The sequence below is a fragment of the Subtercola lobariae genome (assembly GCF_014640255.1).
In the GTDB taxonomy this organism is placed as follows: domain Bacteria; phylum Actinomycetota; class Actinomycetes; order Actinomycetales; family Microbacteriaceae; genus Subtercola; species Subtercola lobariae.
The window spans coordinates 738,866-783,957 of the sequence record NZ_BMGP01000002.1; the positions used below are offsets into that span (position 1 = coordinate 738,866).

The window sequence follows — 45,092 nt, forward strand, 5'->3', positions numbered from 1 at the left end:
CAGTGCGGCTCCAAAGACACGACCGAACGTGAACAGGAGACGCGCCATGACGACCACGCCGCTCGCCTACCCTCGTCAAGAGCTGCAGCTCACCGGTGAGGATTCTCGGCTCCGCAATTGGGCCAAGAACTCGAGGCTTGGTCCACCCGGCTCAGTCGTCGCCCCGGCCACTGAGGCGGAGCTGTGCGACTTCCTTTCCACCAGCCACGGCCCGGTCAGGATGATCGGCAGCCGAATGTCGCCCGGCAGAATGATCGAGGTCGCGAACGGCAGCGGCACACTGCTCGATCTGAGCAAGCTCAGCGGCCTGATCTCTAGCACCGACGACACCGTGACCTTCGCCGGTTCGACCTCCTTGGCCGCCGTGTACGCCTTCTTGTTGGCACGAGGGCAGATGCTGCCCGCTTCGCCCGGGGTGATCGCCGAGCAGACGTTGGCCGGCGCCCTCTGCACCGGCACCCATGGTCAGGGCCTCGAGCAGAGCACGATTGCCGGCGCAGCACTGTCGATTCGGATGGTACTGGCCGATGGCACGGTGGCGGAGTTCGACCGCGAGCATCCACACTTCCCCGCCATCCAGCTCAGCCTCGGCTCGCTGGGAGTCATTACGGCCGTGACGCTGCGTGCGCGGGAGTCGGTGATCTACACCTGCCTCAAGAACGCCGTCGACGCCGACAACCTGGAAGCAGACCTAGAGACGTGGAACCGGGAGAACAGCCTGGTGAAGGTGTGGTGGTTTCCCCAAGAGAACCAGGTGCAGGTCTGGACTGCCAACGAGGCCACCGACGACGAGATTCAGCGTTACCGAGCAGGCGGTGGAGAGCTGCTCGCGCACACGAACACCAACAAGGCGATGAACGACACCGTGGAATCGACGCTCCGCCAGTTGCGCGACGATACCAAAGGGGTCGCCGACGACGGTAAACCGCTACGTACCGTGACCCGGTTTCGCGACTTCACCGATGTCACGGGTGATGTCTACCAGGTGTTCTGCCGGGGAATCGCCACGCCGCAGATTAACGTCGAAATCGGCATCCCGCTGGCCCGGGCCGGAGAAGTGATCAGCACGATCAAGCAGTGGCACGCCGAGACTCGCCCCCGGATGCACTACCCGGTCATTTTGCGCTGCACCGGCCCGTCAGACGGATGGCTGAGCCCTTCACACGATCAAGACACCTGCTACTTCGGCTTCGTGGTCTACTACGCGGCCGACGGTTCGCTGTCTGAGGAGGGCGCGGACTTCCTCAGGGCAGTGGAAAAGACCTTGGCCGAGCAGGGTGGCCGGCCCCACTGGGGCAAGTACTTCGACGAGTCTCTGTACCACTGGCCGGCGCTCTATCCTCAGTGGGAAGCCTTCCGCCGGGTGCGTGAGGCGCTCGACCCGCAGCACCGCTTCGCCAATACGTTCACTGCGGCACTGCTCGACTGACCCGGCCCGGCCGCCATGACAGGAGTACCGCCGATGAACGCTTGGGTGACGTTGCTGACGCAACCTAACTATCTGGTCGGGGTTCGCACGCTGCGGGCCTCGCTGGCAGCATCGGGCAGCGAGGCGCCTCTCGTTGTCATGGTCACCGAGGGAATCGACGAGCAGACCCGCGATCTCCTCCGAGACGACGGATGCCTCGTTCGCGACGTGGCGCCGCTGCGCCCGGCCGGCGGATCGGCCGACAGCTACGCCAACTCCCGGTTCGCCGAGGTGTGGACCAAGCTCGCCGTCTGGGGGCTCACCGAGTTCGAGCGCGTCGTTTTTCTCGACGCCGACATGTTGGTGACCCAGAACATGGACGAGCTGTTCTCGCTCGATCTGGCCGACGGGGCCATCGCGGCCTGCCACGCCTGCCGGTGCAACCCCAACCGAATCGCGAGCTATCCGCCGAGCTGGGCGCCTGAGAACTGCTTCTACACCCACTGCCGAGGCGAGGATCACGTCACCGAACCGGGAGCGACCGACAACTACCTGAATGGCGGATTTCTTGTGTTGTCTCCCGACGAGGCTGTCTTCGAGGCCATGGTGGGGTGGTTGGCAGACGTAGACGATCTGTCAGACTATCCGTTCGCCGAACAGGACTTCCTCAACGAGTTCTACTCAGGCCGCTGGCGCCCGCTGCCCTATGTGTACAACGCGCTGAAGACCCTGCCGCACCAGCACCCGTCGGTCTGGAACCTGGCGTCGGTGAAGAACATCCACTACATCATCGACAAGCCGTGGGAGAAGCCACTCGACTCGACTGATCGTTACTTCGAGGTCAACCGGCTCTGGTGGAACATGGCCAACACCCTGGAGACCAAATAGCAGACAGTGCCGGTGAAGCCTTCCGTGACGCCGAGCACGTTCCATCCGAGCTCTCGTGTATCGGTGAGCAATTTTACCCGGTGGCCTTTGCGCTCACGACATTGCGGAATCCCCGTGAAGCGGTCAGTTTTGTGTATGCGCCGTCATCATTATCGAAACCAGGATGTTTTCTAGAACCGGCCCGAGCCTGGCCACGGCGCGGGCAGGAGGCGCGGAGTCAAAGAAGTCCGCGTACGCCTCGTTCATGCCTACGAAATCAGCCGGTTGGGCAAGTAGGACCGTAACCAGCGTCACGTCAGCAAGAGTGCTTCCACCTGCGTGGAGGACCGCCTCGCAATTACGCAGCGCTTGCTGAGTCTGATCCTGGATTGATGAACCTGCGGGTTGGCCGGTCGCTACATCGATCCCGACCATCCCCGACACGTAGATCACCGAACCAGCTCGAACACCCTGGCTGTACAGCGGCGAATTTGGCGCATTCTCGGTGCTGATGATTTCCCTGTCCACGGGGCAAAGCCTATGCCTGGAGTTCGCACTTTTTGAAGGGCACGTGCTGGTCAATTGCGCCCAATTGGTTCTGTTGGCCGCGGTCCGTATCATCCTCGAAATCACGGTCACGCTCCCGGCGCACAAGCGAGCTCATCCGCGAAGCTGGTGCTGAGTCGTGCTACGTCGATTACGCGCCATCATTCGGTAACGGCCCGTTCGGGCACTACATCTGCACATCTGTCAACGATGCGGTCTTACATGGACGCCCCCACGATTATGAGCTGATCGACGGTGACCTTTTGACCCTCGATCTTGCGGTCATTCGCGACGGCATCGCGGCAGATTCCGCTCTCAGCTTTCTTGTCGGTTCTTCTCTGCGGCCGGAGAGCTCGGCGATGATCACTGCAACAGAAGACGCACTCAAGGCTGGCATCGCGGCAGCGCGCCCCGACGCGCGCATCGGTGACATCTCGCACGCGATCGGAACGTCGCTCAGCGCGGCCGGCTACGAAATCAATCTCCAGTTCGGGGGCCACGGCATCGGCTCGACAATGCACCAAGATCCGCACATCGCGAACACTGGCCGACCCGGTCGCGGCTACAAACTGCGGCCCGGGCTTCTTCTCGCTCTAGAACCATGGGTCATGGGCGATACGTTCGACCTCATAACCGACACCGACGGATGGACACTGAAAAGCGCCACAGGAGCCCGCGCGGCGCACAGTGAGCACACCGTCGCCATCACCCCTCATGGCGCCGAGATACTCACCCTCCCGTAATGACATTTCGGTGTGAGAGCGGCCGCGGCGAATCGGCGACCGCTGAGGTAGCGAAGATCGGCAAGTTAAGAAGTGGCGCGAGTTCGGTGGCGATTGGCGCCTCGATCATGCGGATGTTCCTTCGGTCGGCCAGGTCGTGAGCGCACGGTCGAGCGCGTCGACTGCGGCGAGCCACGACTCCTCGTATGGATCGGGTCGGTGACTGAACGCGCCCGATCGGGTCAGCGCGAGCAGACCGTTGACCGTCGCGCCAACAAGCCGGGAAGCGTGGATGACCGCGTCAGCAGGCACTGGATAACCCCGAATTACGGCAATAGTAAGTGACCCGACCTTGGCCTTCTCGGCTGATTGCGCGGTCTGCGCTGATGTGTTGCGCTGAAGCGCTTGCCATGCCCCGGGATGCTCGTCGGCGTAAGCACGATGCGCCTCGACAAAGCCGCGCAGCGCTTCTTTCGCCGATCGGCCCGCGATCTCGTCACCGAGCCGCGCCCCTAGTTCACCCAACGCGACTCGCTGGAGCCCGTCGAGAAGTGCATCGCGATCTGTGATGTGCTCATAGAGACTGGCGGGCTGCACGCCGAGCCGACGGGCGACGGCGGCCACAGTGACGGCGTCGAAACCGGCACTGTCGGCCAAAGTAGCGGCAGCGGCCAAAACGGCCGCCTCCGAAAGATTCGCTCGGGGCACGGATCAAGCATATATCGGCAGGCTATCTCCTACATATCGTAGGATTAACCCTTGCGGTCGTAGAAAACCATCATTATGGTATATACCGTTGAGCATCTTGCTAACGCAGCGGACCCACAATGGAGAGGGATCATATGCCAGGCGATAATCGGGGCAGAGTCAGCCTTGAACAATTCATCGATCGCACGCCGCTCAGCCGGCGTCAGCGAATCATCATCTTCTTGACCTTCCTCGTTCTTGTCGCTGACGGCATGGATCTTGCGATTACCGGCTTGGTCTTCCCCCGCCTGATTGTGGAGTGGGGCACAACCATCGGGCAGGTCACGTTCACTGTCACCGCGGGCGTGCTCGCGCTGGCGGTCGGCGCGATCGTCTCCGGGCCGCTCGCAGACCGGTGGGGGCGCAAGCCGGTTCTTCTGGTCGGCTTTCTGATTTTCACCGTCGGTACGGCAGCCTTGGGTGTGAGTGGCAACATCGAAGTGTTCATCGTCTTGCGCATCATTTCAAGCATCGGGCTCGGCGCCGTGACACCGGTGGCCCTGACCCTCGTCGCGGACTGGGTTCCCGCGGCTCGGCGGGCACAGATGGTGGCCCTGGCTTTGTCAGGAACTGCTCTCGGCACGATCGTCGGGTCGTACCTCTCGTCGCTGTTGATTCCGTCATTCGGTTGGCAGACGATGGTCATCGTCGCCGGCCTGCTCCCCCTGCTCGTCGTACCTTTCTTCGTGCGCTCTGTGCCCGAACCTGCTATCACCCTTCTGAAAAGGGGCCGCCCCGAGGCCGAAATTCGTCGGTCACTGAGTGTGGTCGCCGCTGACTCCAGCCCGATCGACCTGAGTGCTCCTCGCGTCACCGAAGCCGCCCAGAAGACTCCGTTCGCGATTGTGCTTTCGCGCAAGCTCGTACTGTCTACTGTTCTGATCTGGGTACTCGCCTTCATTACTCAGGGCCTGATCATCCTCGTGTTGCAGTATGTGCCGATTTTATTGCAGCAGCACGCTCCAGGTCCCGGGCTGAATACCGCACAGAGCGGGTTGGTCATGGCGATGTGGGGATGGGGAAGCCTCGCCGGCCAGGTGGCCGTGTCGTTCCTTCTGAAGAGACTCGATCGATTCGTAACGGGCGTCGTCGCGGCAGTGTGGACCATCGCCGGCCTGCTGATCGTGGTGATCGGCAATCTCGGATTCGTCGGTCTGATGATCGTGCTCTTGGGCACAGCAATCGGAGCCGCAGCGCTTCCCACCGTCACCAACGCGATCGGCGCGATCGCCTACCCAGACGTAGCGCGTGCTACCGGGGTAGGCGCGTCGAGCTTCTTCGGCCGCATCGGTTCGGTCGTCAGCGGGCTGAGCGGCGGCCTGCTCATAGCTGCGGGCTTCACCCTGCCGATCATGTTCGCCACCCTGACGGTTCCGGTAGCCGTCGTGGGCGTGGCATTCATTGGTCTGCGCGCGGAAACACGGCGGCGAGCACGTTCTCGGGCTTCTGCCGAAGGCGATAGGTCTCAGCTCGACCCCGACCTTCCGCTGGCCGCCGAGCAGAACTGAAAGTGCGACAGATATGACATTCGATTCAGCGAACGACGAGATCTTCGACCGAATACAGTCCACCGCCGGCGATGCCACTCGCAAACTGCTGCTGCGCGGCGGCACGATCATCACCATGGATGCTCGGCTAGGCGATTTCGCTCGCGGTGACGTTCTCATCGAGGGCAACGCCATCGTCGACGTGGGGCACGACCTTTCGTCGGCGGCCACCGACGGCCAGGCGATCGTCGTCGATCTCGACGGCGCCATCGTCATACCCGGCCTGCACGACACGCATCGCCATTCGTGGCAGGGGCAGTTTCGGCGCCTGCTGCCCGACGCCGATGTCGTCGAGTACAACCGCGTCATGCACCGACTTCTGGCCCCGCTCTACCGCCCAGAAGACATGTACGCCGGCAATCTCATCAGCGCACTCGGCGCCATCGACAGTGGCATTACCGGCATACTCGATTTCTCGCACAACGCACGTACACCCGAACATTCCGACGCCTCGATCGACGCGTGGGAAGATGCCGGAATTCGAGCCATCTACGCTCCCTGCGCGCCGCTCTTCGGCGAATGGCAACACCAATGGCCCAGCGATCTACGGCGCTTACGCGAAGAGCGTTTCGCGTCTGCCGATCAACTCGTGAGCCTGCGCTTGGGTGTCTTATCTCAGGCGGTCGGCAAGACCTTGCCGCAGTCAGACGAGGGCGCGCAACTCAGCGAGAACGCGTTGCGCTTCGCCCGCGAGCTAGGCCTTGCCGTGAGTGTTGACGGCGTCGGCGGCCCGGTTGCCGCAGAGCAGCTCGAGCGTCTCGGCGCAGCCGGGATGCTCGGCAGCGACACCACGTACATCCACTGTCGAGACCTCACCGACGCCGCATGGCAAGAGATTGTCGCCTCGCGCGGAAATGTCTCACTGGCACCGGCATCGGCGGCGCAGTTCGGTCAACCCGGTTCGATCAGCCCCATTCAGAAGGTGTTAGATGTCGGTCTGCGCCCGAGCCTGAGCCTCGACGTGGAATGCAGTCTTCCCACCGACATGTTCGCGCAAATGCGTTACCTGCTCAACATTCAACGCACCGGCGCCGCCAACGGCCCAGTCGAGAGCCGGCCAGATGCGCCAACGGCAATCACTGCTCGAGACGTGCTCGAGTTCGCCACGGTGCAAGGCGCCAAAGCGAACGGCCTTCTCGACAGGTGCGGCAGCCTCACGCCCGGCAAAGATGCTGACATCGTCATCATCCGCGCCGACACCATCAACACGCTCCCCCTCAACAATGCGATCGGCAGCGTCGTTCTCGGCGACACCAGCAACATCGACAACGTTCTCATCGCCGGGCAGATGCGCAAATGGCGCGGCCATATCGTCTACCACGACATCGAAAAAGTTCGCCGGCTCGTCACAGAATCCCGCGATCACCTCATCGAAATCAGCGGATACGACCTCAACATCGTCCGCTGACCCATTGGGCCGCCGTGAGGATCACCTCGACGACCACGCACCTAACTCGCCGACCGCGTGCGCGCTACCGAGTTCACCGCCCAGCTTGTTCGGCCTCCACGCGAACTGGGCAGCCCACGTACGGCCCGGCCTTCGCCCGGCGTGAACATCACCTAGGGCGTGTCTGACAATTGCTTGGTCCAGGTGATGACGGCGTCGAGGCTGATGGCGGCGCGGTAGGTGATTGCGTGTTTGTCGTAGCGGGTCGCGAGTCCTCTCCATTGCTTCAGATCGCAGAACCGGCGCTCGATGACGTTCCTGCCGCGGTAGCTTTCTTTGTCCAAGCCGACGGGTCTTCCGCCTTGTGATCCTCGCCGTTTGCGGTGGCCTTTCTGGTCATCGGGTTCAGGGATCACAGCGGTAATGCCGCGGCCCCGCAGATGGGCGCGGATCCTCTGGATGAGTACGCTTTGTCAGCGCGACCAGCGTCCGGCCTCGTCCGTGGCCGTCCGGATGTCCTGCCGACCCGGAGCTGCTGCATCAAGGGCACAAACATCGGCGAATCGCCAGCCTGACCAGGAGTGAGCAGACTCACCAACGGTCGCCCGTTGCCATCGACGAGCTGGTGAATCTTCGTAGACAACCCGCCGCGCGAGCGGCCGACAGCGTGATCAGGCGGCTCGAGACCCAGATTCGTGTAATTCGATGAATCCCCCTGTGAGCCGTGTGACGTTCGTTGCGTGCTGATGCGCACGAGCGATCGTGGAATCCACTGACAGTGACCAATCGATCAACCCAGCGGCGTCAGCGACCTCGGTCAGCTTCGCGAGAACCAGGTCCCACGTCCCCTCAGACGCCATCCGGTAATGCCACGTCCACACCGTCTGCCACGGCCCGAACACCACAGGCAAATCACGCCATGCGATACCGCACCGATACCGATACACGATCCCCTCGACCATCAGCCGGGCATCAGCAAACGGCCGCCCCTTACGCCCCGTTGGACGTGGCAACATCTCCTCGATCAACGACCACTGAGCATCCGAGAGCACCTGAAAACGCGACATCTCAACAGCATCCCAGCCAAACACCCAACCATTTGTCAGACACGCCCTAGTCGCCTCGAACCGTCGCCGAATAGTGCGTCGCGGAATTCTAGGCGGAGCCATTGTCTTATTGACATGGATGCGGCGCAGGCGTTCGGGTTGCTTTTGGATGGCTATCTTGAACCGGTCATATGATCCGCAGGTATCGATGACAGACGCTTCGCGATGGATTCATACGGCTTGGCCGACTTTGTGTCGTACAACGCCGAGGCCGCGTCGGAGTAAAACGCCGTCCACGGCCGAACTCCGGCCGCAACCGCCGCCCACAGCCCTCTCGCTTACGGCACGAATCGCGCACACTGGCTGATGCGAGCACGGTGCGTCAGATCTTGAGTGCGATGTCTCGTCCGTCGATACTGACGACGATGCGGGGGTTTTCGGCACCGGTGGCGGTGAGGTAGTTACGGAGGGTCGAGAGCAGCATGTCGTCGTGTTTTTCGAGTTGCGAGATCGCGCCCTGGCTGACGTGAAGTTCGCGGGCGATGTCGGCCTGGGTACGTTTGCCCGCTTCTCCTACCATCGCCAGGCTCATCGCGTGGACACGGTCAGATCGTCTGCTTGCGCCTCAAATTCGGCCACGGCATCGGCCACTCCCGGGACCTGTAGCATCCGGTCACCCTGTCGTTGCCGGACATGAATACCTTTTCGTTCATGAGCCCCCCACCTCGTTGCCGCGCTCGGTTGAGTCCGCTTCCAACCGGTCAAATTTTGGCTCGAGACTCGGACGCGATACCCAGCAGACCGACGCGAAATGGAATTTCGCCCAGACGCACACGGGGAATTGGCGGGGTTTCGTTTGGCTTCGGCGAACCGGAAAAACGAAATCCTTGATCAGGCCTAATTTTGAGTGGCGGTACCGGTGGGATTTGAACTCAAATGAGGCTTTGATGCCCATGGCGCAAGGAAGCAAAAACCCCGGAAATACAAGGAAGTTGGGTCTCATGGAGGCTCACCAGATCACATGAATTTCAAGCAAGTGTGTCCAAAATGTGTCCAAGCCCCGAGAGTCGGGACCCTGGCACCTGCAGCTTTCATCTGAGCGGAGGCAGAGCGGTCCAAACCAACGTCGGCTCGCAAGAAGCAATTCGGTCAACCACTTCGCGTCTTGACGCAACGCCCGTTATCAGCGCAAATTAACCTCAGACTTTCATACCATTTCAGACTGATTTCGAGCGTCAGAGACGCATAGTGAATGTCAGGGGGATCGTCTGAAATTGAGCCGCCAGACCCGGCCCCCCGTCACCGGGTCGTTACGGTTGCACGATCGGGAACCAGAACGGGAAATCGTCCAGGAGCGAGAAAAGTCCAGTTACGGTAGCGCGGTCTCCGACAATCACAATGTCCTGAGCATCCACGCCTGTTTCGGAAGCGTCGAATACTGCGCCGGCGAGGGCGATCCGGGTCGACGACACGGTCGCACTCGGTTGGTCGAGGATTTTTCCGGCCGTGTAGACGAGGCACCCGTTCCGCAGCTCAAGGGCATAGGTGGCTGCGTCATCGTCAGCCGCGTCGGTGATCGACCATTGGATCGATGATGTGGTGTCGGCGGCGCGGGGACCATCGAGTTTGATGCCCATGAAGTCGAAGACCATCTCCGGTGGCATCGCGGCAAGTACATCGCGAGTGGCCAACTCAATGGCGCCGAGGTCACGGACTCCGCCGCGAAGTTCTTGTGCCCCCATCAAGTATTCGTTGCGCCAAGTCGGATTCTCGCTCTGGTATCCGAGCTGCTCGAACGTGTCTGCTTGCAATAGGGCCGCGTCACGGTTCGCCGGGTCGGCGAAGACCAGGTGGGAGAGGATCTCCGCGGCCCACCGGTACTCGCCTTCGGCGAAAGCGGCACGGGCCTTTTCGAGCACGGCGTCAGCCCCTCCGAGGAGCCCTACATAACGCACGCCAGCTTCCGTTGGTGGCAGGGCGTGCAAGTTGGCGGGATTCGAGTCGTACCAGCCGAGGTAACGCTGATACACGGCTTTAGCGTTGTGACTGACTGAACCGTAGTAACCACGGTTGTGCCACTCGCCAGCGATACCGACGGGAAGCTCAAGTTGCTCCGCGATCTCGAGCATGGTCTCGCCTTTGTTCGCTAGGTGCAGCACTTGGTCGTGTAGGTACTTATAGAGGTCGCGTTGGCTTTCGAGGAACGTGACGATATCGTCAGTGCCCCATCGCGGCCAGTGATGCTGGGCGAAGATCACATCGGTGTCGGCGCCGAACAGCTGCACTGTCTGGTTGAGCGTCTTCCACCAGGTCGCGGCATCCCTTACCTGCGCGCCCCTCAGCGTGTACAGGTTGTGAAGAGTGTGCGTGGCATCCTCGGCTGCGCACAGCGCCCGTCGCTGGGGGAAGTGGATGAGGAACTCCGCGGGAGCTTCTGTTCCCGGCGCCATCTGGAAGACCATGTCGACACCGTCGACAGTTCGCGTCTCACCGGTCGCACTCACCAGATCAGTGGGCGCTAGTAGCGTCGACAGGCCGAGGTTCGACAGAGAATTGGCCAGGCCCGCGTTGATGTGTCCGCGGGGACCTGGGGGAATCATCGGGCCGTACATGTACGTCGCGCGACGAGACATTGCATTGCCGGCGTACACGTTCTCCGCGACGGCCTCGTGCAGAAACCCCTCTGGGGCGATCACGACCACCCGGCCCGAATCGAGGTCGTCCTGGCTGAGGATCGCCTTCGCCCCACCGTAGTGATCGGCGTGACTGTGCGTGTAGATCAGCGCCTTCACAGGGCGGTTACCACGATGAGCGCGATACAACGCGAGTGCGGCTTCTGCGGTCTCGAAGTACACCAGCGGGTCGATCACGATGATGCCCTCGTCGCCCTCGACAATCGTCACGTTCGACAAGTCAAGGCCGCGCACCTGATAAATGCCATCAGTCACCTCGAACAGTCCGTGCGGATGATTTACCTGCGCATGCCGCCAGAGACTCGGATGAACAGTGTCGGGTGCGTCGTCCGTCTCAAGCACGAAGTCATGAGCCGTGACATCGATCACCGGTAAGCCATCGGAACGACGGATTACCGGAATATCGAGCGTCGCGACGAACCCTCGTTGGGCATCGTCGAAATCACGCCGATCGGTGAACGGCAACCCGTCGCGGGCCTTTGCGTTAGCGGTGCGGGTGTGTTCGGTAGCGGGCTTCGTGGACTCTCGGGTTTCAGACATATCGACTCGACTCGATCAGTGGCTGGCGAATATAAATCACCATATCGGCCCTACCGCGACCGCGGTATCCCCAGACCTCCAGTCGAAATGCAAAGACCATTTGCTCTATCGGGACTCCAGTCCAGCCACGGCAAAAGAATGCCACTTGACGAAATATCCGCTATCAGAACAAATACGCCTCAAGACTATGTCCTTATTCCGGACTGTTCGCCATGAATTAGTCAGGCGCTACGGGCCTCCCTCTCTTGTCTCGGCAACAAGCCGCATCGAACGCTCACTAAACTCCGGCAGATACTTTCTGGGTGCTGGCATAATCGTTACCAACTCGGGTCATCAGACCCACCAGTAGACCTAGAGCGATTCGGAGGCCCCTGCTTCAGGCCATCTGCGTTCACGTATGATCCCCAGAGCTGGTCGATGCGTCTCGCGGTTGCAGTCGGGGCTTGGGAAGACTCGCGCGTTTTGCTCGACTTTGGGCTATCTTCTCCGCTCGCGTCGTTATGCGGTTTCGAGGTATCGTTCGCGTTGGCCTTTTGTGGGTCAGATTTGTGTTGCGGTGAGAGCGCTAGCGTATTCGGGGTCACGATGAGGCCATGGAGCTGTCAGCGGATTCGGTGAGCGTCGCGAACCATGCCGGGTTGATGGCTGGCACGCGGGAGCCGTTGAAGCGGAATTGGACCGGAATGGCGGGGTGAAACCATATTGACGCCCGGCCGCTGCACAGGTCCGCTGGTACCGCCCACGACATCGCGAACGACTCGCTCCGGCGGATATTCTGCAAGATAACGCTCTGCAAGTGCCTGAGGGTACGGACTAGTTCAATCTCCACGCCATTGTTTGTCAAGGAATCCATGGCGCTGGCCTCTAGGATCTCTGTCGACTCGATGCGTTTTCATCGTGCTGAGGACACCCTCTGGAACGTGCCAGAGGGCGGATGAGACCGACTTCATATCGGCGCGGACGACGTCACAACCGGGGTCAGGAGCAGCAGAAGTAGTCCAGCCCCGTTCTGGGCACCTGCGACATGAACCGCGAAGAGAATGCCGTGGCATTCTCACTGGTCAGCACCAACCCTCAGTAATCGGTCACCGTTTGGCGTACCGTCGCTGACGAAGAAAGGACGCACCCCCGGTGAGAGACGATGTCAAGAAGCGCCCGGACGCGAACTCTGTACCCGATGGGTCGGGGTGGGATGGCAGTCCATCGACCGATCGCGAGGACACTGCGTCGGGAGGTGGCGCTCTGATCGCGAGTGACCCGCGACCCGAACACACACCGGAACCGGACGAGATCTACCCGGGCGAGAGCATGGAACCGGACGGCCCAGTCGAGAGCCGCTCAGGCATACACCGAAATGTTCGAGGTTCGCGTAAGTTGCGGCGGCCACACCCCCGAGCACTATCGGGTGGCGACCACCTGGCGGGATGCATCCGACCCCGGATACTTCGCAACCTATCTCAACAGACACCAGGGCTGCAAAACACAATGCGCAGTTGCAGCCACCCGACTCGCGACCCCCGCCGACGACGGACCATCAGGAACATTCCGAATAGAGACCGACGGCGTCGACTGGTAGAAGCGCTGCAGAAAACGCCTACGCCCACCTGTTCCGCGACTAGCGCAGGACCGAGCCACCCGCCACGTCGATGATCACCCCACTGATCCATGCCGACTGATCGCTCGCGAGAAATACGCAGGCGGCGGCGACGTCTTCGGGTGTGCCGAGTCGACGGATGGGGTGCACATTGATCAGTTGGGTTTGGATGTCTGGGGAGATCATTTTCTGGTTGCGGTCGGTCATGATGGTTTCCGGTGCGACGCCGTTAATCCGGATACCGCTTGGTCCGGCTTCGGCCGCGAGCCATTTTGTGAGCAGCTCAATGCCTGCTTTCGCTGCCGCGTAGGCGACGGGCGACTGAGGGGTTGGCCGACGTGCGGCCGCGGATGACATCGTGATGATTGAGCCATGCCCGCGTAATTTCATTCTGGGTAGCACGGTAGCGATGGTCGCAAATGTCGCGGTGAGGTTGGCATCGATAGCGCCTCGCCATTGCTCGATGGTCATGTCTTCGAGCGGGCCGGGGCGCATCAGATTGCCGCCGGCGTTTGCGACGAGGATGTCGATGGGCCCGAGCGTCGACTCGATTTCGCCCACCATTCGCGCGAGGTCATCCGGTGATGTGACGTCGCCCAAGACGACCGTCCCGTGTGCTCCGATGGCTTCTATTTGGTCTCGGACGGCATTTGCGGCGTCCGCATCTCTGCCGTGCACGGCGACCGCTGCGCCGGTCTCGGCTAGGGCCAGTGCGATTGCACCACCGATGCCGCGCGAGCTTCCCGTGACCCACGCGACCTGACCATCCAGTTGACTCATTGTTCGCCGGCCTTCGCGCTTTGTGGTGTGCAGACGAATAGGAAGATCGCATACAAAAGTACTGCCACTGCGGTTGACCACTCCATGGCTCGAGCCGCCGAGGGCGCGAGAGTATTGGCGAACGCGGATCCCGCAAACCAGGCAAGCAGGACCGCCAGGAACGCGACGGACATGAGCGCGACGAAGCCCGGGTTGCGAATTAGGATCGCTCGGATGACCGCGGTCGCGGCGCTTACGATGATTAGCGTGCCGACGATGGCGTGGAGAATGAGCAGAACGGGACCGCTGATGATGACCTCGCCGAAGGCACCGAAGAGCCCGCGACCTTGGGCGTCCTTTGGAACCTGTCCGTAGAGCGTTGTTCCCAGAACGAACGCGATGAGTAGTCCGACCAACGCGGCGAATGCGTTCGTGCGCAGTCCGGTGATTCGTTTGGTGAGTTTCACTTCGCGTCCCTTCCCGCAACGTCGTGTCGGCTGCGCGGTAGAAGAAATCCGATCGACAAGAGCCATGCCAAGCCGAGGAATCGGCCGATTGGCAGCAGGAACGCCAACGGTGGAGCCACAAGCGCGAAGAACGAGAGTTCGCTGAGTCCGGCCAGCACAAGGCCAACCCACGCCAACCATCTGGGCGCTAGCCCCAAGACCAATGTCGGTACGGCGATCCCAGCCACCAGCAGCCCAAGACCGCCAACAAACCCAACGCCTCCAAGCGCATAGACGATGTAGTCGAGGGTGTGAAGTAATGCGGGCGACTGACCCTCAACGGGCTGACCAAGCGCCCAGGTCAGAAGCCCGGATATCGAAAGCAGGACCGATGCTGCGATCCCGCCGAAGAAGGCGATCGTCGGCCCGGGAACGCGAACGCCGAGCCGCAGGAGCCGCGCATAGGTGGTCGCAGCGTAAATCCCCAGCGGAACCGAGGCCGCGAACACCAGAAAACCGGTTGCGGTAACGGCGTCGCGGTGACCCACGAGATATGCGCCAACGGCGTCTGTGGAACCCAGCGGCGAGGGGAAAAAGGTTCCCGCGGCGAACAACGACGGTACGACCACGGAGGCGATGGTCAGCGCGAGGCTGACGATTCCGAGTACACCCGGATTCGGCCCATCTGGTCGGTGTCGGTGAGGAATTCCTATTTCCGTCATATCAGAAAGGATTCACTATATGAATCGTTAAGTCAATGCTCTATTGTTGACCTATGCCCACTGCGAGACGCCCCGCGAGAATCGGGTTCCTCCTCACCCAGCTGGGGTCATTTGCCGCGGAAAACTTCGCCTCAAAGACCCGAGATCTCGGCATTACCCCACCGGAAGCCGGTGTGATGCGAATTCTCGGACGACACGCTGGCATGAACCAGCGCGAACTCGCGGAGAAACTGGGCGTCGCCCAAAGCCGGGTCGTTGCGCTCGTGGACTCTCTTGAATCCGCCGGCCTGATCATCCGTAAGCGAAGCGCGATCGACCGTCGCAGCCAAGTCTTGCAGCTCACCGATTCCGGGCACGATCTGCTCACGAAATTGAGGGGCGCCGCGGAGACGCAAGAGGCGGACCTCGCTGAGGGATTAAGCGCTGATGACCGCGACCACCTATACGAACTGCTCCTCAAGTTGAGCGACGCGAGAGGGCTCGATCGAGACGTCCACCCTGGCTACCGTGCGGACGAGTAGAACATATCGCCGAACATCCATATTGTTGACGACAGCGCGCTACAGGCTATCCGACAATGGCTGGTAGATAACAAACTGATCGTGACCATGATCATCCTGATCGTCGTCGGTGTGGTCGCGTTCGGGCAAGGTATTGAAGCGTTCTGGCCCGATCGTCATGACTGCTCCCCGGGCGGTGGTTCAGATTTACAACCCGCAAGACATGACTGTGCTCAGCCAAGCACTTGGGTCAGCCCGAGGGGTGGCACAGGCGGTCGCGACGATGTGTCCTATCCGTTCGAATTCGCTACCGCAGATTACGAATTCCGGCCCGCTTTGTCAGGCACGGGTTGGGTCTGCCCAGAGTTCGGTTGGCACTCGCGGGAGACACCTCCGACCTTCGGTCAAGTGCGAAATGCAGTTGACGTATGGTCCGTTATCAGCTCAAGTACATCTCAAATTTTCATACACTATTTTGTGCACAAGTCATTTCAGAGTTGACGCCATGGCGCAGCGTCGAGAGCGGTGTGAGCGGCTTGTGAGTCGCTCACGAGCCGGGCCAGTCCGAGCAGCTTTGACGAGAATAAGCTGGGATCGGTCGTCAATGCGTCCGCGTCAGAGTCGGCCGCAAACCGTTCTCGAATCCAAAAAAGCAGGGTTTCAGCGATCTCCTCTTCGAGTTTCCCGGCTTCTACAGAGAGCACAGATGGCATGCGTCGTCGCATACGTTCGAGCGCAGTTCGGGGTTCTGGCGTGGGCTGCGACGCCGCAACGACCAACCGTGCTGTTGCTGCTTTCACCCAGGGGTCTGCGGCGTCGACGTCGAGTGGAATGGCGATACCCTGCACGGCTTGAATGGCCCATACCGTAACCGCGAGCGAAACGCTCGAAGGATCTTCGTGGGTGTTCACGTAGCGGAAGATGTCAGCGCCTGGGCTGCTGATCTCGGCGAGCTGCACGTCGCCGACGAAGTTAGTTGGTTCCGGGTGAACGCCGGGCTCAATCACGGCGTCTGCGGTGAGCCGCACTCGGTACAGGTAGAACTGGTCGTTCGAGTCGGCTTGGTCTGTTATTCGCCTGAACATGTTTTCGACTGCCGCCTCGTATGTGCCGAGGTGCAACGCCTTAGTCTTTTGGCGCTCGGCCCACCGCTCTAATCCGCGTCCATCAGTTCCCACTTCGTTGAACCGCTGCCTCGTTGTGTCGCTGAAGCCGGCGGTGGGGTCGAAAGCGCGATCGGGCCAATTCGCGTGGGTTGACGTGTGATACCAGAACATCTCGCGAACTTGTGAGTCGTCGAAGGACGGGTCATCTGGTGAGACCCAGAAGTCAGAGCGATTTTCAGCCCGGCAGTCGGTGCCGCACCGCGGGCAGACTTCGTCTCCTTGATCAAAACGATCCAGCCACTCAGCGGACACCTGCCATTCACGTCCACACGCATTACAGCGCATCCAACGCGGCCGGCCGAAGTCGACCTCTCTTTCAATCACGAGCCCAGTTTCACACGTCGCACAGAGCTGCGCGGCTGCGACGGCCGAGCACGTAGGCACGCGCATCTTCTGTTCGGGCTTGCATCTTTAGACAGATCGGTCTAAGTTGATCCTTAGACAGACCGGTACAAATTGGTCTGCGGACGATGGAGCAGATCATGACCGACACACAGAACCGCGAACTCACCGGCAAGACCGCACTCGTGACCGGGGCGACCTCAGGAATCGGGCGGGCGATCGCACTGCAGCTCGCGGCCGAGGGCGCGAACGTGCTCGTGCACGGCCGCAACGCGGCACGAGCCGAGGAGGTCATCGAGGATATCGAACTCTCCGGCGGATCAGCGCGGTTCATCGCAGCCGACCTCAGCGACCCTGCCGCGGCCGAGCAGCTTGCCGCGGATGCCGGCGAGGTCGACATTCTCATCAACAACGCCGGCTTCTCCTGGTTCGGGGCCTCAGCCGATCTTGACCCCGAGACACTGGACAATCTGTTCGCGAGCAATGTGCAGGCAGCCTTTCTGCTGACCGCAGCTCTCGCACCGGCGATGGCCGCGCGCGGCGAGGGCAACATCGTCAACCTGTCGAGCATGGCCGGCATCATCGGGCTCGCCGGAGGCGCCGCGTACGGTGCGACGAAGGCGGCGATGTCGTCGTTCACTCAGGCGTGGGCTGCCGAGTACAGCCCGAACGGGGTGCGCGTGAACGCTGTGGCGCCGGGGCCGGTCTACACGGGCGGTGCAGATGCCGCGAACACCGAGGCGCTCGGAAAAACAACACTGCTCGGCCGGGCCGCTCAAGCGAACGAGATCGCCGAAGTCGTCGGATTTCTCGTCTCACCGCGAGCCAGCTACATCACCGGAGCGATCATCGCCGTCGACGGCGGCCGCACCGCAGTCTGACCCGAACACCTCCGCTCATCCTTGACGACACACTCGCAGAACATTTAGGGACAACACTCATGGCAACGACACTTTTCGGAATCAGCTACGACGCCGCAGACGCGGCACGCACCGCGAGCTTCTGGGCCGAGCTCCTCGGGCGCACGGTCAACCCAGGGGCTACCCCAGAATCGGCCTCGATAGCACCGAGCGATGACCCGGCCGCCGGTCCTACCCTCATGTTCCATCAGGTTCTCGAGACGAAAACGGTGAAGAATAGGGTTCACCTCGACCTCATCACGACGGAATTCGACGACGAGCTCGCGCGCATCCTCAGCCTCGGTGCCACCGTGATCGCTCAGTTCGATTCGTGGACGACACTCGCCGACCTGGAGGGCAACGAGTTCGATCTGGTACGTGGATAGCCGGCCCCGAACATCCCGAGCTTTGAACAGATCTGTCTGATACGGTGAATCATGGCTAAGACGTCGACTCCCCCGAAGCCCTCAGCGCGCGAACGCCTGCTGGCGGCCTCGGATGAGCTGTTCTACACCGAGGGCATCCACACCGTCGGCATCGACCGCGTGATCGAGAAAGCCGGCGTGGCGAAGGGCTCGCTGTACTACATCTTCGGCGGCAAAGACCAGCTCATCGAGGCCTACCTTTTCAACCGCCACCAGGCCTGGATGGAAACGGTGCAGCGCGGGCTCGACGCCGTCGACGACCCGCAGGCGAAAATTCTGGCAGTGTTCGACCAACTCGGCATCCTGTTCGCGCAGCCCGACTTCCGCGGCTGCGCGTTCATGAACGCCACCGCCGAAGCGCTACCTGGAAGCCTGGAAGACCTCGCAGCGACGAAGTTCCGCCGCTGGATCCACGAGCTGTTCGGCGAACTCGCCCGGGATGCCGGTGCGATGGATCCGAAGGCCCTCGCCGACCAGCTTGTCGTGCTCTACGACGGCGCGAATACCACGGCGCAAATGGACAAGACAGCTGCCCCAGCGAACACTGCAAAAACGATGGCACAACTCGTACTCGCCGCCACTTCGTTCAAAGCCCACTCGCTCAGTTAGAGATGCTGGTGCGCCAGACCGGGGTCACCTGCCCGGCGACGACCTTCACAAGCTGCAAAATGGCGAGACCGGGCTGACATCAGGCAGACATCAGCTCAGTCGGCAAGGCACGCGAAAGCCCGATACCAGGGATTATGTCAAGAGCCGGGTGCGGACCTTACTTCTTGGTGATGCCAGCCGCGAGGAGTTCCTTCCGCAGGGCATTCTTCCAGTTGGTTCCGGGATATTCCACATAACCAACTCCTGCCATGTCAGAGGGAAGCTCTACGGCATTATTTACCACCAGAACGTTTTTTTCGACCGATGGAGGCAATGAAGTATCCAAGCTCTAACACAACGTTCTGACGAGCGCGCCGATTTGGCTTGTTTCCGGCGTCATAGGATGCAACGGTCTGTCCAACATCATCAGGAGTAAGTAGAACAATCACGTACGTAGTTCTCGAGCCGTAAGACTCAAATTTTTCGATGATGGTCTGACCAGCACTAGCCTCTTCCGCCAGAGAGAGAGGCATGATGCCTGTCTCCCTGTGAACATAGATGCGGATGGACATCAATGCCGCTTCGTCGTGACCGTGCACAATGAAAATTACGGGAGGTGACGCTGCATCAGAGTCCGACGTCTTCGGACTCTGAACTAGTACTTGCGTCTCGACCCCTGTGGGCAAAGGACTTGAGTCAATATTTTCAGGATGGGTAGACGCAGGTTCAAAAGATGCGGTGGGGTCTTGGTCCCATGGGGCCGGCCCGCTCGCATTATTGAACGACGCCGACTCGGTGCCTACCCCGAACATCGAGACCGTTCCTGATGCCCTTCATCCGGGCGGATTCCAGGTCATCGGTGGTTCCCGGATTCCGCTGATCATGTTCGGCGGCCATGTTCCGCAGCACGTCGATCCGGAATGGCACTCCCACGCCACGATCCCGAAAACCATCATCGATCTGCTCGGCCTGCCGCCGCTGGGCGTACCGAGGGTCGATACCGCACCGTCCCTGGCCCAGCATGTCGACCCTGCCCTGAGCCGACCGGTACCGCCTGCGCCGGGCAGCACGATCACACAGCCACCACCGCCGTCACCGACCCCTCCCCCGTCAGCTCCGCAACCGTGGGCCGGCCCGCTCGGCGTGCTGCTCCCGGTCCTCGTCACCCTGGATGGCAGTGCCTTGCCCGCACCAACCGACGGTACCGTCCGACCGGCGCCCCCGAAACCACCGAAGGGATCTGTCTCGTGAATAGTGTTTCTGGGCTGACACGCTGAACCGAGCTTTGATGAAGACACTGGATGTTGTGAGTTCGAAGCGGAAACGGAGCCGACGACGGAGTAGCTTGCTGCGATCGAGCTGATCGGGATCGTCCAGGGCAGGGCCTGTCGCGGACGGGCCCGAATGGGCTACTGAAGCAGTTCACGCGGTCAGCGTTCGAGACTGCTTTGAACGATGAGCTCACCAAGCACCTCGTAAATCGTCTCGGCACTCACGCGCATTCCGTGATCCTAGGGGAAGTCTCTTTGGCAGCTGTGGCTGATCTCCTCGGGCGACCACCGTTTCGTCAGCTCCGTTCTAGGAACGAGAGGTTGTACGAGCTGAGCCGGTCGGGGTCAGCGAGAACGTCGATTGCGGCGATGCGCCCGCCGGCTACGGTGAATCCGGTTATTGATTTCAGTTGCCCATCTTCGACTAGTAGTACGCCTGCACTGCCATTTACGAGAGCGGGTCGGAAGGTCGGTGAGTTGGGGCCGAACATTCGTGCATTGCGTGCAACTGTTTCTGCGCCCGATAGCACGAACGGTGTCGGTCCCAGACCCTCGGCACGGAAAACAACGTCTGGATGCAGTATCGCGATGAGTGATTCGAAGCTGCCGTTCCGTGCGGCGGCGAAGAAAGCGTCGACCACTTCGCGTTGGCGAGCGATATCTGGGTCCGGCGTCGGCGCTCGCCCGCGTACACGTCGCCGCGCGCGACTGGCGAGTTGACGGGTCGCCTCGGGGGTGCGCTCGATCATCCCACCGATTTCATCGAACGAGACCGCGAACATGTCGTGGAGGACGAAGGCTAGGCGTTCTGAGGGGGTAAGCGTTTCGAGAACGACCAGGAGCGCGATTCCAACCGAGTCCGCCATCTGCGCCTCCTGCTCGGGATTGTCGCCGCCGTCTCGGTCGAGGATCGGATCCGGCATCATGAACTCGAGCGCTACCTCTCTGCGCTGGGCGCGAGAGCGAAGCGCGTTGAGGCACACCCGGGCGAGGATCGTCGTGAGCCAGGCGGCTAGGTTATCGACGTCTGCGGTGTTCGCGCGGCTCACTCGCAGCCAGGTGTCCTGGATCGCGTCGTCAGCCTCGCTCGTGGATCCGAGCATTCTGTACGCGACGGCTCGCAGGCGCGGGCGCTGTTGTTCAAATCTTTCGGTTAGCCAGTCCTGATCGCTCATTCGGTCACGTTCCTGTCGTCGGCGGTGTCATATAAGTAGACCCGCCAAGTCGGGCCGATGTGACAGGCATATGCACTCCCAGTAGAAAAGAATTTGGAGCTCTCATGGTCTACCCAATTCTCGTTACCGGTGGAACGGGAACTCTCGGCAGTGAACTCGTACCTCGACTCCTTGCTGCGGGCCGTACCGTTCGTATCCTGAGCCGCTCCGCTCGCCCGAATACTGAGGGCGTCGATTACGTCGTCGGGGACCTCGAAACGGGCGACGGGATCGACGCGGCGGTGGCCGGGGCAGAGATCGTGGTGCACGCAGCGGGCAGCGCCAAGGGCGATGCCGCCAAAGCGGAGACCCTCGTATCCGCGTTGCGCCGAGCTGGCATCGCACGGCACCTGCTGTACATGTCGGTTGTCGGAGCGGACACCACGCCGGTCGTCAGCTCAATTGACCGATCTACGCTTGGTTACTTTGAGGCGAAACGGAAGGCTGAGCTTTTGGTCTCCGGCTCCGGGATCCCGTTCACAACACTGCGCGCGACGCAGTTTCACAGTTTCTTTGTCGCGATCGTGGAACTGGGACTCAGGCTACCGTTCGTGCCATCGTTCGCGGGCTTTCGTTATCAGCCGGTGGACGTGCGAGACGTAGCCCAGCGGCTTGCCGAACTGACACTACGCGAACCGGAGGGCTTAGTGGAAGAAATTGGTGGACCCCGGGTCTATCCGATGGAAGATCTGCTGAAGGATTATCTCCGAGCGATTGGCCGCAAACGCCTCGTCGTTCCAATGCCGATTCCAGGGGGCGCAGCCAGAGCGCAACGTGCCGGTGCAAACCTCGCGCTCGACCACGCGACCGGAGAGCGCACATGGGAAGAGTTCCTGGCCGAAATCACTGCGCCCTCGTCACCTTACAAATCGCAGTCTCGAACCTGATTGCGGACTGCCGAAAGCCGATCAACGAGCGCATGCTTCGGCTCACGCTCCGCGACCCAGTCCTCCAGACCAGAAAATCTAAATCGCTTTCTCGTCGCGTCTAACCGGTTGGCAGTCGCGATTGGCGTGCTGTAGCGAACCATCAATTCCGGCCGGTGATGGTGAGTTTGTGGTGAACAGGTCCTTCAAATGCTGTTCGACCCATCATCGGATGGCGAAGGTGATGATGCAGCCGATCCCGGCGGCGATGCTGTAGATCGCGAAGGGGGTGAGGCTGCGGGTGCGGAAGTACCGGTCGAGGAATCTGACCGCGAGTAGTGCGCTGATGAACGACGCGATGCTCCCGGCGAGGACTTGGCCGTGGATGCCGTTACCGAGTGGGCCGATCAGGTCGGGGAGTTTCAGCACTCCGGCGGCGAGGATGACTGGGGTGGCGAGCAGAAACGAGAACCTGGCAGCTTCCAAATGGGTGAGCCCGGCGGACATGCCGCCGACCATCGAGACACCGGAGCGGCTGATTCCTGGCAGTAACGCGAAGATCTGAGAAGCCCCGACACCGATTGCCCGGCCAGCGCTGAGCCGGCTGATCGCGGCATCAACTTCGAGATCAGTGTCGTTGTCCAGATCTGGGCCGGTGCTGGGCGACTGCCGGACGGGGCCTGGAACGGCCACCGTGTTTTCGAGTTTCTTCGCGGCCTGATGCTCGCGTGAGTTTCTGCGGAAGCGCTCTCCGAGCAGAAGTACCCCACCGTTCAGGGTGAGAAAGATCGCTGCGATCGTGGGGATGCCGAGCACCGTGCGGAAGAGGTGATCCAGTAGCAACCCGGCAATCGCGACGGGTATCGTCGCGATGATGAGGAGCCAGGCGAGTCGTTCCGGTCCGGTGCTCACCCGCCTGTACCGGATTGATGTGACCAGCCCGGTGATGATGCGGGCCCAGTCTTTGCGGAAGAAGATGATCAGCGCGAACGCGGTCGCGACGTGCAGACCGACAACGAACGCGAGGTAAGGCGAATCGGGCGCGGACACATTCATGTCGGTGGCCCATGACCCGCCTAGAAGCGCCGGGATCAGGATCGAGTGGCCCAGACTCGAGATCGGGAACAGTTCCGATATGCCTTGAACGACGCCCATGACAATCGCTTCGAGGTAGGTCAGCTGACTCATGCTTTCACCGTAGGGCACACCATCCCCGTGTCCGATCGCGGATGGCCGGGTTGACGATTGCCTGTGAGAATCATCAGGCTCTCTCCTGCGTCAGCCCCGGAGTTGCTCGTGTCCGGTTTGTTGGATTCCAGATCGCGGCACTTCACACCGAACCGCATCAACGATCATGATGGTTTCGGTATGTGGCGTATCGTCGGTGATGAGGGTTGGAGTGCGATGAAGGTTCGGTGGGCGAAAGATCCGCAGCCCCATGACTATCCTGCTGCCGCGTCGTATCTTGCTTTGCTCGGCAGCGGTGTTGATGCGGAACGTCTGGTGGGTGTGTTGGCGCGGGCACCGATCGTGTTTCATCCGGCGAAGGATCTGCTGCGTGCGTCGCGACTGGGCTTGCTGCCGGCGACCGATCCGTATGTGGCGAAAGATCTGAAAAGAATTCGTAAGGGCAAGGAACTGAGCCCGGTGTTGCTGTTACGCGGTAACCTGCTCGGTGTTTCGCTGCAGATCCTCGACGGGTATCACCGGGTGTGTGCGTCGTATCATCTCAGCGACGACACACCGGTTTCAGCGCAGATCGTGTCACTTGACGACGACCCGGCCCCGGAGCCTCACTCATGAGCCTGGAGCTTCACGGTTTAGTGGTCCGTGTCGGTTCCGAGTGTTCCTTGCGCGGCTTTTCGGCCTGACCGTCCGCCACCGGGGCCGCGGAGAATGTGCGCGATACCGACAGCGATGACCGAACCGATCAGTGGGCCGGTTACGTAGATCCAGAGCGTGCTGACGTTGAGGCTGACAAGGTCAGGGCCGAAGGTGCGTGCCGGGTTCATTGATGCGCCACTGACTGGTTCGGCCCAGAGGCCTGCGAGGAGGATGTACGACCCGACCGCGAACGCGGACAGTGATCCGACGTTCTGTGCGCCGGACGCGGCACCGAGGATGGTGCTGACCAGTCCGCAGGTGAGGAGTATCTCGATCGCGAATGCTTGCAGGTCGGTGAAACCGGGCCCGGGCTCGGTCCTTCCGCTGCCACCGGCGGAGCCGAAGATCGTGAGTAAGAGAAGCGAAGCGGCCGCAGCACCAATCAGTTGAGCGAAGATGTAGGCCGGTACGCGTCGCCAGCTGAAGTCGCGGCGTAGCGCGAACGCGATGCTCACGACGGGGTTCAGGTGTGCTCCTGACACGGCTCCCATGAACAAGATCACGGCGATCACGGTCAGGGCGGGTGCGGTCACTAACGCGACCCGGCCCACGGAACCATGGGTGAGGGTGTTGACGATGTCTGCCCCGGCGGCGGCGATGACGAGAAGGAAGGTGCCGAAGAATTCGGCGAAGAGGCGCCTGTTTTCAAGCGACGTGTCGTTGAAGTTGCGAATGAGTCGCTGATCGCTGATGGAAAGGCCGAGGTGCACCTGCCGTAACGGTTCGGCTGCCGAATCCCCATCCTGATCTGTTGGGTTTGTCATCACCGGCCTGTTGACCGTTCAGCCGGGCGACGGAGCATGTTGGCTCCCGACTGCGTGATCAGCAGGGAATCGGTTTCTCGGGAGAGGGAGAGAACGATACCGATCGCGAGGAGGGAGCTGATCAGGGCTGTCCCGCCGGCAGAGATCAGAGGCAACGGCACGCCGAGCACAGGGACGAGGCCGAGTACGACCGCGATATTCACCAGAGCCTGGCCGATGATCCAGACCATGATCGATGCGGTCACGACTCGGGCGAACGGGTCGGGTGTGGCCCGGATGATGCGGAGGAACGCGACACCGAGAACAACGATCAGCAGGAGTACGACGCACGCGCCGATCAGGCCGAGTTCCTCACCGATGACGGCGAAGATGAAGTCCGTGTCGACTGCGGGAAGCCAGGACCATTTTGCTTTCGAGTTGCCAAGACCGACCCCGAAGATACCGCCGTCACCGAGCGCGAAGTAGCCGTTCTGGATCTGCCACCCCGACCCGCTGTAGTCCGCGGTTGCCGGGTGCAGAAAGGAGAGGATCCGGGTGACCCGGTTGGGCCGTGACAGCGCGGTCAGTATCGCGATCGTTGCCGAAACGGCAGTCAACAAGACGAGGTGGCGAAGCGGTATTCCGGCGAAGAACAGGCCGCCGAGAACCATCATGATCAAAATGACGGTGGTACCGAGGTCGCCGCCAAGCGCGACGAGGATGATCGAACTGCCGAGCACCAACACGGTCGGTATGAGCGTGTGTGAGAACTGGGTGATCCGATGTTGCTTCTTCGCCAGGAACATGCCGAGCCAAAGCACGACGCCGACTTTGATCAGCTCAGACGGTTGTAGTGCGGGGATCGGCCCGAGTTGGAGCCAGTTGCGGTTACCGTTCACCGTCACACCCAGCGGGGTGGCGATCACGAGGAGTTGCAGCACACAACCGCCAGCGAGAACCAGCCAGGCCGAGCGTTTCCAGAACGTCGATGGCAGCCTGGACGCTACGAGGAGCAGAGGAATACCGATCAGCGCGTACGTGCCTTGGCGAAAAAAAACGCTGAAAGAACTGCTGTCATCAATCTCCGATCCCACTGATGACGAGGAAAGCACCATGACCAGCCCAAAGGCGACCATGAACACCGTCACGCCGAAGAGCAAATAGAAATTCGATGACACCATCTGTAAAGGTTTGCCAAGGAAGATGCGGGCTGATCGAAATCCCTGGGTCGGCTCCGCGCGCCAAACTGCCGGGTGCTGGCTGCGCCGCGTTCTCATCGAACCGGTATGGGTGCGGGTCGTCCGGGTGCTGGTCATGACGTGCGACGCCGTTCGTTTCTGACGGTGCTGGGCTCTTCTCGCAGACGTTCTTCCATCTCGGCCGCCCACCCGTCCCCGGCCGGTGCGCTAAAGGTGATCTGTGCTTCGCCACGGCGGGTCAGCCGGCCGTAGCAGATCATCGAGAGTGTGGTCATGACAAGGCTTGCCCCGAGAAGTGCCAGGCCACCCCATGAACTCTGGTCTCGGATGATCTGGGCGACAGAGTCGACACTCATCAGCAGATACAGCACCGCAAGAACTGCCCATAACCACCGCCCGGAAGGTGTTCTGCGTCTCATGACTGCGAGAGTACCCGCCAAAATCCGCCAGAACGTTCTCGGCACGCACCCGACGCTAAGCATGAGTCTTTTGACACAAACCAGGTCGAGTTTCCGCTGCCTTGATTCAGCGGCTGCGAGATAGGCCTCAAACTAAATCCGCTGGTGCACCTATTTTGAGCGCCCGGTGTCCATCGTGAAAAGCCTGGATGCCCCGATCGGGATTGCGTCATCTCATGCTCTGATTGGGGGTTGTCGTTCTCTCACTAAAGTGTGCTCGAGGCGGGGAGGGAATGCGGCGTCTTCGTCTAGGGTTGCCGGATGCCCAAGACCCGCTGTTACCGTGATGGTGTGATCGTCGACCAGAATTTTCCGCTAGCCGACGTTTCCGAGCACCTCGATGAGCCGTTATCGGTGGTCTGGGTAGACCTCTGTAGGCCGGATATTTCAGAACTCGAGGTTCTTGCCAGCGAACTTGATCTGCACGCTCTCGCGGTAGAGGATGCGGTGAATCTGCATCAACGCCCCAAACTGGACCGGTACGCCGATCATCTCTTTCTGTCTGGCTATCGGGCCCGGTTCGACGCGGACACGGGAAATGTCACGACGAGTGAGGTGGCCGCGTTCATCACCGAGCGTGCCCTCGTGACGGTGCGTAAAGACGACAGGTTCGACATTGACGCTGTGACAGCCCGGTGGGACGGGTCCCCTGATCTCGCCCGGAACGGGGTCGGGTACCTCGTCTACGGACTCATCGACTACCTCGTTGACGGCTACTTCGAAGCCGTGCAGAGCCTCGATGAAGAGATCGAGGATGTCGCCGCGCAACTGTTCGAACCCGCAGCGGACCAAGAGAAACTCCAACGCCGCATCTTCGACTTGCGGAGGGGGCTCGTTGTTCTTCGGCGAGTGTCGCTGCCGATGCGTGAAGTCGTGAACACGATCTTGCGCCGTGACCTGCGTCTAGTCACCGAGGAGATGGGTCCGTACTTCCAAGACGTCTACGACCACATCCTCCGCGTCACCGAATGGACCGAGAGTCTGCGTGACCTGGCCACCAGCGTCCTTGAAGCCAACCTCGCCATCCAGGGCAACCGGCTGAACGTGATCACCAAAAAAGTCACCGGATGGGCGGCGATCATCGCCGTGCCGACCGCGATCACCGGATTCTATGGCCAGAACGTGCCTTACCCCGACTTCGGGCAGTTCAGCGGATTCATCACCTCGTGCGCGCTGATCCTCGGCCTCGGTGTGGCGCTCTACGTCATCTTCAAACGAAAAGACTGGATCTGAAAACCCGAACGCGCTGAGCTTGGTGCGACAGTGATGAGTGTCTCAACAAGCTAGAGGTTAACAAGACACGCCTCTCCCCCGGCAAACAGTCCACACAATTAGCCAAACTGCGCGGATGTGGTTTGTCTCGGAAACTCGTCTCATGAGGCCGCGTGTCTCAACGCTCGTTTTAGGGGTTTTTGGGGCTGGACGTCGGGATGAGGCTTTTGGGGTACACGCGGGTGAGTACCCCGGCGTAGGAGGCACAGTCGCAGATCGATGCGCTCGTGAGGATGGGCGTGCATCAACGAGACATTTTGCCCGACGCGATGTCGGGAACGAAGGTCGCCGCGAGTAGGCCGGCGATGAGCCGGCTGCTTGAGTACGCCGTCGAGGGTGACACGGTCGTGGTCTGGCGGATTAGCCGGGTTAGGCCGTTCGCTGATTGATGTGTTGAACACGGTGAAGTCGCCGCAGCATTCAGGTATCAGCGTTCACAGTGTCGGACGGGATGGACCCATTGACGAAGACCGGCCGAATGATGCTCGCCACAATGGCCGAGTACGAACGCGACTCATCGTCGAACGCGTCATCGACGGTATCGCGGTGGCTCAAGGCGCCGGTAGCCGGTTCGGCAGACCGGTCAGCGACCCGACGGTGATCGCGGAGAAACTGAAGTTCGTCTGCGCTGCGTGGAAGAACGGCAAAAAGGTCGCAGCGACCGCTGAACTCGTCGGTTGGTCCGTCCTCCTGACACGAGGTTGAGGAGCGCGTCCCAATCATCCTCGGGAACGGCCGACAGCACCGAGCGGCAGGTCTCTACCACGCCGCTCGTGCCGCTTCCGTCCTGTCTTCGTGTTCTTCGTAGGACGCTAGACAGCGACTCGCAGCGCAGCTGCCGCGAGTCCACTGGGAATCCGTCGGTTGGGCTGAGTTGAGGAGCATACAGATTCAAAGAACACCGGGATCTCTAACGAATTCTGGGGTCGCCTGTTCTAGAACGGTGATGACGAGGGGAGTGATGTCTGTCCAGAATCTTTTCGTGGTAGCACACATACCGGTCACCGCCGTTCCCCGTCGACGGCGGGAAGGGTGACGGCGGGATAGGATTCGACGTACTTCTCCTCCCCTGGTCCGCGATAAGTGCACGTGCGCGCTGCCGTGTCGACCTCATAGCGGATCACCCCGGACTGGAAGGTGGCCTCGACGAATTCGGGGAAGCTGCTCTCTCCGCGCTGGTCCACCCTGATGGCTTCAATGAGTCGGTCCTCGTCAAAGGGAACGATCAGCGTTAGCCCGGCTAAGGCGAGGGACCCTGGCTGGAGCACAGCGCCCTGCTCGGTCAGATAGACGACGGTTGAGGAGGGCACGTCGAAGATATACGCGGAGACGCCCGCCGCGCGCAGCGACTCAGCGAGATAAGGAAAGCCTCCCACGCGAGGGCGGACCGCTGAAGCGCGCTCGAGCGCGGCGGCCACAACGGCAACGAGATCGGTGGGGGTGGTGCGGGGTGAAGAGGTCATCGTGAGTCAATTCCGATCGGTTCGGTTACGTGTGACCAATATCACCACACATGACACCTATGTGTCAAGATGGACCGACCAGACCGATAGTGATATATTTTACTGATCTGACATACACTAGAGAAGTGACCTCAGTGAAGGACGTGGAAGGTTTGTACTCGGAGCTGTTCGAGGCGGCCAGCGTCGGCCGACGGCACGGTGAAAGAATCGCCGCCCTCGCTGACCAGACGCAGTCCCGGTGGCAGACCCTGTGGACGATCGATGTCGCCCCGCTCACCGTTCCGCAGATCGCACGCCGACTCGGCGTTAGCCGCCAGCACATTCTGCGACTCACCGGCGAACTACACGCCGAGGGACTCGTCGAGAGTCGACTCAACCCGGATCACAAGACTTCGCCACTGATCGTCCTTACCCCCGCCGGGGAAAAGATCCTGCACCGCATCAACGGGGCCGGACGTATCTCGAACCAGGCTCTCTTAGAGTCATTGACTCCCGCGCGGATCGACGATTTGCGTCTCCTCCTCCACGACTTCATCCGCATCATCAGCGACGAAGATGCGCGGCACATCTGAACCACTACAAGCGCGCTGCGACTCAGCCCGACAAGTGACGCAGCTCCCATCAGTAGTTACTGCCATGCACGACACGATTCTCAGTGCAGGTGACGATCCAGCACGCGATGGGAGTAACCGGATCGCATTGTTCATCCGAAGCGTCTCGCAAGCTGAATGTCGCACAAATGCGCGGGTTGCGTGGCACCGAGGTGCGAAATCTGCTCTCGTGAACCCCGTCCACGCAACAGAGATTGCGAGCACGAGTCATGAGACTCGACACACCGGAGCGGACGCGGCCCGCAACACCGTCACTGTCATAGACCGTTAGGCAGGTTACTGTGTGGCGCTGCAGCCTGGCGCTTTGGTGGTCTGGGCGGTTTTGGGTTCATCATCGGCGTTACTTCATTAAGGGGCGCTCCGTAGGTGCCAGGTGTACCGGTGAATGTGGCGGTGACGGTGTTTGTTTCGCCGGGTGCTAGGTCGACGAGGTAGCGGGCGACGGGCCTGCCGAAGTCTTCAGCGTCAGAGCGGACGTTCGCGTCGATGCTGGTTCCGTCGATCCTGGCGCCGCTGATGCTGGCTCCGACGGGGCCGTAGACGTACACTTCGGTGCTGAACGTTTTGCCGTGAAAGTTTCCGCCGACGACGAAGTCGGGCAGCGCGTTCGCTTCCTCGGTCGTGATGCTTGAATGGAGGGTCACGGTTTCAGTGAAGGTGGGTCCCGCGTGTTGGTGCACGCGTCGGTGCTGAGCGCGGTGGTGGCGTGTAGCCAATAGTCGGTTTTCGAGAAGGATTCGTCACGAAAGTATGTGCCGACGACGGTTTCCCTGGTGTTATCGGTGGGCAACACTCCGTCGAGCTTTGAGCCGGCGATCAGACTCTCTTCGTTGGGTGTGCGCTCCAGGCCGGCAGATCACCGGTCTGGATGCTTTTGTTGACCGCGGTCAGCAAAACGATCGGGTCGGCGGGGGTTAGTGAACACGGTCTTCGCAGTGGCGGTGAAGAACGGGTTGGTGTCTTTTTCAATATCGGCTGCCGGGTACCGCAGGTAGATGTTATGTAGGAGGAGGCTGACCGCGTTTTGCGCGGTCAGGACGTCGCCTGATTGAAGTGTCATCGGCCCGGTGACAGCGAGAAGGTTGGACAGTGCGATCGGGTCGATCGTGATGACACCGTCGATGGTGCCTCCCTGGTATTTTTCCCAGAACGCTTTCATCGTTAACGCCGCCGTTGGGAAGTCGGGGCGGCCGGTTGACCAGTTCAGCGTTGACGCGATCCCCGGGAGTATATGTTCAGCAGGTTCTGATCCATCGGCCGGGCTGGCACGTCGTTGAGGGGGAAATCGCCGCTGTCAGCGGACGCCGTCAGACTGACCGAACCGTTATCAACCGTGATCATTGACAAGGCGGCAGGTCCCCCACCTAACGCCGTCGTCTCAGCGTTATTGAGAAAGCCGATCAGGTAGTGTCGGGGCCCGTTCACACCGAGGATGTTCTGCACGGTCGCGACGTCATTCTGGGCCTCGTTGAGGCGGGTTTGCAGATCGGTGAGTGTTGTTAAGAGTTGGGTGCGAGCTGTTCCAACCTGCGGGACCGTGCCAACGGTGTTGATCTGTGTCGATGAGGTGGTGGCGGCTGCGACAGCATTGGTGATGGTTTGCAGAGTGCTGCTTGTGTTCCGCGTCAAGTGGTTGGCAGGGTTTCTTCTTTTTCGAAGTTGGGGATGGTGGGGTCGGCGAGGCCGGCGTGGACGTCGGCGGGCCGGTTCCAGGCGATCGCTTCGTGTGGGCGGACGTGGTTGTAGTCGGCGCGGTACGCGCCTATCTGCTCGACAAGGCTGAGGCCGTGCTCGATTTCCTCACGGAACAGCCATTCGTATTTCATCGACCCGAACCCGCGTTCGCGTGACCCGTTCTGGACAGGCGTCCGCACCCTCGTGCGAACATGCCGAAGCTCTGGATGCGCGGTGATGAACGCCTCGAAACGGAACGACCTGAACGGGCCGCCGTTATCCGTGACGATCGTGAGCACGGGCCGGATTTCGCCTGTCTCTGGGTCGACGACAGCATCATCGATGAGCGGGTGACCGAACAGCCGTTCGGCCTCGGTCAGGGCGAGTTCGACAGCCGCGATCGCGTCATGCTGGTTGCTGGTCGGTGAAACATGGCAGTCGTATTCGTACTTCGACCAGTAGTCCCGGCAGCCAGCGATGCGCCACACCCCACCGGTCATGGTCTCGTAGTCGCTGAAATCCAGCTGCCAGACCTGGTTCGGGCCTGTGGGTTCTTGGGCGAACGCAGCCTTACGACGTTCGGCGAGCTTCCGGCGTTCGCGCTGGTAATCAGCGGGCAAGATCAGGCCCTCGTCACGCAGCAACCGCAACACGGTCGCCTGCGACACCCGGTGCCCATCATGCCGGGTCATCGCCCACACCTTCCGGTGACCCCACGCCGGATGCGCCTGCGCATGCTTTACGACCAGCTCCCGGGCACCCACCCTGGCGGGCCTGGGCCATGGGCCTTTCGGCGGCCGTGACGTGCGGGCTTTCGCCTGCCAGCGCCGCCAAGTGCGTTCGGGCATGTCGATGATTTCGCAGAACCTCGAAGTCGACATGCCCGCATCTTTACGGATCACCTCGAGGTCCTCGAAGGACCCAAACGGCCCTCAGCGCTCTTCTTCCACACCCGAATCTCGACCGCGGCCTCGCCCAAAGCCTGAGTCAGTTCGCTGACTTCTTCTTCGAGCTGCCGCTCACGCGACGAGGGCTTCGATTTACCAGTCTCGATACCCGCCCTGCCAGCCTCGAGGAACTGGCGTTTCCAGTTCCCGATCGCTTGCTCAGACACCTTCTCACGACGCGCCGCCTCAGCGACCGTGATCTCGTTCTGCAGGATCGACAACACAATACGAAGCTTCTTCTCCGCCGGGATCGTCGGTGGACGACTCATAACAGTTCAGACCTTTCAGCAGGGGCACCGCTCACGCAACTAACAACCCCTGCCAACAATTCTGACGCGCGACACAGCATCTTCGATACTGCCCTAACAGCCGGCCTCATCCCGTGGGTGACGATCAGCGCGGCCGTGCTGGTATACCTTCCGTCCTACGCCCTAGACGGGTTCGCGACCGAACGCGGTATCCTCAGAACCGCCGCATTCGCCGGGCTGATCATCGCCGTCTTCACACATCCTGGCACCCGCTGGGCACGCCAACCCGTCACAAATTCTTCTGCCCTTGACGGTACTGAGGCGGCCGGAGCGAGGCCAACAGGTCAGCTTCGGTAAAGTCTTTTTCTGTCGTTATTTCTTACCAGCTGGCCGTCTTTATCCGAGTGGAGACCCGATCCGATGGGGTACCTGTTGTACGGCAGCCCGGCTGTTGTCGTCGAGTTCGATGACCGGGCCCTTGCGCATCTTCGAGTTGTGATCATCGCCAAGTTGCGCCGGAACGAATCTTTCACCTTCGACTACGCCCTCCCACCAGAACACGGCAGTGGCCGTGTCTCGCTCTGGCTCCACCCCGCGATCGGGTTGCAGTTCGTGTTCCGAAGCGGCCACGCCCCCGACATGAATCGCGCCTGGATCGAGGTGTTAGTGCGCGGCGCCAACACCGCACGCGGGCTGCAACTCCTACCCGAACCCGAACCCGCCGCCGCTCACGAGTTGCCGGATGGCTGGCTACCGGGTGGCGATCCGGCTCAACACGTCGTACGTTCGAAACGTGGCCATACTGATCAAACCCTGATCGGCCCGCTCAGATCGCCACGGTAATCAAAACCGATCTGGAGCGGGTTGCTTGATCGATGCAGGCTCCGTCAAAGCAATGTGGAGGAACAATGATGTTTAGCGCGTGTGCGATACGAACGCGGATCATTGACTCACCGATCTGGCAGCATCACCCGCAACCGGCCGCGATCGTGACAGCTGGCCGTGAGCGGGCGCACCACATACGAGAGTCAACGCCAGGCATCGTAGGCACACTCGCCCATGCGCTACCACACCCCCACCACCGGCGATCCGCCACTGACCAAACAAGAAGCGCCCGGATTGTTCTGCATGACCGGGGTGAGGACTCTTGGGCCGTGATGAACGAGGCCGGCATGTGCGTAGGTAACATCGCTCGCGTCGGACCCCACTACCGGGTATTCCATACCGCCGACACCCACGGCGCCGCCTTCGATTTCCCTAGCCTGCGGCTCGCGGCGGGCTACTTCAACGAATACGACGCAACCCGCGATCTTTAACACGCACCAACACAGCCCGCAGCGAGCACGAACCCGTGCGGGAATGGGCGCAATTCAACCCGTGGCGCATGCTGTCAAACACGATCGTTTCTGAGTGCGACGACTAGTTGGGGCCGGCACCATCCTCGGACGCTACCGATTGATTCTCTATAGCCCTATGCGAGTGAGTCGTGATTGCTTCTATCGGTTGGCCAGGGTGATGTGGGTGTCGCTGTGCGGCTCGAAGTAGGCGAAGAACGCGGCAGCATCCTCCGGCCCACCGGCCGAGAATGAGGCAGCACCCCCGTCGAGCGCCTTCTGCAGCACGCCAAGGGTGTCGAGAAAGATCATGCCGGCGACAGCCTGCTTGGGTACCTGCAGCACGAACGAGGCGTCAGACGGAATGACACCCGACACTTCGAGCACGCCGTTGCGGATGATCAGCCCGATGTCTTCGCCGGTGTCGCTCACGTGAATGCCCGCCGTCGCCGTCGCCGTGCCGGCCTTCTCGGGGTCGATCCTGAACCGCAGACTGTCGAGCAACGCCGACCCCGGCATAGCTGCGATCTGATCCGGCGCGTTGATCTGGATGCCGAGCGAGTAATCGATGGTGCCGTCGAGCTCACGGGCCGCGGTGAGGTAGAAGTTTCGCCAATTCGAGTTCGGGGTTCCATAGCCCAGTGTGCGCAGAGCATCAGCTTTCAGCAGTCGTGCCTCGGTGTCTTCGGGGTCGACCCGCACGAGGTGACTGACGAGCTCAGCCGCCCACTGGTGATCGCCGGCGTCAGCCGCAACTTTCGCCGCGGCATAGACGGCATCGCGACCGCCAATCAGCTCGATGTACCGCTTCGATGACGCCCGGATGTTCAGGGGAGACAGCGTTGCAGGGTCGGCGTCACGGCATACCTCCTTCAACTCAAAAAGATGCGGCAAACCTGGAATGGCTTCGGTTGGTCTATTTTGCGAGGGCGGTGGTGATGGCGTTGAGGTTGTCGGTCATCCAGCTGATGTAGGTTTTGCCGGCGGGGAGGGTTTCGGTGACGGGTACGACGGGGATGTTGTTGTTGTTTGCTGCGGTGAGGACGGCCTGGGTTTGCGCGCCGGTGGTTTGTTCGTTGTAGGCGAGGAGTTTCACGGCGTGGTCGTTGTACAGGGCAACTGTTTGTTGGAGCACGTCGGGTGCGACGTCGGTGCCGTTTTCGATGGCTTTGCTGAACTCGTGCGGGGTTTTGTTGTCGAGTCCGATTGCGTCGAGCATGTAGAGCGGTACGGGCTCGGTGATCGAGACGCCCACGCCGGCGTGGGTGGTCTTGAGGGCTGCTTCTTGTTGCTCGAGGGCGTCGATTTGTGTTTTCAGTGCGGTGGCGTTCTTTGTGTAGGTGGCTGTTCCGGCAGGGTCGATTTTCGTGTAGGTCTGTTGGATCTGGTCGATGACGTTTTCGACGGTTGGGAAGTCGTACCAGACGTGTTCGTTCAGGTCGCCGTTCGCGTCGGGTTGCTTGCCGGAGATAGTGACGGCGTTCAGCACGATTCCGGAGGTGTTGCCGGCGGTGCCGAGCATGGTGTCGACGAAGTCGTCGTATCCGCCGCCGTTCTCGATGACGACCTGGGCTTTCGAGAGGGCGAGTTGGTTCTGCGCGTCGGCTTCGTATTCGTGTGGGTCTTTGTCGGGGTCGTCAATGATCGAACTGACCGTCACACGGTCGCCGCCGATCGTGGCAGCGATGTCGCCCCAGACGTTCGTCGATGCAACCACCGAGATCGTACCCGAAGCACTCGCGCTGCTCGGGCTCGCGCTGCTGGGGGTCGAGGCGCAGCCGGCCAATGTGACCGTAGCGATGGCGGCGAGAGCGGTGGAAAGCAGGAGCATACGACGCATAGTGAACCAATCCGGTAGCGGGTCGCAGCACCGAGACTGCGAACGGGGATGTGATTCACCATAATCGTTATTGATAACGATTATCAAATTAAATAAGCCGTCCGGTTACTCCTGGTGGTTATGTTGCGTAGCTGGGTGCGGCGGGTAGTCCGAAGAATTCTTCGAGCGTGGCGATACCGATGGTGTGGAGGTGGGTTGCGAGGTTGGTTCCGATGAACCGGAAGTGCCAGGGTTCGTATTCGTATCCGGTGATCTCTGTTTGACCGTTCTGGTAGCGGAGCAGAAAGCCGTAAAGGTAGGCGTTGTTTGCGAGCCAGCGGCCGGTTGGGGTGTTGCCGAGACAGTCGCCGTCGGTGCCGCAGCCGCTGATGGTGTCGAGGATGTCGATCGCGAAGCCGGTTTGGTGTTCGCTGTACCCGGGCCGGGCGCTGGTCGCGTCTGCAGCTGCGGTGCCGAGCGAGTCGACGTAGGAGGCGTAGGCGTCTGTTTGGGATTGGAAGGATCGGTAGCCGCTTTGGGCCACGAGGGTGACCCCGATCTGGGTCTGTGCGGCGGTAAACATTTGGGCGAGTGCGTCGATGGTTTCGGGGCGGAGCTTGTGCCCGAACGGGTTCAGCATGCTCGCGGGTATCGGTAGGAGGCCGGGCGGCACGAAGGCGGTGGCGTCGGGGATCGGTCGGAGTTTGTTCACGACGAACCAGATACTCGTTGGATCGTCGATCGAAAACGCAGCCTTATCGAACACGGCTGGGGCCGTCGACGGCGTTGCCGCGGGGGCGTTTGTCGCGGGTAGAACGGAGGTGGCTGCGGCCACCGGTTCGGTAGGGAGACCGGCGCTGATCGGGCCGGGTTTGACGAGTTCGATGATCGCTGCGGTCGCCGCTGCTCCGGCGGCGACAACCATGCCAACGAACAGGCGTCTGGGCACCGGTCGTCTCGGTGTCTGCTCCGGGTCATCCGACATGCAGTCAGTTTAGAAGCCAACAGTCGTAGGAGGCAGAGGCTGCTTGGCGAGGCAGGCTGGTGTGAGTTCCCTCACCGTCTGATTCGAGGTGATCCGGCGTCTCGCAGGCTTCACTGATGCGGTCCGTGGTTGAATGGGGCCGATCTGAGGAGGTTGCTCTGACACGCACGTTGCCAGCCGAGCCCACCCTCCGCGACCTGACCCGGTCGGAGTGGCGGTGGGCACCGACCGTCGGAATCATCGCGATTCTGCTGCTTCTGGCAGTGCGGTTATTCACGCCGCCGTCGGTGACGGCGTGGCTGACAGATCCGGCGAAAGACTTCGTCACCCTCACGACAAGCGTGATCATCGAGTCGTTGCCGTTTGTGATTCTCGGCATTCTGCTTTCGGCCGTGGTGCAGATCTGGCTTCCTGAGGGTTTTCTCCTCCGCCGGCTGCCGAAGAACCCGGTATTACGGCGTACCTCTGTCTCACTTCTGGGTGTTCTGCTGCCGGTGTGCGAGTGCGGCAACGTTCCACTCACCCGAGGTCTTATCGTCAGCGGCCTCACGGTCGCCGATTCGATGACGTTTTTGTTCGCGGCACCCATCATCAACCCGATCACGATCATTACGACCTATCAGGCCTTCGGCTTCAGCGACGGCATCCTCCTCTCGCGGGTTCTCGGTGGGCTGCTGATCGCGAATCTGGTCGGGTGGATCTACAGCCAGCATCCGAAACCGGATGCCCTGCTGACGCCCGCGTTTCAGGCCGTCTGTGCGGTCGATGCACACGCCGAGCACGGCACGAAGATGCAGCGCACCTTCATCTCGTTCGGTCGAGAGAGCAGTGCGATGATGCCTGCGCTGTTCGTCGGCGCGGCCGTGGCGGGGTTGATCCAGGTGGCCGTGTCACGCAACCTTCTCGTCACCCTCGGCAGCAACCCGCTCTGGTCGGTGCTAGCACTGATGGCACTCGCGTTCGTCGTCGCGATCTGCTCCAACGTCGACGCGTTCTTCATCCTCTCGTTCGGGTCTACCTTCTTGCCCGGCGGTATCGTCGCGTTCCTGATTTTCGGACCCATGATCGACGTGAAGATGCTCGTCCTGATGCGCACCACGTTCACCACCAGAACCCTCGTTCAGGTCAGTGTTCTGATCGCGGTCTGCGCCGCCTCGATCGGGTTGGCGGTGAATCTTGTCTTTTAGCCGACTCGTCTCTAGGTGGAAGGGCCTCGCGCTCAGCATGATCGCCGTCGTCGCGACGCTGTGGCTCGGTGTCACGGGGCAGCTTGGGCTGTACATCCACCCGCGGTATTACGTCTTCACGATGATCATGGCCGGTCTTGCCGTCGTTCTCATCGTCGGCGCGTTCGCTGCCGTACCCGGCTCAGACGAACACGACGAGCACGAGCATCCGTCACCGTTCGAACGGCCCAGACGACGACTCTTAACGATCAGTGGGGCAGTGGTAGCTCTCGGCGTCGTCGTGGCCGCCGCGATGGTCTTGCTGATCGTGCCGCCGACGACGTTGACCTCTGCCGCCGTCGAGCAACGCAGTCTGAATGGGTCGTCGAATACGCTCAGCAACGCGGGCACCGGTGTATCTGCCTCGACCGACACCTCGACCTACACGGTCAAAGACTGGGCCGCCCTCATTCGGCAAGGGGCAGGTGCCGACGACCTGGCTGGCAAGACCGCTACCCTCACCGGCTTCGTGACGCCCGACAGCGACGACCCCGACAACGTGTTCTACGTCGCCCGCTTCGTTATCACGTGTTGCGCGGTTGACGCGCAACCGGTCGGTGTCGCGGTGTACGACCCGGGCTGGTCGGGCACCTACAAGGCCGATAGCTGGGTGAGTGTCGTCGGATCGTTCGAAGCCAACCCGAGCGTGCTCAGCACCGCGACCACCGTGATTCAGCCCGACAGCGTCACTGCGGTGGTCCAACCGGCGGAGCCCTATGTCTATTGAGGCGCCCCCGCGGCCACCGGAACTGGTCACCCGAAACGGCGGGTCGGGGCGTGAACGCTCGGGCCGACGCTTTCGGCGGCTGCTGTACGGAAGCATCGCGGTGTTCTCGCTGCTGGTCGTGGCGCTCATCGGCGCGAATCTCACTCAGGGCCCGCAGCTGAAGTCAGCCCAGATCAATCTCAACACCAGTGTCGAACGAGCCGGGCAACGCTTACTGCTGCAAACCAACGAACCACTCGCGGGCGTCGCGGCCAGCCACATCACGATCACGCCGTCGGCCGGCTTCACGGCATCGGTCAACGCGTCGAGCATCGACATTCAATTCAGCGACATTCTGCAGTACGACACCGCCTACACCGTGACCGTCAGCGACGTGCAGAGCATCTCTGCGGGCGCCTCATCGACGCTCGCCTACACTTTCACAACGCCAGACCCGACCGTCAACTACCTCGCCCCCGCCGCCGACTCGGATGGAACCCAGACACAAGACGCGATCATGTCAGTGCCTCTGTCAGGCGGCCCAGCGGTGACGGTGTACAGCGCCCCGCACATCCGCCGCTTCGTCGCCTTTGCCACGGCGCTCGTCGTGAACACCGTCAACGACGACGGAACCGACGCGCTCACCATCGTCTCCCTCACCGGAGCCGCTGACATTCCCGTGCAAGTCGCCGGGCCCGGAATCGTCACCAGCCTCAAGGCGTCTCTCAGCAGCAACCTCTTCGGCTACACCTTCAGCGCTAACCCCTCAGCCCAGTATCCAACACCCCCTGATCTGCTCTACGCCTACGACCTCACCCGCGGTCAGGATTACACCATTCCCATCACCGGCACCGACCACGAACAACTCAGCACCCAGAACTGGGCGTTCGTGCCCAACAGCACCTCCCTCGTCGCCCAAGCGGCCGACCACACCCTGCTCCTCATCGACACCGTCGGCGAACGCGACGGAACCTCCGGCGCCACCGTCGTCACAACGGCCGACAGCCTGAACGGCTTCATCCCGGGAACCAAAACGCTCATCAGCACTAGCAACGGATCGTACACACAGACCGACTTCAGCAAGGTCGGCACCCCCAGCACAGCCTTCACCGTCAACAGCGAACCAGCACGCGCCCCGATCTTCGACAGCACCAACAGCGTCATCACCATCAACAATCCCACCGATACGCCGGATCCCGCCACTGTGACTCGCACCACGGGCCAGACCACGGCAACACTTTTCACCGCAACCAGCACAATGGGCGCGATCACCGCGGCCTGCCTCTCACCGAACGGCAAATACATTGCCGTCACAACAGAAAGCCAACAAATCAGCTACCTGAACATCGCCAACACCAACACCGTCAGCACCAACAACGGCCAGCAACCCGGTTGGTGCTCATCCAACTGAAAAGGGGGTCTCCGGTTCGACTGTTGTCACACCGGGAAAAGGTACCAGGTGACACCCCGGGCCATCGCCACACCTTGTCTTACAGTGCGCTGAGGTAGCGGTAAGTCGTGGGCCGGCTCACCTTGAACTCCGCCGCTTTCTGCGCCACCGTGTGGGCACGCTTTCCGTCCGGACCTGGCTCCTCGTACATCTGACGGGCAAGTTTTCACCTGCCGAGCACCCAACTTTTGGCTTCTGCCCACCCGTACGCCCTAGCGCCCTGGCCGTCGCCAAGCCGTCGCGGGTGCGCTCGGCCATCACGGAGCTGTCGCGGCTAACCCATGTCAAAGCGAGCGACATACTGGGGTCGCAATCTACTGGGCTCGTTGAAATGTGAGAGTGAGCCGCTCGCTGAGGGTCCTAATGTCAGACACCGGCTCTTATTCGCTCGGCCACGCCCGGTTTGACTGTTTGATCGGGTAGCAACACACTGAACCTTGATGACATTGCCCACGTCCAACCCTCAGACTGATGAGACGCCCCGGCGTGCTTCGCGGGTCGCGTGGATATGTGGCGGCTTGGTTGTCATGCTCGGTGTGTTCCTCTCGCTAATGGCAGGGCACTTCGGGCTTGGTCGAGTATCGATCGTTTCTTCGTTGGTCGCGGGGCGAAACGCACTCACCGCCGGTTACGTCGGTGTGGCAGTTGGGTTCGGTCTGCTCGGCATCTTCTGGACTCGGGGGCGACAGCAAGTCGCCGTGTTCGGAATCTCGTTCGTTCTTGTTGCAACATGCAGCGGCTTCGGGATCGCAATTGGCGGCATATCTAACGATTTCCCGGCCCGCACTGTTTCCGGTGACTTACGAATCTTGTCGTGGAATATCAACGGTGACCTTGTCTCTGCTGAGCAGGTGGCCGCTGTGGCACACATGAACGACGCAAACATCGTCGTTCTACCAGATGCCACCTACAGCACCGTCGTTCAGCTAGCGGATCTGATGCCCGCGTTTACGGTAAGTCCAACCCCGACCGAACGGCAAGAAACCTACGTTCTGACCTCGAGTGACTTGGGTCGGTTACAGTCCGTCCCGGCTGACGGACCGTCCAGCACGAAAGAAGCCATCGTCGTTAGTGCATCGCCTCCTCGGCTCATCGCTATTCACGTCGCGCAACCGGTTCTCCGCGGCAATTCGCAGTGGAACGCCGACCTCGCCTGGGCGGAATCAGAATGCCGTGTCCCCAATACGATTCTTGTGGGCGACTTCAATGCAACCGTCGACAACTTTGGCCAGTCATCGCTCGGAGGCTGTAACGATGCCGCAAGCACACGAAAGGCCGCAAGCACGGGAACATGGCCGACGTTCCTCGCGCCCGCGTTGGGTATGCCGATCGATCATATCCTCGCGTCACCGAACTGGCTCGTTCGGAGCTTCACCGTCATAACCGACCAAGACTCGTCCGGCGCCCGGCACCGGCCAATCTTTGCCGCACTCGCAGAACGATAGCCGCTACCTTGCCGTGCAGCAGACCCTGTTAAAGTTTCGAAGTTCCAGCCGCGAAGTCCCGTGGGAATGTGCTGGGCGATGGCCACTAGCTCGAGCGAGCAGCCCGGTCGCGGCGGATACGGATGAGGGCCAAAAGGATCACACCGACCCTGGCGAGGGCTGAGGCTCCCGCTTATTGTTGACCCGCGCCTCAGCCGTCCGGTCAGGCAATGCGGCAAACCCTGGTGTTCAGGATTTCGGTCTGCGCTCAGTGTTCTCGTGGCTGAGGTGCACTTCGATGGTGGTTCGGGTGCCCCATTGCGAGACGCGACGGCAGGTGGCTATGGCGTAGAGCTGCATGGGCCGCAATACTAAGAATCGCCAGACCGCGGCCACCGGTGCCAGCGCGAACACGAGAAGCCTAAACCGTCGGGACTCATCCGTGCGGGAAACGGTGAAGAAGCGGAGCGCGATTAGGTAGTTGAGTATCAACGTGACAACGATCGCGGATCCGATGATGGCGAGGGTTCCGGGTCGGGTGATCAGAGTCCAGGCGATGATGCCTCCGAAGATCAGGGCGAGGAAGAGCTGCCCAACCTCGGACAGGGCCATCCAGAACGGTGGGCGGTTCAGTCGCATATAGCGGATCCACCAGAGAGTACGGATGAAGGTGCCGCGCATCCAGCGGAGGGCCTGCTTGCGGTAATGCGGCCAGCTCTCGGGCACCAGGGTGAAGGCGAATGAGCTGGGCTGGTGCACGGTTCGGCCCTCGAGGAGAGCGTAGAAGGTGAGCATGCTGTCGTCGTTCATTTGCATCTCCTGGCCCGCGAACTGTTCATGCGGGTAGGAGGCAGCGTGTTTGCGGACGGTGTCGGCTCGGTAGAATGCGAGCGTCCCAGAGTTGATCATCACCGAATGCAGCGGCGACTGGGCTGCTCGAAATCCACGCGTGAATGGCACATAGAGAATGGAGATCAGCGCGGTTAGGGCATTGCTGCGGCTGTTAAGGACGAGAACGGATCCGGCGACTGATTTCACCCGCGGGTCGGCGAAGGGTTTGAGACCTTCCTCGATCGCGCGCGCGTCCAGCAGTGAATCCGAGTCCAGGGTCACGAAGATGTCCGCGTCATCGTCGGTGAGTGCGTGCATCTGCGCATGGCGTTTGCCCTGATTCTGGGTCCGTGCCCACGTACCATCCACGCCCGCTGAACAACAGGTAGAGGCGAACCAGTGAAAGGTCCGGGCGTAGGGGCCAGCCGGATCACTGCCGGTGTAGATCGACCCGTCATCAACGACAGCGATGCGGTCCGGGAGACGGGTCTGCCGTAACACCGAGTCCAAACAGCCACGTAACGCATCCTCGTCCTCGTTGTAGACCGGGACCTGCACCGTCACCCGCAAACGCCCGACATACTGCACCGCGCTATCTTGTAGCCCGATCGGGTGCTCAAGCCAAGACACGGGGATCCACCACAACATCAGCAATGCCACGAACCACAAAAGGGTCACTCCGACCGTGCGATGATCCCCCATCAACGCCACGAAAATGCTGGAAAGGTGCAATAAGGACCACGCTAGGAACACCAGCAACGTCAACGACGCCGCTACCGTACTCCAGCGAGTACCGACCCAACGGGCGCTCGGCACACCCTCCGACGCCGACACGGGCCGATCACCCGTCTACGACTCGTCGATATTCTTGCGGTGCCGGAATCCGATCCGAACGACAACCACCCCAATAAGCAGAAGACCAGCCGCAACCGCCGGTAGCCAGAAACCTGTAGCGATCGACAAGCCCGCACCCGTAGCCGCCAAGGTGCCCGTGCGGGCAACAGATCCATAATCCACTTCATCGCCTCCTTGGGACGAAACGTTTACTTCACAAGGATGACACATCCTGATGAAGACCGGAACGAGAAAAGCTGCGAGCACGCAGTTCTAGCCGCGATTCTTGAGCCCGATTACGAGCCTCACGATGGCGGCATCGTCGATGCGTCTACCGCGGAACCCGAGAATGTATGCGGGCAATCTGAGCCGAGCCCGGCAGACGAAGTTGTGTGCGTCGCCGCTTTGGAAGATCACACATTTGCGGCCGCCGGTGAGGACATACTCGGTCGCGTCGAGCTGCCAGCACGCGTTCGGCGCGGGGTACACGAATCAACGGAACGATGCACGCGGCCGTTTGTTCGGCTCGGTCCTAGAAACCCCGGCATCACGGATACTCGCGAAAGCGTGATCGTCGATGAAGCGTGCAATCCCCCCTCCGTCATTTTCGAGCGCCGCCGACACCATCGACGGTGTAGTGCGTAGGAACGGCGCCACCTGTTGCGTCCTTCGCCCAGGCCGGCGCAATCCCGGCAACCCAGTTTCCATCCGCGTTGAGGATCGAAACTGTTCCGTCATCATTCAACGCAACCGAGCCGCCACCGTGAACGGTAATCGGGTACGCGTAAGTGGCTGGCGCATTTGCGTTATCGATCACCGTCGTGATCTCGACAGAACCGTCTGACTTCACAACAGGCACGGTTGACGTGTCGTTGTTGTTGTCGAACGACACGATTCCGTCGCTCACAGGCACAGCCGTATCCGCGTTGGAAGCGAACGGGACACTCATCACCACAGAGGCATGGTCGCCGCTAATCGATACGCCCTGTGATGGGTCAGTCGCCTCGCTCGCGATCACACCATCGGAGGTCGCTGCTACCGCTACCTCTGAAGAGGCGGATGGGGTCGTCTCTGCAACCCCAGTTAGAACGGAGGGGTTCGCGTCTTGGATAGCATCGAGAGCCGCGTTGCCCGTGCTACTTGGCTCATCAGCATGGGCGACACCCAGCGTGCCTACCGTCGAAGACATGGCCAGAAGCACAGTTGCTGTGGCAGCAAAAGCACGTTTAGGTCTGAGTATCAATTTGGGTCCCCCACTAGTAGCTGGCTGTAGTCAGCCGTGAATGATGCTGACCCACCCCCAATCGGTCGCGAATGATGCTGACCGACCCCAATCGGTCGGCAGCACACTCAACCTAGCAGCAAACAGCCTTCCCATGAGTTTTGTTCACAACAACTAACGACTTATCGTAGGCCTCGCAATCACCGCAAACGGCAATGACCCCGCCGCGTCGGTCGAATCCCGGTGCCCAAAGGAACACGGCCGCAATCCTTAGCATCGGAAATTTCACGAATTCAAAAGCCACCGCTACTAGCTCCGCAGTGTGCCCGGATCGCCTGTATGTCTAGCCCCGGGTTTGGTGGGGGCTCTAGTTGACCCGTTCTCTCGGTCGAGGGACGGGGGTTTGTGAGTAGTAGGCGTTCTCTTTCTCGATGGGTGGGATGTGGCCGAGCTCGCCGTGCAAGCGG

General features: G+C 61.1%; 46 protein-coding genes and 3 pseudogenes. 21 read left to right on the top strand and 28 right to left on the bottom strand.

Annotated elements, in window-relative coordinates:
- Window positions 1-46 precede the first annotated feature (46 nt).
- The gene (locus IEX24_RS07800) at window positions 47-1,429 is read left to right on the top strand and encodes a D-arabinono-1,4-lactone oxidase (protein ID WP_188676202.1); all 1,383 of its coding nucleotides are present in this window, start codon (window positions 47-49) and stop codon (window positions 1,427-1,429) included.
- A 33-nt stretch (window positions 1,430-1,462) separates the two neighbouring features.
- Window positions 1,463-2,296, top strand: a complete 834-nt coding sequence (locus tag IEX24_RS07805) for a glycosyltransferase family 8 protein (RefSeq protein WP_188676205.1) — start codon at window positions 1,463-1,465, stop codon at window positions 2,294-2,296.
- Window positions 2,297-2,419: 123 nt separating this feature from the next.
- Here IEX24_RS07805 and IEX24_RS07810 read toward each other — a convergent pair whose 3' ends face one another.
- Window positions 2,420-2,803 (bottom strand): RidA family protein, encoded by a 384-nt coding sequence (locus tag IEX24_RS07810; RefSeq protein WP_229715158.1) that lies wholly within the window; start codon window positions 2,801-2,803, stop codon window positions 2,420-2,422.
- A gap of 134 nt (window positions 2,804-2,937) precedes the next feature.
- Here IEX24_RS07810 and map point away from each other — a divergent pair.
- Window positions 2,938-3,564 (top strand): annotated as a pseudogene (gene map / locus IEX24_RS07815) (type I methionyl aminopeptidase); the annotation flags it as partial.
- A 105-nt stretch (window positions 3,565-3,669) separates the two neighbouring features.
- On the opposite strand, the gene IEX24_RS07820 reads toward map, so the two are convergent.
- The gene (locus IEX24_RS07820) at window positions 3,670-4,251 is read right to left on the bottom strand and encodes a TetR/AcrR family transcriptional regulator (protein WP_188676216.1); all 582 of its coding nucleotides are present in this window, start codon (window positions 4,249-4,251) and stop codon (window positions 3,670-3,672) included.
- Between the two features lie 221 nt (window positions 4,252-4,472).
- Between IEX24_RS07820 and IEX24_RS07825 the strand changes: the two genes are divergently transcribed.
- Together IEX24_RS07825 and IEX24_RS07830 are read left to right on the top strand one after the other, a co-directional pair.
- Entirely contained in the window at window positions 4,473-5,798 is a 1,326-nt protein-coding gene (locus tag IEX24_RS07825) for an MFS transporter (RefSeq protein ID WP_188676219.1), read from the top strand.
- A gap of 13 nt (window positions 5,799-5,811) precedes the next feature.
- Window positions 5,812-7,245 carry an amidohydrolase family protein gene (locus IEX24_RS07830; protein ID WP_188676230.1) on the top strand — a complete coding sequence of 478 codons (1,434 nt, stop codon included), beginning with the start codon at window positions 5,812-5,814 and terminating at the stop codon, window positions 7,243-7,245.
- Between the two features lie 152 nt (window positions 7,246-7,397).
- On the opposite strand, the pseudogene IEX24_RS07835 reads toward IEX24_RS07830, so the two are convergent.
- From IEX24_RS07835 to IEX24_RS07860, 7 genes and pseudogenes are all read right to left on the bottom strand, one after another.
- Window positions 7,398-8,291, bottom strand: a pseudogene (locus tag IEX24_RS07835) (IS5 family transposase).
- A 361-nt stretch (window positions 8,292-8,652) separates the two neighbouring features.
- Window positions 8,653-8,850, bottom strand: a complete 198-nt coding sequence (locus tag IEX24_RS07840) for a helix-turn-helix domain-containing protein (RefSeq protein WP_188676232.1) — start codon at window positions 8,848-8,850, stop codon at window positions 8,653-8,655.
- 730 nt (window positions 8,851-9,580) lie between these two features.
- Entirely contained in the window at window positions 9,581-11,503 is a 1,923-nt protein-coding gene (locus tag IEX24_RS07845; RefSeq protein WP_188676235.1) for an alkyl/aryl-sulfatase, read from the bottom strand.
- Between the two features lie 580 nt (window positions 11,504-12,083).
- Window positions 12,084-12,356: a DUF7882 family protein gene (locus tag IEX24_RS20135; RefSeq protein WP_443741639.1), complete on the bottom strand. Its 273-nt coding sequence runs from the start codon at window positions 12,354-12,356 to the stop codon at window positions 12,084-12,086.
- Between the two features lie 762 nt (window positions 12,357-13,118).
- Window positions 13,119-13,877 carry an SDR family NAD(P)-dependent oxidoreductase gene (locus IEX24_RS07850; protein ID WP_188676238.1) on the bottom strand — a complete coding sequence of 253 codons (759 nt, stop codon included), beginning with the start codon at window positions 13,875-13,877 and terminating at the stop codon, window positions 13,119-13,121.
- The gene (locus IEX24_RS07855; RefSeq protein WP_188676241.1) at window positions 13,874-14,323 is read right to left on the bottom strand and encodes a hypothetical protein; all 450 of its coding nucleotides are present in this window, start codon (window positions 14,321-14,323) and stop codon (window positions 13,874-13,876) included. Before IEX24_RS07855 ends, IEX24_RS07850 begins: the two co-directional genes overlap by 4 nt.
- On the bottom strand, window positions 14,320-14,931 hold the full coding sequence (locus IEX24_RS07860; protein ID WP_229715159.1) for a hypothetical protein: 612 nt from the start codon (window positions 14,929-14,931) through the stop codon (window positions 14,320-14,322). The genes IEX24_RS07855 and IEX24_RS07860 overlap by 4 nt, the downstream gene beginning before the upstream one ends.
- Window positions 14,932-15,077: 146 nt before the next feature.
- Between IEX24_RS07860 and IEX24_RS07865 the strand changes: the two genes are divergently transcribed.
- Window positions 15,078-15,545 carry a MarR family winged helix-turn-helix transcriptional regulator gene (locus IEX24_RS07865; RefSeq protein ID WP_188676247.1) on the top strand — a complete coding sequence of 156 codons (468 nt, stop codon included), beginning with the start codon at window positions 15,078-15,080 and terminating at the stop codon, window positions 15,543-15,545.
- Window positions 15,546-16,015: 470 nt separating this feature from the next.
- Here the strand turns inward: IEX24_RS07865 and IEX24_RS07870 are convergent, their stop codons facing one another.
- Window positions 16,016-16,645, bottom strand: coding sequence for a hypothetical protein (locus IEX24_RS07870; RefSeq protein WP_188676250.1), 630 nt, complete (start codon window positions 16,643-16,645; stop codon window positions 16,016-16,018).
- A gap of 527 nt (window positions 16,646-17,172) precedes the next feature.
- On the opposite strand from IEX24_RS07870, the gene IEX24_RS07875 reads away from it, so the two are divergent.
- Genes IEX24_RS07875 through IEX24_RS07885 form a run of 3 tightly spaced genes read left to right on the top strand, consistent with a single transcriptional unit; the run spans window position 17,173 to window position 18,965 of the window.
- A complete protein-coding gene (locus IEX24_RS07875) occupies window positions 17,173-17,913 on the top strand; it encodes an SDR family NAD(P)-dependent oxidoreductase (protein ID WP_203585863.1) in 741 nt (246 codons plus the stop codon).
- Between the two features lie 59 nt (window positions 17,914-17,972).
- Window positions 17,973-18,317 carry a VOC family protein gene (locus IEX24_RS07880; protein ID WP_188676256.1) on the top strand — a complete coding sequence of 115 codons (345 nt, stop codon included), beginning with the start codon at window positions 17,973-17,975 and terminating at the stop codon, window positions 18,315-18,317.
- A 51-nt stretch (window positions 18,318-18,368) separates the two neighbouring features.
- Window positions 18,369-18,965: a TetR/AcrR family transcriptional regulator gene (locus IEX24_RS07885; RefSeq protein WP_188676259.1), complete on the top strand. Its 597-nt coding sequence runs from the start codon at window positions 18,369-18,371 to the stop codon at window positions 18,963-18,965.
- A gap of 272 nt (window positions 18,966-19,237) precedes the next feature.
- On the opposite strand, the gene IEX24_RS19840 is transcribed toward IEX24_RS07885, so the two are convergent.
- The gene (locus IEX24_RS19840) at window positions 19,238-19,756 is read right to left on the bottom strand and encodes a TIR domain-containing protein (protein ID WP_268236236.1); all 519 of its coding nucleotides are present in this window, start codon (window positions 19,754-19,756) and stop codon (window positions 19,238-19,240) included.
- On the opposite strand from IEX24_RS19840, the gene IEX24_RS07895 reads away from it, so the two are divergent.
- The gene (locus tag IEX24_RS07895) at window positions 19,683-20,195 is read left to right on the top strand and encodes a hypothetical protein (RefSeq protein WP_188676267.1); all 513 of its coding nucleotides are present in this window, start codon (window positions 19,683-19,685) and stop codon (window positions 20,193-20,195) included. The genes IEX24_RS19840 and IEX24_RS07895 overlap by 74 nt on opposite strands.
- Before the next feature lie 316 nt (window positions 20,196-20,511).
- Here IEX24_RS07895 and IEX24_RS07900 read toward each other — a convergent pair whose 3' ends face one another.
- Complete coding sequence (locus IEX24_RS07900) at window positions 20,512-21,390, bottom strand: sigma-70 family RNA polymerase sigma factor (RefSeq protein WP_188676270.1); 879 nt, start codon at window positions 21,388-21,390, stop codon at window positions 20,512-20,514.
- Between the two features lie 104 nt (window positions 21,391-21,494).
- Here IEX24_RS07900 and IEX24_RS07905 point away from each other — a divergent pair, with 104 nt between their 5' ends.
- Window positions 21,495-22,316, top strand: a complete 822-nt coding sequence (locus tag IEX24_RS07905) for an SDR family oxidoreductase (protein WP_188676274.1) — start codon at window positions 21,495-21,497, stop codon at window positions 22,314-22,316.
- 204 nt (window positions 22,317-22,520) lie between these two features.
- On the opposite strand, the gene IEX24_RS07910 is transcribed toward IEX24_RS07905, so the two are convergent.
- Window positions 22,521-23,483: an undecaprenyl-diphosphate phosphatase gene (locus IEX24_RS07910; protein ID WP_188676279.1), complete on the bottom strand. Its 963-nt coding sequence runs from the start codon at window positions 23,481-23,483 to the stop codon at window positions 22,521-22,523.
- A gap of 108 nt (window positions 23,484-23,591) precedes the next feature.
- Between IEX24_RS07910 and IEX24_RS07915 the strand changes: the two genes are divergently transcribed.
- Window positions 23,592-24,098, top strand: a complete 507-nt coding sequence (locus IEX24_RS07915) for a hypothetical protein (protein WP_229715160.1) — start codon at window positions 23,592-23,594, stop codon at window positions 24,096-24,098.
- A gap of 17 nt (window positions 24,099-24,115) precedes the next feature.
- Here the strand turns inward: IEX24_RS07915 and IEX24_RS07920 are convergent, their stop codons facing one another.
- Genes IEX24_RS07920 through IEX24_RS07930 form a run of 3 tightly spaced genes read right to left on the bottom strand, consistent with a single transcriptional unit; the run spans window position 24,116 to window position 26,540 of the window.
- Complete coding sequence (locus IEX24_RS07920; RefSeq protein WP_188676282.1) at window positions 24,116-24,943, bottom strand: MIP/aquaporin family protein; 828 nt, start codon at window positions 24,941-24,943, stop codon at window positions 24,116-24,118.
- On the bottom strand, window positions 24,943-26,238 hold the full coding sequence (gene ftsW / locus IEX24_RS07925; protein WP_229715161.1) for a putative lipid II flippase FtsW: 1,296 nt from the start codon (window positions 26,236-26,238) through the stop codon (window positions 24,943-24,945). The genes IEX24_RS07920 and ftsW overlap by 1 nt, the downstream gene beginning before the upstream one ends.
- The gene (locus IEX24_RS07930) at window positions 26,235-26,540 is read right to left on the bottom strand and encodes a hypothetical protein (RefSeq protein WP_188676285.1); all 306 of its coding nucleotides are present in this window, start codon (window positions 26,538-26,540) and stop codon (window positions 26,235-26,237) included. Before IEX24_RS07930 ends, ftsW begins: the two co-directional genes overlap by 4 nt.
- A 300-nt stretch (window positions 26,541-26,840) precedes the next feature.
- Here IEX24_RS07930 and IEX24_RS07935 point away from each other — a divergent pair, with 300 nt between their 5' ends.
- Both IEX24_RS07935 and IEX24_RS19935 read left to right on the top strand, forming a co-directional pair.
- Window positions 26,841-27,812, top strand: a complete 972-nt coding sequence (locus IEX24_RS07935) for a magnesium transporter CorA family protein (protein WP_188676288.1) — start codon at window positions 26,841-26,843, stop codon at window positions 27,810-27,812.
- 272 nt (window positions 27,813-28,084) lie between these two features.
- Entirely contained in the window at window positions 28,085-28,240 is a 156-nt protein-coding gene (locus tag IEX24_RS19935; RefSeq protein WP_307821228.1) for a recombinase family protein, read from the top strand.
- A 612-nt stretch (window positions 28,241-28,852) separates the two neighbouring features.
- Here the strand turns inward: IEX24_RS19935 and IEX24_RS07945 are convergent.
- A complete protein-coding gene (locus IEX24_RS07945; RefSeq protein ID WP_188676291.1) occupies window positions 28,853-29,314 on the bottom strand; it encodes a DUF1398 family protein in 462 nt (153 codons plus the stop codon).
- Window positions 29,315-29,439: 125 nt separating this feature from the next.
- Between IEX24_RS07945 and IEX24_RS07950 the strand changes: the two genes are divergently transcribed.
- Window positions 29,440-29,886, top strand: a complete 447-nt coding sequence (locus IEX24_RS07950; RefSeq protein WP_188676294.1) for a MarR family winged helix-turn-helix transcriptional regulator — start codon at window positions 29,440-29,442, stop codon at window positions 29,884-29,886.
- A 296-nt stretch (window positions 29,887-30,182) separates the two neighbouring features.
- On the opposite strand, the gene IEX24_RS07955 is transcribed toward IEX24_RS07950, so the two are convergent.
- The 5 genes from IEX24_RS07955 to IEX24_RS07975 form a co-directional block, all read right to left on the bottom strand.
- Window positions 30,183-30,569 (bottom strand): hypothetical protein, encoded by a 387-nt coding sequence (locus IEX24_RS07955; RefSeq protein ID WP_188676297.1) that lies wholly within the window; start codon window positions 30,567-30,569, stop codon window positions 30,183-30,185.
- 212 nt (window positions 30,570-30,781) lie between these two features.
- Window positions 30,782-31,084: a DUF4012 domain-containing protein gene (locus tag IEX24_RS19845; protein WP_268236237.1), complete on the bottom strand. Its 303-nt coding sequence runs from the start codon at window positions 31,082-31,084 to the stop codon at window positions 30,782-30,784.
- A gap of 44 nt (window positions 31,085-31,128) precedes the next feature.
- Window positions 31,129-31,554, bottom strand: a complete 426-nt coding sequence (locus tag IEX24_RS19850; protein WP_188676300.1) for a DUF4012 domain-containing protein — start codon at window positions 31,552-31,554, stop codon at window positions 31,129-31,131.
- A complete protein-coding gene (locus IEX24_RS07970; protein ID WP_308419028.1) occupies window positions 31,551-32,480 on the bottom strand; it encodes an integrase core domain-containing protein in 930 nt (309 codons plus the stop codon). Before IEX24_RS07970 ends, IEX24_RS19850 begins: the two co-directional genes overlap by 4 nt.
- 17 nt (window positions 32,481-32,497) lie before the next feature.
- Window positions 32,498-32,815: a transposase gene (locus IEX24_RS07975; RefSeq protein ID WP_188676305.1), complete on the bottom strand. Its 318-nt coding sequence runs from the start codon at window positions 32,813-32,815 to the stop codon at window positions 32,498-32,500.
- A 399-nt stretch (window positions 32,816-33,214) separates the two neighbouring features.
- On the opposite strand from IEX24_RS07975, the gene IEX24_RS07980 reads away from it, so the two are divergent.
- Together IEX24_RS07980 and IEX24_RS07985 are read left to right on the top strand one after the other, a co-directional pair.
- Window positions 33,215-33,637, top strand: a complete 423-nt coding sequence (locus IEX24_RS07980) for a DUF7882 family protein (protein ID WP_188676308.1) — start codon at window positions 33,215-33,217, stop codon at window positions 33,635-33,637.
- A gap of 311 nt (window positions 33,638-33,948) precedes the next feature.
- Complete coding sequence (locus IEX24_RS07985) at window positions 33,949-34,110, top strand: hypothetical protein (protein WP_188676311.1); 162 nt, start codon at window positions 33,949-33,951, stop codon at window positions 34,108-34,110.
- 180 nt (window positions 34,111-34,290) lie between these two features.
- Here the strand turns inward: IEX24_RS07985 and IEX24_RS07990 are convergent, their stop codons facing one another.
- The 3 genes from IEX24_RS07990 to IEX24_RS08000 form a co-directional block, all read right to left on the bottom strand.
- Window positions 34,291-35,004 carry an alkyl sulfatase dimerization domain-containing protein gene (locus tag IEX24_RS07990; protein WP_188676314.1) on the bottom strand — a complete coding sequence of 238 codons (714 nt, stop codon included), beginning with the start codon at window positions 35,002-35,004 and terminating at the stop codon, window positions 34,291-34,293.
- Between the two features lie 40 nt (window positions 35,005-35,044).
- A complete protein-coding gene (locus tag IEX24_RS07995; RefSeq protein WP_229715163.1) occupies window positions 35,045-35,959 on the bottom strand; it encodes a metal ABC transporter solute-binding protein, Zn/Mn family in 915 nt (304 codons plus the stop codon).
- Window positions 35,960-36,086: 127 nt separating this feature from the next.
- Window positions 36,087-36,932, bottom strand: coding sequence for a M15 family metallopeptidase (locus tag IEX24_RS08000; protein WP_188676330.1), 846 nt, complete (start codon window positions 36,930-36,932; stop codon window positions 36,087-36,089).
- A gap of 116 nt (window positions 36,933-37,048) precedes the next feature.
- On the opposite strand from IEX24_RS08000, the gene IEX24_RS08005 reads away from it, so the two are divergent.
- The 4 genes from IEX24_RS08005 (at window position 37,049) to IEX24_RS08020 (ending at window position 41,759) form a co-directional block, all read left to right on the top strand.
- Complete coding sequence (locus IEX24_RS08005; protein ID WP_188676333.1) at window positions 37,049-38,119, top strand: permease; 1,071 nt, start codon at window positions 37,049-37,051, stop codon at window positions 38,117-38,119.
- The gene (locus tag IEX24_RS08010; protein WP_229715164.1) at window positions 38,109-38,885 is read left to right on the top strand and encodes a TIGR03943 family putative permease subunit; all 777 of its coding nucleotides are present in this window, start codon (window positions 38,109-38,111) and stop codon (window positions 38,883-38,885) included. The genes IEX24_RS08005 and IEX24_RS08010 overlap by 11 nt, the downstream gene beginning before the upstream one ends.
- The gene (locus IEX24_RS08015; RefSeq protein WP_188676335.1) at window positions 38,875-40,275 is read left to right on the top strand and encodes a hypothetical protein; all 1,401 of its coding nucleotides are present in this window, start codon (window positions 38,875-38,877) and stop codon (window positions 40,273-40,275) included. Before IEX24_RS08010 ends, IEX24_RS08015 begins: the two co-directional genes overlap by 11 nt.
- Window positions 40,276-40,841: 566 nt before the next feature.
- Window positions 40,842-41,759: an endonuclease/exonuclease/phosphatase family protein gene (locus IEX24_RS08020; protein WP_188676339.1), complete on the top strand. Its 918-nt coding sequence runs from the start codon at window positions 40,842-40,844 to the stop codon at window positions 41,757-41,759.
- Window positions 41,760-41,987: 228 nt separating this feature from the next.
- On the opposite strand, the gene IEX24_RS08025 is transcribed toward IEX24_RS08020, so the two are convergent.
- The 3 genes and pseudogenes from IEX24_RS08025 to IEX24_RS08035 form a co-directional block, all read right to left on the bottom strand.
- Window positions 41,988-43,334 carry a glycosyltransferase gene (locus IEX24_RS08025; RefSeq protein ID WP_203585862.1) on the bottom strand — a complete coding sequence of 449 codons (1,347 nt, stop codon included), beginning with the start codon at window positions 43,332-43,334 and terminating at the stop codon, window positions 41,988-41,990.
- A 435-nt stretch (window positions 43,335-43,769) separates the two neighbouring features.
- A pseudogene (locus tag IEX24_RS08030) lies at window positions 43,770-43,952 on the bottom strand (hypothetical protein); the annotation flags it as partial.
- 52 nt (window positions 43,953-44,004) lie between these two features.
- Window positions 44,005-44,310, bottom strand: a complete 306-nt coding sequence (locus tag IEX24_RS08035) for a hypothetical protein (RefSeq protein ID WP_188676343.1) — start codon at window positions 44,308-44,310, stop codon at window positions 44,005-44,007.
- Window positions 44,311-45,092: the final 782 nt, after the last annotated feature.

Bases quoted from the DNA above. Each gene is read 5' to 3' on its own strand.
- IEX24_RS07800 (WP_188676202.1), top strand. From the start codon at position 47: ATGACGACCACGCCGCTCGCCTACCCTCGTCAAGAGCTGCAGCTCACC.
- IEX24_RS07805 (WP_188676205.1), top strand. From the start codon at position 1,463: ATGAACGCTTGGGTGACGTTGCTGACGCAACCTAACTATCTGGTCGGG.
- IEX24_RS07830 (WP_188676230.1), top strand. From the start codon at position 5,812: ATGACATTCGATTCAGCGAACGACGAGATCTTCGACCGAATACAGTCC.
- IEX24_RS07840 (WP_188676232.1), bottom strand. From the start codon at position 8,850: ATGGTAGGAGAAGCGGGCAAACGTACCCAGGCCGACATCGCCCGCGAA.
- IEX24_RS07845 (WP_188676235.1), bottom strand. From the start codon at position 11,503: ATGTCTGAAACCCGAGAGTCCACGAAGCCCGCTACCGAACACACCCGC.
- IEX24_RS20135 (WP_443741639.1), bottom strand. From the start codon at position 12,356: ATGGATTCCTTGACAAACAATGGCGTGGAGATTGAACTAGTCCGTACC.
- IEX24_RS07850 (WP_188676238.1), bottom strand. From the start codon at position 13,877: ATGAGTCAACTGGATGGTCAGGTCGCGTGGGTCACGGGAAGCTCGCGC.
- IEX24_RS07865 (WP_188676247.1), top strand. From the start codon at position 15,078: ATGCCCACTGCGAGACGCCCCGCGAGAATCGGGTTCCTCCTCACCCAG.
- IEX24_RS07875 (WP_203585863.1), top strand. From the start codon at position 17,173: ATGACCGACACACAGAACCGCGAACTCACCGGCAAGACCGCACTCGTG.
- IEX24_RS07880 (WP_188676256.1), top strand. From the start codon at position 17,973: ATGGCAACGACACTTTTCGGAATCAGCTACGACGCCGCAGACGCGGCA.
- IEX24_RS07885 (WP_188676259.1), top strand. From the start codon at position 18,369: ATGGCTAAGACGTCGACTCCCCCGAAGCCCTCAGCGCGCGAACGCCTG.
- IEX24_RS19840 (WP_268236236.1), bottom strand. From the start codon at position 19,756: ATGTTCGGGGTAGGCACCGAGTCGGCGTCGTTCAATAATGCGAGCGGG.
- IEX24_RS07900 (WP_188676270.1), bottom strand. From the start codon at position 21,390: ATGAGCGATCAGGACTGGCTAACCGAAAGATTTGAACAACAGCGCCCG.
- IEX24_RS07905 (WP_188676274.1), top strand. From the start codon at position 21,495: ATGGTCTACCCAATTCTCGTTACCGGTGGAACGGGAACTCTCGGCAGT.
- IEX24_RS07910 (WP_188676279.1), bottom strand. From the start codon at position 23,483: ATGAGTCAGCTGACCTACCTCGAAGCGATTGTCATGGGCGTCGTTCAA.
- IEX24_RS07920 (WP_188676282.1), bottom strand. From the start codon at position 24,943: ATGACAAACCCAACAGATCAGGATGGGGATTCGGCAGCCGAACCGTTA.
- ftsW (WP_229715161.1), bottom strand. From the start codon at position 26,238: ATGACCAGCACCCGGACGACCCGCACCCATACCGGTTCGATGAGAACG.
- IEX24_RS07930 (WP_188676285.1), bottom strand. From the start codon at position 26,540: ATGAGACGCAGAACACCTTCCGGGCGGTGGTTATGGGCAGTTCTTGCG.
- IEX24_RS07935 (WP_188676288.1), top strand. From the start codon at position 26,841: ATGCCCAAGACCCGCTGTTACCGTGATGGTGTGATCGTCGACCAGAAT.
- IEX24_RS19935 (WP_307821228.1), top strand. From the start codon at position 28,085: ATGGGCGTGCATCAACGAGACATTTTGCCCGACGCGATGTCGGGAACG.
- IEX24_RS07945 (WP_188676291.1), bottom strand. From the start codon at position 29,314: ATGACCTCTTCACCCCGCACCACCCCCACCGATCTCGTTGCCGTTGTG.
- IEX24_RS19845 (WP_268236237.1), bottom strand. From the start codon at position 31,084: ATGAAAGCGTTCTGGGAAAAATACCAGGGAGGCACCATCGACGGTGTC.
- IEX24_RS07970 (WP_308419028.1), bottom strand. From the start codon at position 32,480: ATGTCGACTTCGAGGTTCTGCGAAATCATCGACATGCCCGAACGCACT.
- IEX24_RS07975 (WP_188676305.1), bottom strand. From the start codon at position 32,815: ATGAGTCGTCCACCGACGATCCCGGCGGAGAAGAAGCTTCGTATTGTG.
- IEX24_RS07980 (WP_188676308.1), top strand. From the start codon at position 33,215: ATGGGGTACCTGTTGTACGGCAGCCCGGCTGTTGTCGTCGAGTTCGAT.
- IEX24_RS07995 (WP_229715163.1), bottom strand. From the start codon at position 35,959: ATGCTCCTGCTTTCCACCGCTCTCGCCGCCATCGCTACGGTCACATTG.
- IEX24_RS08000 (WP_188676330.1), bottom strand. From the start codon at position 36,932: ATGTCGGATGACCCGGAGCAGACACCGAGACGACCGGTGCCCAGACGC.
- IEX24_RS08005 (WP_188676333.1), top strand. From the start codon at position 37,049: ATGCGGTCCGTGGTTGAATGGGGCCGATCTGAGGAGGTTGCTCTGACA.
- IEX24_RS08015 (WP_188676335.1), top strand. From the start codon at position 38,875: ATGTCTATTGAGGCGCCCCCGCGGCCACCGGAACTGGTCACCCGAAAC.
- IEX24_RS08020 (WP_188676339.1), top strand. From the start codon at position 40,842: ATGCTCGGTGTGTTCCTCTCGCTAATGGCAGGGCACTTCGGGCTTGGT.